This is a genomic window from Paenibacillus sp. FSL R10-2796, assembly GCF_037965315.1.
Lineage (GTDB): Bacteria > Bacillota > Bacilli > Paenibacillales > Paenibacillaceae > Paenibacillus_AQ > Paenibacillus_AQ odorifer.
In genome coordinates this window covers 4,552,383-4,610,053 of record NZ_CP150178.1, presented here as the reverse complement: position 1 = coordinate 4,610,053, position 57,671 = coordinate 4,552,383, and the positions used below count along the sequence as shown (strand labels likewise).

The 57,671-nt window shown below is 43.2% G+C and carries 50 protein-coding genes (1 of these 50 only partly in view); 39 read left to right on the top strand and 11 right to left on the bottom strand.

What is annotated here, in order from left to right:
- Positions 1–146 precede the first annotated feature (146 nt).
- The 11 genes from NST58_RS20905 to NST58_RS20855 all read left to right on the top strand — a co-directional run bounded on the left by NST58_RS20905 (position 147) and on the right by NST58_RS20855 (position 13,971).
- Positions 147–1,145, top strand: coding sequence for a Gfo/Idh/MocA family oxidoreductase (locus NST58_RS20905; RefSeq protein WP_076190676.1), 999 nt, complete (start codon positions 147–149; stop codon positions 1,143–1,145).
- A gap of 2 nt (positions 1,146–1,147) precedes the next feature.
- Complete coding sequence (locus tag NST58_RS20900; RefSeq protein WP_248548564.1) at positions 1,148–2,065, top strand: AraC family transcriptional regulator; 918 nt, start codon at positions 1,148–1,150, stop codon at positions 2,063–2,065.
- Between the two features lie 17 nt (positions 2,066–2,082).
- Positions 2,083–3,165: a Gfo/Idh/MocA family oxidoreductase gene (locus NST58_RS20895; protein ID WP_076190679.1), complete on the top strand. Its 1,083-nt coding sequence runs from the start codon at positions 2,083–2,085 to the stop codon at positions 3,163–3,165.
- 138 nt (positions 3,166–3,303) lie between these two features.
- Positions 3,304–4,008: a response regulator transcription factor gene (locus tag NST58_RS20890; protein ID WP_076190682.1), complete on the top strand. Its 705-nt coding sequence runs from the start codon at positions 3,304–3,306 to the stop codon at positions 4,006–4,008.
- Positions 4,009–4,011: 3 nt separating this feature from the next.
- Positions 4,012–5,397, top strand: a complete 1,386-nt coding sequence (locus NST58_RS20885) for a HAMP domain-containing sensor histidine kinase (protein WP_076190684.1) — start codon at positions 4,012–4,014, stop codon at positions 5,395–5,397.
- A 90-nt stretch (positions 5,398–5,487) separates the two neighbouring features.
- Positions 5,488–6,021, top strand: coding sequence for a hypothetical protein (locus tag NST58_RS20880; RefSeq protein WP_076190686.1), 534 nt, complete (start codon positions 5,488–5,490; stop codon positions 6,019–6,021).
- A 138-nt stretch (positions 6,022–6,159) separates the two neighbouring features.
- Positions 6,160–7,281, top strand: coding sequence for an FtsW/RodA/SpoVE family cell cycle protein (locus NST58_RS20875; RefSeq protein ID WP_076190689.1), 1,122 nt, complete (start codon positions 6,160–6,162; stop codon positions 7,279–7,281).
- A gap of 30 nt (positions 7,282–7,311) precedes the next feature.
- Complete coding sequence (locus tag NST58_RS20870; protein WP_076182929.1) at positions 7,312–8,331, top strand: LCP family protein; 1,020 nt, start codon at positions 7,312–7,314, stop codon at positions 8,329–8,331.
- Positions 8,332–8,510: 179 nt separating this feature from the next.
- Positions 8,511–9,686: an MFS transporter gene (locus NST58_RS20865; protein ID WP_076127267.1), complete on the top strand. Its 1,176-nt coding sequence runs from the start codon at positions 8,511–8,513 to the stop codon at positions 9,684–9,686.
- 252 nt (positions 9,687–9,938) lie between these two features.
- Positions 9,939–13,109, top strand: a complete 3,171-nt coding sequence (locus NST58_RS20860) for a GNAT family N-acetyltransferase (RefSeq protein WP_339244094.1) — start codon at positions 9,939–9,941, stop codon at positions 13,107–13,109.
- Positions 13,096–13,971: an amidohydrolase family protein gene (locus NST58_RS20855; RefSeq protein WP_076304544.1), complete on the top strand. Its 876-nt coding sequence runs from the start codon at positions 13,096–13,098 to the stop codon at positions 13,969–13,971. Before NST58_RS20860 ends, NST58_RS20855 begins: the two co-directional genes overlap by 14 nt.
- Before the next feature lie 137 nt (positions 13,972–14,108).
- Here NST58_RS20855 and NST58_RS20850 read toward each other — a convergent pair whose 3' ends face one another.
- Positions 14,109–14,498: a hypothetical protein gene (locus NST58_RS20850; protein ID WP_076304545.1), complete on the bottom strand. Its 390-nt coding sequence runs from the start codon at positions 14,496–14,498 to the stop codon at positions 14,109–14,111.
- Positions 14,499–14,771: 273 nt separating this feature from the next.
- Between NST58_RS20850 and NST58_RS20845 the strand changes: the two genes are divergently transcribed.
- On the top strand, positions 14,772–15,161 hold the full coding sequence (locus NST58_RS20845) for a BlaI/MecI/CopY family transcriptional regulator (protein ID WP_036688814.1): 390 nt from the start codon (positions 14,772–14,774) through the stop codon (positions 15,159–15,161).
- The gene (locus NST58_RS20840) at positions 15,161–16,987 is read left to right on the top strand and encodes a M56 family metallopeptidase (RefSeq protein ID WP_339244092.1); all 1,827 of its coding nucleotides are present in this window, start codon (positions 15,161–15,163) and stop codon (positions 16,985–16,987) included. Before NST58_RS20845 ends, NST58_RS20840 begins: the two co-directional genes overlap by 1 nt.
- A gap of 668 nt (positions 16,988–17,655) precedes the next feature.
- Here the strand turns inward: NST58_RS20840 and NST58_RS20835 are convergent.
- Positions 17,656–18,282: a glycoside hydrolase domain-containing protein gene (locus tag NST58_RS20835; protein WP_076127258.1), complete on the bottom strand. Its 627-nt coding sequence runs from the start codon at positions 18,280–18,282 to the stop codon at positions 17,656–17,658.
- A 255-nt stretch (positions 18,283–18,537) separates the two neighbouring features.
- Between NST58_RS20835 and NST58_RS20830 the strand changes: the two genes are divergently transcribed.
- A complete protein-coding gene (locus NST58_RS20830) occupies positions 18,538–19,656 on the top strand; it encodes a copper amine oxidase N-terminal domain-containing protein (RefSeq protein ID WP_175617282.1) in 1,119 nt (372 codons plus the stop codon).
- A 77-nt stretch (positions 19,657–19,733) separates the two neighbouring features.
- Here the strand turns inward: NST58_RS20830 and NST58_RS20825 are convergent, their stop codons facing one another.
- Positions 19,734–20,288, bottom strand: a complete 555-nt coding sequence (locus NST58_RS20825; RefSeq protein WP_076127257.1) for an XRE family transcriptional regulator — start codon at positions 20,286–20,288, stop codon at positions 19,734–19,736.
- A 114-nt stretch (positions 20,289–20,402) separates the two neighbouring features.
- Between NST58_RS20825 and NST58_RS20820 the strand changes: the two genes are divergently transcribed.
- Entirely contained in the window at positions 20,403–20,984 is a 582-nt protein-coding gene (locus NST58_RS20820) for a LysE family transporter (protein ID WP_339244090.1), read from the top strand.
- Positions 20,985–21,001: 17 nt separating this feature from the next.
- On the opposite strand, the gene NST58_RS20815 is transcribed toward NST58_RS20820, so the two are convergent.
- Positions 21,002–21,991, bottom strand: a complete 990-nt coding sequence (locus NST58_RS20815; RefSeq protein ID WP_076127253.1) for a ketoacyl-ACP synthase III — start codon at positions 21,989–21,991, stop codon at positions 21,002–21,004.
- 249 nt (positions 21,992–22,240) lie between these two features.
- On the opposite strand from NST58_RS20815, the gene NST58_RS20810 reads away from it, so the two are divergent.
- Entirely contained in the window at positions 22,241–23,092 is an 852-nt protein-coding gene (locus tag NST58_RS20810; RefSeq protein WP_248548574.1) for a CAP domain-containing protein, read from the top strand.
- Between the two features lie 424 nt (positions 23,093–23,516).
- On the opposite strand, the gene NST58_RS20805 is transcribed toward NST58_RS20810, so the two are convergent.
- The 3 genes from NST58_RS20805 to NST58_RS20795 all read right to left on the bottom strand — a co-directional run bounded on the left by NST58_RS20805 (position 23,517) and on the right by NST58_RS20795 (position 27,647).
- On the bottom strand, positions 23,517–24,623 hold the full coding sequence (locus tag NST58_RS20805) for an endospore germination permease (RefSeq protein ID WP_076190710.1): 1,107 nt from the start codon (positions 24,621–24,623) through the stop codon (positions 23,517–23,519).
- A 268-nt stretch (positions 24,624–24,891) separates the two neighbouring features.
- Complete coding sequence (locus NST58_RS20800; protein ID WP_339244088.1) at positions 24,892–26,061, bottom strand: Ger(x)C family spore germination protein; 1,170 nt, start codon at positions 26,059–26,061, stop codon at positions 24,892–24,894.
- Positions 26,062–26,066: 5 nt separating this feature from the next.
- Positions 26,067–27,647: a spore germination protein gene (locus NST58_RS20795; RefSeq protein WP_339244086.1), complete on the bottom strand. Its 1,581-nt coding sequence runs from the start codon at positions 27,645–27,647 to the stop codon at positions 26,067–26,069.
- 336 nt (positions 27,648–27,983) lie between these two features.
- On the opposite strand from NST58_RS20795, the gene NST58_RS20790 reads away from it, so the two are divergent.
- The 7 genes from NST58_RS20790 (at position 27,984) to hcp (ending at position 35,829) form a co-directional block, all read left to right on the top strand.
- Positions 27,984–29,198 (top strand): MFS transporter, encoded by a 1,215-nt coding sequence (locus NST58_RS20790; protein ID WP_339244084.1) that lies wholly within the window; start codon positions 27,984–27,986, stop codon positions 29,196–29,198.
- Positions 29,199–29,327: 129 nt separating this feature from the next.
- Positions 29,328–30,053 (top strand): LytTR family DNA-binding domain-containing protein, encoded by a 726-nt coding sequence (locus tag NST58_RS20785; protein WP_076190714.1) that lies wholly within the window; start codon positions 29,328–29,330, stop codon positions 30,051–30,053.
- Positions 30,054–31,376, top strand: a complete 1,323-nt coding sequence (locus NST58_RS20780) for a GHKL domain-containing protein (protein ID WP_339244081.1) — start codon at positions 30,054–30,056, stop codon at positions 31,374–31,376.
- Between the two features lie 110 nt (positions 31,377–31,486).
- Entirely contained in the window at positions 31,487–32,095 is a 609-nt protein-coding gene (locus tag NST58_RS20775) for a CPBP family intramembrane glutamic endopeptidase (RefSeq protein ID WP_076190720.1), read from the top strand.
- Between the two features lie 201 nt (positions 32,096–32,296).
- Positions 32,297–32,854, top strand: a complete 558-nt coding sequence (locus NST58_RS20770; protein ID WP_076127240.1) for a cysteine hydrolase family protein — start codon at positions 32,297–32,299, stop codon at positions 32,852–32,854.
- Positions 32,855–33,042: 188 nt separating this feature from the next.
- Positions 33,043–34,443 (top strand): MFS transporter, encoded by a 1,401-nt coding sequence (locus NST58_RS20765; RefSeq protein WP_339244078.1) that lies wholly within the window; start codon positions 33,043–33,045, stop codon positions 34,441–34,443.
- 93 nt (positions 34,444–34,536) lie between these two features.
- Positions 34,537–35,829 (top strand): hydroxylamine reductase, encoded by a 1,293-nt coding sequence (hcp, locus tag NST58_RS20760; protein ID WP_076182902.1) that lies wholly within the window; start codon positions 34,537–34,539, stop codon positions 35,827–35,829.
- Positions 35,830–35,966: 137 nt separating this feature from the next.
- On the opposite strand, the gene NST58_RS20755 is transcribed toward hcp, so the two are convergent.
- Positions 35,967–36,725, bottom strand: coding sequence for an SDR family NAD(P)-dependent oxidoreductase (locus NST58_RS20755; RefSeq protein ID WP_339168549.1), 759 nt, complete (start codon positions 36,723–36,725; stop codon positions 35,967–35,969).
- Between the two features lie 135 nt (positions 36,726–36,860).
- On the opposite strand from NST58_RS20755, the gene NST58_RS20750 reads away from it, so the two are divergent.
- The 9 genes from NST58_RS20750 to NST58_RS20710 all read left to right on the top strand — a co-directional run bounded on the left by NST58_RS20750 (position 36,861) and on the right by NST58_RS20710 (position 45,969).
- The gene (locus NST58_RS20750) at positions 36,861–37,232 is read left to right on the top strand and encodes a MerR family transcriptional regulator (protein ID WP_076182898.1); all 372 of its coding nucleotides are present in this window, start codon (positions 36,861–36,863) and stop codon (positions 37,230–37,232) included.
- Positions 37,233–37,520: 288 nt separating this feature from the next.
- The gene (locus NST58_RS20745; RefSeq protein WP_339244076.1) at positions 37,521–39,452 is read left to right on the top strand and encodes an AraC family transcriptional regulator; all 1,932 of its coding nucleotides are present in this window, start codon (positions 37,521–37,523) and stop codon (positions 39,450–39,452) included.
- 410 nt (positions 39,453–39,862) lie between these two features.
- On the top strand, positions 39,863–40,435 hold the full coding sequence (locus tag NST58_RS20740) for a hypothetical protein (RefSeq protein ID WP_339244074.1): 573 nt from the start codon (positions 39,863–39,865) through the stop codon (positions 40,433–40,435).
- A gap of 68 nt (positions 40,436–40,503) precedes the next feature.
- Positions 40,504–41,121, top strand: coding sequence for a hypothetical protein (locus NST58_RS20735; RefSeq protein ID WP_339244072.1), 618 nt, complete (start codon positions 40,504–40,506; stop codon positions 41,119–41,121).
- A gap of 180 nt (positions 41,122–41,301) precedes the next feature.
- On the top strand, positions 41,302–42,051 hold the full coding sequence (locus tag NST58_RS20730) for a hypothetical protein (protein ID WP_339244070.1): 750 nt from the start codon (positions 41,302–41,304) through the stop codon (positions 42,049–42,051).
- A 37-nt stretch (positions 42,052–42,088) separates the two neighbouring features.
- A complete protein-coding gene (locus NST58_RS20725) occupies positions 42,089–42,655 on the top strand; it encodes a hypothetical protein (protein WP_248548584.1) in 567 nt (188 codons plus the stop codon).
- Between the two features lie 63 nt (positions 42,656–42,718).
- Positions 42,719–43,270: a DUF4303 domain-containing protein gene (locus NST58_RS20720; RefSeq protein WP_076301694.1), complete on the top strand. Its 552-nt coding sequence runs from the start codon at positions 42,719–42,721 to the stop codon at positions 43,268–43,270.
- A 61-nt stretch (positions 43,271–43,331) separates the two neighbouring features.
- Positions 43,332–44,726: a hypothetical protein gene (locus NST58_RS20715; protein ID WP_339244067.1), complete on the top strand. Its 1,395-nt coding sequence runs from the start codon at positions 43,332–43,334 to the stop codon at positions 44,724–44,726.
- Between the two features lie 34 nt (positions 44,727–44,760).
- Positions 44,761–45,969, top strand: coding sequence for a hypothetical protein (locus tag NST58_RS20710; protein ID WP_339248790.1), 1,209 nt, complete (start codon positions 44,761–44,763; stop codon positions 45,967–45,969).
- A 102-nt stretch (positions 45,970–46,071) separates the two neighbouring features.
- On the opposite strand, the gene NST58_RS20705 is transcribed toward NST58_RS20710, so the two are convergent.
- Positions 46,072–46,545: a hypothetical protein gene (locus NST58_RS20705; RefSeq protein ID WP_339244066.1), complete on the bottom strand. Its 474-nt coding sequence runs from the start codon at positions 46,543–46,545 to the stop codon at positions 46,072–46,074.
- A 267-nt stretch (positions 46,546–46,812) separates the two neighbouring features.
- Here NST58_RS20705 and NST58_RS20700 point away from each other — a divergent pair, with 267 nt between their 5' ends.
- The 3 genes from NST58_RS20700 to NST58_RS20690 all read left to right on the top strand — a co-directional run bounded on the left by NST58_RS20700 (position 46,813) and on the right by NST58_RS20690 (position 49,737).
- The gene (locus NST58_RS20700; RefSeq protein ID WP_339244064.1) at positions 46,813–48,081 is read left to right on the top strand and encodes a hypothetical protein; all 1,269 of its coding nucleotides are present in this window, start codon (positions 46,813–46,815) and stop codon (positions 48,079–48,081) included.
- 375 nt (positions 48,082–48,456) lie between these two features.
- On the top strand, positions 48,457–49,008 hold the full coding sequence (locus tag NST58_RS20695; protein WP_076183172.1) for a polysaccharide deacetylase: 552 nt from the start codon (positions 48,457–48,459) through the stop codon (positions 49,006–49,008).
- Positions 49,009–49,086: 78 nt separating this feature from the next.
- Positions 49,087–49,737: a polysaccharide deacetylase family protein gene (locus NST58_RS20690; RefSeq protein WP_339244063.1), complete on the top strand. Its 651-nt coding sequence runs from the start codon at positions 49,087–49,089 to the stop codon at positions 49,735–49,737.
- A gap of 20 nt (positions 49,738–49,757) precedes the next feature.
- On the opposite strand, the gene NST58_RS20685 is transcribed toward NST58_RS20690, so the two are convergent.
- Positions 49,758–50,597 carry an AraC family transcriptional regulator gene (locus tag NST58_RS20685; RefSeq protein WP_076217885.1) on the bottom strand — a complete coding sequence of 280 codons (840 nt, stop codon included), beginning with the start codon at positions 50,595–50,597 and terminating at the stop codon, positions 49,758–49,760.
- 235 nt (positions 50,598–50,832) lie between these two features.
- Here NST58_RS20685 and NST58_RS20680 point away from each other — a divergent pair, with 235 nt between their 5' ends.
- From NST58_RS20680 to NST58_RS20665, 4 genes are all read left to right on the top strand, one after another.
- Positions 50,833–51,741, top strand: a complete 909-nt coding sequence (locus tag NST58_RS20680; protein WP_248548588.1) for a chitosanase — start codon at positions 50,833–50,835, stop codon at positions 51,739–51,741.
- 85 nt (positions 51,742–51,826) lie between these two features.
- Positions 51,827–54,415 (top strand): metallophosphoesterase, encoded by a 2,589-nt coding sequence (locus NST58_RS20675; protein ID WP_339244061.1) that lies wholly within the window; start codon positions 51,827–51,829, stop codon positions 54,413–54,415.
- Between the two features lie 593 nt (positions 54,416–55,008).
- The gene (locus NST58_RS20670) at positions 55,009–55,383 is read left to right on the top strand and encodes a hypothetical protein (protein ID WP_076182861.1); all 375 of its coding nucleotides are present in this window, start codon (positions 55,009–55,011) and stop codon (positions 55,381–55,383) included.
- Between the two features lie 172 nt (positions 55,384–55,555).
- Positions 55,556–57,196, top strand: a complete 1,641-nt coding sequence (locus NST58_RS20665; RefSeq protein ID WP_339244059.1) for an alkaline phosphatase — start codon at positions 55,556–55,558, stop codon at positions 57,194–57,196.
- A 131-nt stretch (positions 57,197–57,327) separates the two neighbouring features.
- On the opposite strand, the gene NST58_RS20660 is transcribed toward NST58_RS20665, so the two are convergent.
- On the bottom strand, positions 57,328–57,671 hold the final stretch of the coding sequence (locus NST58_RS20660; RefSeq protein WP_076182853.1) for a DUF418 domain-containing protein. Its footprint extends 703 nt past the window's final position; only the last 344 of its 1,047 coding nucleotides appear in the window; its start codon lies beyond the right edge, outside the window; its stop codon occupies positions 57,328–57,330.

The following is a 57,671-nucleotide window of genomic DNA, read 5'->3' as shown; positions in this document are numbered from 1 at the left end:
TTTTTTAGGGATCGTATTTCACTCCGGATTTTATGTGTCGTAATATTATATATGTTTTGTCGCATTTTCCTACTAAAAAAGCTGTTTATTATGTGTTATTTTTATAGCAGATGTCAGAATAACATATATACGGGAGGCACAAGTAAATGACCATTAGAATTGGTAAGCTCAGCTATTGGCATGTGCATGCATGGGATTATACCAAGCAAGCTCAGGAGCATGAAGATACCGTATTAGCTGCAGTTTGGGACGAAAACGTAGAGCGTGGGAACAAAGCTGCGGAAAGCTTGAATATTCCTTTTTTTGAATCACTGGATGATCTGCTTGCGCAAGAGGATATAGATGCCGTTATCGTGGATGCACCAACGAATATGCATAGAGACGTAATCGTGGCTGCGGCCAAGGCGGGCAAACATATTTTCACAGAAAAAGTTATTGCCCCAACGTTAAAAGAAGTTAACGCAATTATCGCAGAAGTTAACGAGAACAAAGTGAAGCTAACGGTCTCCTTGCCTCGTTTAAATGACGGCTATACATTAACTATTCAAGAGATTCTAAGTCAGGAGCTGCTCGGCAAGATTACTTACGTTAGAGTTCGCTTATCCCATAACGGAGCAACGGAAAGCTGGCTTCCTAATCATTTCTTTAGCTTGGAGCAATGTGGAGGCGGAGCTTTGATTGATCTTGGCTGTCATCCCATGTATTTGGCGAAGCTTTTCTTAGATCAAGATGTGACTGGGGTTAGTGCTAATTTTGGGTATGTAACCGGTAAAGAAGTGGAAGATAATGCTGTAGTGACATTATTTACGGATTCAGGAGCAATTGGTGTGGTGGAGGCTGGTTTCGTGAATAGTCATTCGCCGTTTACTATCGAGGTGCATGGAACTGAAGGAACGCTGCTTTACGGAACACCAGAGAATAAGCTTCTTCTTAGAACGAACAAATCCACGGATAAAGAAGAAGGCTGGAAAGAAGTAGCCCTGCAAAGCAATCGTGAAAGCGCCTTCCATCAATGGGTTGATCATATTCAAAATAATACACTCGCCACTCAAAATGTTGAAATGGCAGTTGAGCTTACCAGATTAATGGAGGCGGCGAACCGCTCGGCTAAAGAAGGCTGTGTAATTCCGATTGGGAGGACTTAACGTTGAGCAGCTTTCCCTATGAGATGATGTTTGAGAAGCAGGACATGCTTGAAAGATTGGATATCACGATTCTATGGGGACATTACGAGATTACAGTGTTTAGATTTCATTTGACATCTTTTCCACCGGGCAGAGTAGTCGAGTTCCATAATCATTCTGAATTTGAGTTTCATTTCATTCCGCGCGGGAAGGGAGAAGTCATTCTTGGGGATCAAAAGTATCCTCTGTCAGAGGGAATGTTCTATCTAACCGGACCAGGTGTCATGCATCGTCAAGAGGCAGCCGCAGATGAATCCATGGAAGAGCTATGCCTGCATGTTGACATCAAGAAGAGGATCCGGGATGATGCTGATCTTTGGGAGGTTGCGGAAGCTGAGACCTGTGTGGAGAAGCTGAAGTGTTTACCCTTGGTCCCAGCACAAGATTATCACGGGGCTATGAAGTGTTTTCGAGAAGCGTACGAAGCATGCGATGGGAAGTTGACCGGATATTATACTTCAATTAAGCATCTCGTGATTAGTATTTTATTAAAGGCCGTTAGAGCGTATGATTCAGGCGGGATCCGCACGGAGGCGCCGGTTAGAGATATGCTGACTTACCGGTATCAATACGCAATGCAATATATGGAAGCGAATTATTCAGGAACGGTTACCTTAGAAAATGTTGCGGAAAAGCTGAATATTAGTTCAAGGCAGCTGCAGCGGGTGTTTAAGCAAGTAAATGCAGAACAATCATTCAGTAGGGCGCTTGAGGACATCCGATTGCAAGCGGTCTGCCGCAAGCTTGAAGAAAGCAATTATCCGATAGAACAAATCGCACAGTCGGAAGGGTTTACCAATGCTACCTATTTGCATATTGTCTTCCGCAAGCGGTTAGGCATGACACCGGCAACTTATCGAAACAGCAAACAAATCCATTAGAGGTGAGGGTGAAGGATATGAGTAAGGTTTTTCGTGTAGGGATTATTGGATGTGGTGGTATTGCGAATGGCAAACATCTTCCAAGCTTGAGCAGACAAAGTAAGGTTGAGATCGTGGCTTTTTGTGACATTATTAAAGAACGTGCTGAAGAAGCAGCGGAGAAATACGGAAATAATAAAGCTACTGTCTATACGGATTACACTGAACTATTAAAAGATCAATCCATTGATATTATTCATGTGCTTACGCCTAATGATGTCCATGCGGAAATATCAATCGCTGCACTAGAAGCCGGAAAACATGTGATGTGCGAAAAACCAATGGCTAAGACAGCGGCAGATGCCAAACGAATGGTTGAAGCAGCGAAACGTACAGGCAAGAAGCTGACCATTGGATATGACAACCGATATAGAGAAGACAGCTTATATTTGAAAAAAGCCTGTGAGTCCGGAGAGCTTGGTCATATCTATTTTGCAAAAGCACATGCCATCAGACGGAGAGCCGTACCGACCTGGGGAGTATTTCTTGATGAAGAGAAACAAGGCGGCGGTCCGCTTATCGATATCGGAACTCATGCGCTGGACCTAACCCTTTGGATGATGGATAACTATAAACCTAAAGTCGTGCTTGGCACTAAATATCATGAACTTTCACAAAAAGAAGAAGCCGCCAACGCATGGGGACCGTGGGACCCTAAAAAGTTCACCGTGGAGGACTCAGCCTTTGGAATGGTCGTAATGGAGAATGGCGCAACAATCATGCTGGAAGCGAGCTGGGCTCTGAATTCACTAGACGTACATGAAGCGAAATGCAGCTTAAGTGGGACGGAAGCAGGCGCAGATATGAAGGACGGACTTAGAATTAACGGAGAGAAATTCAGCAAGCTGTACACTAATAAAATTGAGCTTGGGGCAGGCGGCGTTGCCTATTATGAAGGAAAAGCTGAAAGTGCTCCGGATATAGAATTAAGAAAGTGGATTGAAGCGATTGAACAGGATAAGGACCCGGTTGTAACTCCTGAACAGGCTTTTGTTGTTTCGCAAATATTGGAAGCTATTTATGAATCGGCGCAGACCGGCAAGGCTGTGTATCTGGATTAGATTTTGACAACTATAGCGATTTAGAGTAATATCCACTTGTGATTTAATTATAGGGATCTGAGACAAGACTCTCTCTTTACCGGGAGAGTTTTTTTGTTTTTTTACTTGTTTAGACTCTGGGTAATAGGGGTGGAAATCGTGGATACTATTGATCGTAATCATGTGCTTATTGTGGAAGATGACGATAATATTAGACGTTTTATATCTATAAATTTAACGAATAACGGGTTTGTGGTTAGTGAAGCTGCTTGTGGAGAAGAAGCCTTGCAGAGCTTTGAGGTGAGCCGTCCAGATGTTTTGGTTCTGGATATCATGTTGCCTGATTCTAATGGGTTCGAAATATGCCGAAAGCTAAGAGAGAAAGACGCTGGGGTCATCATCATTTTCTTAACCGCACGTGGACAGGATTTGGACAAAATCAATGGCCTTGAAATGGGTGCTGACGATTATATTGTTAAACCTTTTAATCCATTAGAATTGGTAGCACGTATTAAAGCTATTTTGCGCCGTACAGAATCAGCTCTAAAGCCGCAAAAAACGATACTTCAAGCTGGACCGATTCGGCTGGATCTGAATGCAAACAAGATGTTTAAGCAGGATGACAGCATTGAATTAACTCCGAAGGAATTTCAGATGATGAAGACCTTTCTGGAGCATCCGGATACAGCACTCTCTAGGAATGAATTAATGAATCTTGTCTGGGGAGAGGATTATATTGGAGATCCTAAGACGGTAGATGTTCATGTGCGTAAGTTAAGAGAGAAAATTGAGGTTGATCCTTCTAATCCGCTTTGGATTGAGACGGTATGGGGGCTCGGATACCGCTTTAGAAAGGATGGTTGAAGAATGGGGATTCAGAAAAGATTAGTAGGAAGCTATTTTGTAGTCATCTGTCTTACTGTGCTCATTCTTGAAATCATTCTTAATGTATCTGTGCGATATTATTATTTTCATAACATAGAGGAAACCCTGATGAATCAAGCAGAGCTATCGGCTTCTTTTTTTCAGCAATACTTTGGGGACCAGGATCTGGAGGAACAATCGGATAGGTTACTGAAGGGTTTTGCGAGTCATTCCGATGCACAGGTACAGATTATTAATGTTGAAGGCCGGCTGTTGCAGGATTCAAATGGACTTCAAGGCGATCTGACTATGACTGAGTACATAGATGTGCAAGCAGCAATAAAAGGGCAGCCCGGCAGTTGGAAAGGTGCGGACCCTAACACAGAGGAAGCGATTTACGCGGTATCCTATCCTTTACAAGCGAATGGAAACATCATGGGGGGAGTCAGATTTATTACGTCCTTAACGGAAACTATACATACAGTTAAACAGATTACGGTTTTACTGATCGGGGTGGGGATCATCGTCATTGGCATTGTCACCTTACTTGGATTATTACTGTCTTGGACCATAACCAGATCCATTAAAGATTTGAAGCAGGCAGCAGACCAGATGACCGAAGGTGATTTCAGCATCAGAGTGCATAAGCGCTATCAAGATGAGCTTGGTTCATTGGCGGATACGTTAAATATGATGGCAAGCCGAATCTCCAAGAGTGAACAGCTTAAGAATGATTTTATCGCTTCCGTATCCCATGAACTGCGAACACCCTTGACCTCGATCAAAGGTTGGGCAATTACCTTAAAGGCGAGTGAGGTGAGTAATCAACCTCTGTTTTATGATGGGCTTGATATTATTGAATCCGAAAGTGACAGGTTAACTCATATGGTGGATGAATTGTTGGATTTCTCCAAGTTGGATAACGGAAGAATCGCCGTTCACTTCACATCTGTGGATCTAACAGAACTGCTGCAGCATATCGGCAGACAACTTACCCCTAGAGCGACCCGACAAGGCATCTCACTAGATGTGAAAATAGAAGAACATCTGCCAGTGATTCAAGCTGACGAGAATCGTGTGAAGCAAGTCATGATTAATCTCATTGATAATTCACTCAAATTTACTGGTTCATCAGGTCGAATCTTTATCACCGCTCATACGGTTCCAGGGAAAGTCGTAATTTCTGTAGAGGATACAGGCTCAGGCATCGCAGAGACGGATTTAGAGAATGTGCGGCAAAAATTCTACAAAGGGGATCAACAGGCTTCGGGCAGTGGCTTGGGATTGTCCATCTCGGAACAGATCATTAAATTGCATCATGGAGAGCTGCGAATAAGTAGCACTTTAGGCAAAGGAACGATTGTCCAATTTGACTTACCGATAGAATAAGAATTCAAATTTAACTATTTCATAACCACTTTCATCTCTTTCACAGATAAAATACTATATATGCGGACAAGCGAGGAGTCGATGATCCAAATGCCGAGCAAATTCATAAAAATTGGTACCCTGTTGACAACTTTATTTTTGCTCGGAGGATGCGGAGTCCCGGCGACACCCGGAGAGCTGATTAAACCTCCATCATCAGAAGCAAATCTGCAGCGAGACAAAACGAGCCAGGAATTTATTAAGTGCCTTCCAGACAAAGCTCAATTGATAACTCCGATGAAGGGACAAGAAGATAATGCCATCTCCTTTGGCGATATGGATGGAGACGGAATCGACGAAGCTGTAGTTGTGTATGAGTACAGTAAAAACAAAGGATACACTATAAAAGCAATGTTGTTGAGGCAGGAAAATGAAGCTTGGCAGAAGATTTCCGAGGTTGAGGGGTTTGGGTATGGTCTAGATTATGCCGGATTCTTTGATGTTGATGAAGATGGCCATAACGAGCTTGCACTGGGCTGGTCATTGGGTGAGGCAGGTAATGGTATGGATATTTATACGCTAAGTGAAGATAAACTTAAGCTGTTATCGAAGAAGGCGTATCAGGGCAAATATGATCTGAGGTAATCATTTAACCTAATCATCCGCAGCGCTTCATTGAGAAAAAAGAAGTAAAAGTGCTCAGCGGATTATTTATAATGCCCATTTTCATGTATATATCCCCTACACAACAAGAAAACTACAGAAATTAAATAGAGGTTGTAAATGCTTATCTCTACCAAAATTGCAAAGCTGGACAGATCCGTACTTTTTCTCACCACCTGCTTAGTTGGCATGGGTACTGTTGCTATTTATGAAGCGACTACGGATACGCGGTTAGACGGTCTTTACATAAGTTATTTGTATTTATTTGCTTTATTTTGCCTACCCATGTTATTCATTGCTTTGGTAGATTATAAGATTCTATTAGGCAGGTTAGCCTATCTCTTTTATGGCGTGGGGCTAGGTTTACTAGTACTAGTCAAGCTGGTTGGAGAAAACCTCAATGGTGCTGTGCGTTGGTTAAGTATTGGGAGCTTTCAGCTTCAGCCCTCCGAGCTGGCTAAAATATGTACGGTGCTGCTCATTGCTCATCTATTAGGTACACGAGAGGGCCAGCGGCTGCGATTTTTTCAAGATTTAGTGCCGGTCTGTTTCGTTTTTTTAATTCCTTTCATTTTAATAATGGATCAGCCCGATTTGGGTACAGCACTCGTATTTGCTGGCATATTACTTAGTATGCTGTGGATTGGTAACATCCGTGCTCTATATATGATTCTGATCCTTGGTGTTGTGATTATTTCGATCGGCACGATACTATGGCTGTATTATGCTAACTTCGACCTGTTATCCAAGATTGTCGAGCCCCATCAACTGTCACGAATCCAAGCTTTTTTGGACCCGCAGAGCGATCCAGATAAGTCTTGGCATGTGAAAAACGCAATGTTAGCCATTGGCTCCGGGGGATTATCGGGCAGTGAAGGTATTTTTTTGCGAAAAGGATATATTCCATATGCGTATTCCGATTCGATCTACGTAGTCATCGGGGGAAAATACGGTTTTATAGGTTCATCCGTGCTGCTGATGCTTTATTTGCTGCTCGTGTACCGAATGATCTTTATTGCGCTGGATAGTAGGGACCGTGCGGGTACCTATATTGTCACCGGGTTTATCGCTATGTTCATCTTTCAAGTTTCCGTTAATCTTGGGATGCATATTGGGTTACTGCCCCTAACGGGGATTTCATTACCTTTTATTAGTTATGGAGGCAGCTCGTTGCTAACTAATATGATAGCGATTGGCATAGTGCTAAGTGTTAAAGTTCATAAGGATGAAAGCGCTGATTGAATAAGCTATTGGAACTGAGTGGAGGAAATTATGTCTAACAAACGCAAGTGGACAACAACCCGTAAAATTCTGACGAGCATTGGTCTTGTCTTAGGCGCAACTATTATAGGGATTGGAGTATATGCAGGGTATTTATACAAAAAGACGGATGATGCGATACAGCGTATGGCAGCTCCAGTCACCGTACAACCCACTGCTGCTCCAGAGGAAAAAAAGGAGACGGTATCGGTTGAACCTATGATTTTTCTGCTTGCCGGGGTAGATAGCCGGGACGGTGGCGGTGGGGTAATGAATACCGATGTTCTGATGCTTGTCAGCTTCAATCCGGACACGAAATCGACGAGTTTCTTATCTTTACCCAGGGATTTGTTGCTAAAACCTAAATCGTTACCTTCCCGTAAAGCCAATTATTATTATGCTTATCATTACATAAAAGACAAAACAGAGGCTATTCCGAATACAAAAGAGTTTTTCAGCAATTTGCTCGGTCTGCCGATTGATCACATGGTTGTGGTGAATTTTGATGTGTTGCAGGAGACCGTGGATTTGCTTGGCGGACTGACTATAGATGTCGATATGGATATGAAATATACCGATACGGCAGATGGTACACACATCGATTTAAAGAAAGGCTTGCAGAAACTGGATGGCCAACAAGTTCTTGATTTTGTGCGGTACCGTAAATCGAATCAAGGAACGGCTGAATCCTCCGATTTCCAGCGTAATGATCGGCAGCAGCAAGTAATCAAGCAGATTCTGGATAAGCTAGGAAACTTCCAAGGTGTGTCCCAATGGGGAAATGTATTGGATATCATTGGTGAAAATGTGAAGACGGATATTCCTCAAGCAGATCTGCAGCAGTGGTTATTCAACTTCCCTAAACTTAAACCAGAGCATATTAATTCCTTACATGTAGAATCTCTTTGGAAGAGCCCGTATGTCTATGTGAATAAAGAGGATCTAAAACAAGCACTTACTACTCTGAGTACGGAAGCAGGCGTCAGCTCCGAAAGCTCATTACACTTGGAGAATGTTGGAACGGTGGATTAACATCTCTAACCCTGCTCTTAAGAGCAGGTTTTTTTGTTTGTTCTACTATAAATCCCGCTAACCAGTAAAGTAATCCGCCAAGAGGTAGAGGCCTGACTTCCATGCATAGTACCATAAACACAGCGATTATAACGAATCGTATATTGTTTCTGGTTTACTTGAGAGGAGAAGGGAATTTTATGAAATACAGACGGGGTATTATGTTTCTAATCGTACTTACAGGAATGATCTCAATAGCTGCTTTTAATCCGATTATTGGTCCGCTTGCGCGAAATTTGGGGCTGAGTGATATTCAATCAGGATGTTTAGTATCGGTGGCGGGGTTATGTTGGCTACTCGGAGGATATTTCTGGGAAAAACAAACGTTTATGAGCCGAAAGTGGCTGCTTGCTTCGATTATGTTCGTCTATATGGCGACACTCATCATTTTTGCACTATTGGCTGATTATGCAGTAAATGCACAGAGTAAAGAGAGTCTGTTTTGGAGTTTCTTTTTACTTCGCGCAATCGCTGGCTTTTTCTTTGGAGGAATTCCGGCATTAGCACAAGCTTATGTTATGGGCTGGAGTACAAAAGAAACCCGTACACAAGGAATGGCATTATTCGGAGCGGCCAACGGTCTTGGTTTCGTAGTAGGACCCGCAATGAGTGGAGGAATGGCTTCACTGGGCCTGACCTCACCAATGTACGCGGCAGCTATTTTATTGTTCACCTTGGCTATATTGTTTCTGGTGTTTATTCCTAAAGAAAAGAATATTGAGATTGAGCGGCAGGCGATTTCACTTTCCCCCAATGATCGACGTATACGCCTCTATTTGTGGATTGGACTTTTGCTTTCGTTTGCTCTGAATATCGTGCAGGTTACTATCGGATTTTTTGTGCAGGATAGCTTGGGTTACAGTACTCAGCAAGCCACTCAGTTAATTGGAATGGGGCTGGCGATCTCGGGAATAATGGTAGTGCTCTCGCAAATTGTAATCAGTAAGTATCTCAAATGGCATCCTAAAAAAGTGCTGCTCGTAGGACTCTTATTTGTTGCCTTAGGCTTGCTGGGATTGTTATTGTTCATCAGATTTGCGTATGTAGACTTTACATTCTTGGGTATTGGCATCGGCTTTACACTGCTCGGCTACAGTGCGGGTGCTTCAATGGCGGTTCAAGACCATGAGCAAAGAAGCGTTGCTTCCTTTATTGCGGCCCTGCAAGGTGGCGGGTCATTCATAGGGCCAGTTATAGGTACGGCCTTATACACCGTTAATATGGCGCTTCCTTATTCTATCTGCGTACTGTTGATATGTATTGTAGGTCTCGCTAATATGAAGAAAAGAGCGGCGGATCGTGTGGAGAGTTGTTAAAGAAGAAAGGCTGCTCCTAATAGCAGCTTCAGGCTGTCGAGGGTGACTCGACAGCTTTTTTTGTAGCTTTCTGCTGGCAGTGAGTTTATGTAGAAAATAAGGAGAAAGAGTTTTTTACCTCGTATTGAGCTTCCAGTTAATAGTATAATAAGAACTCGTAGGAGTTATTTCAATATGTTGTAGAGAGGTTATCCACAATAACTTTATACGAATACATACTCATATTTTTTTGAGGAATAAGGAGATGAAAGCATGACTGTAAATACTACAGCGGAACAAATCCGCATTATCGAATACGATTCTTCTTATGCTGGGGCAGTCGCAGAAATGTGGAACCGCAGCAACGAAAGCTGGGGCGGAGGCACCAATCAAAGAACTGAGGACAGTGTGCGCCGTGAGATGGAGATCTCGTCCAATCTTAATGCCTTTCTTGCCGTTGATGGCAAAGAGGTAGTCGGCTTCTGCAGCTTCGCCCACTACCGTCAAGATGAAGGGGCTTTGTATGTCCCGCTATTGAATGTACGCCCCGATTATCACGGATACAAGGTTGGCCGCAATCTGATTCTGAACGCTGTTCGCCAAACAATAGAAGCGGGCTGGCCACGTCTTGATCTGTTCACCTGGGCAGGTAATACGAAAGCCGTACCGATGTATAAGAAATGCGGATTTTTTTGGGAGAAAAATGAAGATTACGTCCATCTGATGAATTTCATTCCAACAGTACTGCAAACGGAAGCACTTGCTCCTTATTTTGAAGAACTGGATTGGTATGCAGACAGTACCCGTGAACTTCCCATCCAGCCAGATGGCCGCCAGGAGCGTGGCTTTGACTTCTTTGATTACACTTGGCAAAAGGGAAAACTCTCCTTGCGGGCGGAATTCGAGAAGACTGGCCGCGGTCTGACCGCTCTTGATACACCAGACTATGAAATCTCTACGGAAATTGATGATCATGATCTTGTGTTTGGTTCGACCTACAAGATTCGCTATCGCATCAAGAATCGTTCGACGTCTGAGCTGGCCATTGAGATCGAAGGCCAGAACGATAAAAATATCCGGTTTGCTCTATCTGCTGCGCGAACATTAGCACCAGGTGAAACGGTTATCGTGGAAGGTGATTTTGAGCTTGATTCGGTTCGGGAAGAGCAAAATGATAAGAAGACACACCCTGTTGTTTTTAGCAAGTGGATCATCGGTGGCAAGCGTGCTGAATTCCGCATTGGCGTTGCTCCTAAATTCCCACTCAAAATGAAGATAGCGCTGCCACACCGGGAATTGTATCTTGGTCTTCCTTCGGAACTGTACCTTAATGTGGAGAATAATTTTGCTGCAGAAGCAGAATTTTCTTTTGATTTGCCCGAAGACGAATTCCTGATGTGGGCGGATCGTACAGTAAGCTTTACTGTTCCAGCTAAGAGTAAGGCTTCTATTCAAGTACCCTTTACCCTAAATTCATACGGTCTTTATTCACAGGCTATTGAGGTAACAGCCGTTCCGGTTGGAGAGAAGGCAGTCACCTTTATCAGCAAGCTATCCGTTCTAATGAAGGGAACGCATGGCCGCTTTGGTGGGGAAAACGGGGATCAGTGGGTGGCGGTGAATGGCGCCTACTCTATTCATCTTAATAATACCGACAATGGAATGTGGATTGAATATCCCGGCTCGAGCCATAATTTCTGGTTGACCCATCCGAAGTTAGGCAAGCCATTCGCAGAAGAATTCTCTAAGAAACAGGCCAAAGAAGTAAAGATCTATTCTGAAGGGGAGAGTCAGGTTCTCGAAGCTCTTTACGAGTCGGAAGAATTTCCGGGTCTTGAGATAAAAAGAGTGGCTAAGCTATTTGCCAACGGAATCGCTGAGTTTTATAGCGAGGTCTGCAATACCAATAGTGATATCCTGGAAGAAGACATGTATCTGTTGACGAATTTCGGCTTTTTCGGTAAACAGCTCATCTTACCATATCAGGGCCAATACGTGGACATGGGCGACGCTTACTCAGGCGATCCAAGTCTTTGGGACAGTGCACAAATTACGGAGAACTGGTTGTTCTGCAAGGAAGAGAACGTCACATGCGGAATCTGCTGGGATCCTTCGCTAAAATTGCTTCGCCCGGAATACCCGCTTGGGCTGGAGCATAATCTTGGCCGAATCTCCGCTGGAGATGTCGTACGGACAAAAACTATGGTGTTTGCTCTTAACACCTTCCTTAAGTGGTCGGAATTCCGCGCCTTTGCCCTAAAACAGCAGAATTCGGTCATACCGGTGTTGGATGACCATCTTGAGCTAACGCTCGGCGGTGGAAATCCTTTTGCGGCAGGGGCACTTCATGCCGAGCTAATCGAACGAAAGATGACACCGCTTGATGGAAGCCTTGAATTGTATGTACAGGCTGATGGAGAAGAGGAGCGAAGTGTCGCTGAGATGGAGTTGCAAAGAGGACAAAATTTGCACTCCGCTGGTTTTGAACTCTCTACTGAGGATACAGAATCACCAGAACACAACGAATCTGGCCGTAAGGTCCGGGTCGTCTATCGTGGTGAGGATCGCATTCAAGAGCGAACAGGCCTCTGGTTTCCACAAACGGAAACAAGCGTTGTTTGTGGGATAGAAGAAGGACCTGCGGGTCCCATTTACACAGTGAGCAACGGAGTTCTATCTATTGCAGCTGCTCCTGATTTCGGCAGCGTTGTGCATTCCTTGAAGCACCAAGGAGAAGAGTGGCTGGACAGCACCTTTCCCAAAGCTGAACCACGTTCCTGGTGGAATCCTTGGCATGGTGGACTCGGTGTGGGGATTTCTGGCATAGGCGGATTTAGCCGGTTGCAGGAGCCAAGAAGCGCAGCTTGGACGGAGCAGATGGATGATCACGGCAACGTCTGGAAGGGATTGAGACTGACCACTTCGATGGAGAAGCAGGAAGCAAACCGGGGGATCACGATCAATCAGCATTACCTTATGCTGCCCGGAGTCCCTGTGCTCTGTGTGTTGATTTCAGTAACCAATGAAAGTGGAATGACGCTACCGCATTATTCGCTATCCGAGGATAGTTACTTTAAGCCTTCACCAATCTATTCGGAAGGCTGGATGGAGCTCCCAGAGGAAGGCAACTTCCCTATCGGGAAGGTCGAAGCCCATCTGGAATCCAAGGGGCTTATCCGAATCGGTGCAAGTTCACGTAAAGACATGCTGCATGTGGTGCATAGTTATCCTAATCAGAGAGCTATGTCTTACGTGAACAATAAGGTATTCACATATGGTGTGAATCACCATCTACTACTTCTGAACGGAGAAACCGCTTGGACACAGCCGACCTTCATGATCATGGGAGAGCTCGCTCTGGATCCAGAGACAGTTCGTAATCTTATGAAGGTGACCTTTGCTAGTGCTTCTGACAAAAAGGAGACTATAAATGCCAATCATTGATATTCACATTCATCTGTCGGACATCGATAGCTTTCATCAGACAGCACTGGACCTCTCCAAAGTTGATTACACAGCTGCTGGGCTCAAAGCGGAGTTTGACAAGAACGACGTTGTTCTCGGCATTGGTATGGGGGTCACGGAGCAGACGAAGGGAGCCTTCCCTGACTCTGCCTCTCCCAATCCGATGGGACTCGACTTGGAAGCCAGTGTGCCGCCATTCTTAATGGAATGCGTGGGCATTAATCCGAATATGCTCGGAGGAAAGGATGCTTTGGATGAGCTGGACCGAATTGAGGCACGGCTGCAAGCTCCTGAGGTAGCTGGTATTAAGCTCTATGCCGGGTACTATCATCATTACGTTTATGACAAAATCTACTCGCCGATCTATGAGCTGGCCGCCAAGTACGGCACACCTGTGGTTATTCATACCGGTGATACGTATTCGATGAATGGATTGCTTAAGTATGCGCATCCGCTTACCGTGGACGAACTGGCGTTCCAACGGCGCGACGTGAACTTTATGATCTGCCATCTAGGCGATCCATGGGTGATGGATGCTGCCGAAGTGGTCGCCAAGAATCCGAACGTCTATGCCGATTTGTCCGGTCTCGTTGTTGGTGACCGGCCTCATTTTGAGCGGTTCATGAATGAAACCCTGTTTATGGATCATTTTCGCCGGGCGTTGGTGTACTCTGATCACTATGAAAAAATGTTGTTCGGTACCGATTGGCCACTCGCGCCTATTGACCTGTATGCGGAGTTCGTCCGCCGGCTTGTGCCTGAGCAGCACCACGAGAAAGTATTTTATGAGAATGCCTTTGCATTATTCCCACGCATCCAGCAGAGAATTGCAGCGCTCTGAGCGGAGCGGGACAGTATATCTGAAGCGCAGGAAAATAATATAATTACGAACAAGCCATCCTTAGTTAGTACTAAAGGATGGCTTGTTTTTACATTTGTATGATAACCATGCCTATTTTTAGATTGAGTTTCCAAATTTTAATCTTCCTTTTTTTTACTTAACAGATCAGCTAGCTCAACCGAATTCTTATTTCTTAAATCCAGCATCTTTTCGCTATTGCTAGCTTTAATCAGGAAACCATCTTTCGTTTTAAAATCCATATAAAGGCTGAATCCGACCACCTTTGAATTAGCGTAGGTAACGGTCATTCGATAAGTCGGTTCACCCACATCAACAGACCCGCGTACTTTTTTTACAGTTCTTATAGCATCTTCGAAGATTTGAAGGCTTTCACGGTCAGTATAAGTAATTTCTGTTGTTTCGGATGCAAGATTGACACTTACGATCTTTTGCGTGGGTCTGACTAATACAAATAATAAAATTAGTAAAATTATCAGTGAAAATGATAGAATACTAAATTTTTTCATAACCTGCCTCCTTACTTAAGAATAATGCAGACCAATCACTTAGTTTCCAAAATAGTTATAAATTTCAGCTGAGTGTGCGTTGGTTATCATTGTTGGAATCTTATAAAAATTCCTAGGGTTCTATTTATTATTTGCTACTGGACTTGTGAAACCTTTATTAAAATAATAAACGTCTAAGAATGTATACATATTTTAGAAATAATGTGCTTGCTTTTTAATTACACGTTTGTATAATGAATGTATTACACAAATGTATAACAAGGAGAAATATGGATGAATAACAAAATCAAACGCTTGCCAGATGCTGAACTGGAAATTATGCTGGTGATTTGGCGAGCCGAGAGTTGGGTTAGCTCCTCTTATATTTTGAATCAACTGGGGGATAAACGTAAGTGGGCGCTTGCAACTTTGATGACAGTGCTGTCACGGCTGGTTGAAAAGGGCTTTCTATCTTGCGAAAAAGAAGGGCGGAGCAACCGTTATCTCGCTGCAATTTCTGAGACAGATTATAAAGAGAGCGAAGGGAAGTCTACCCTTGAAAAGCTTTTTGGCAACTCTGTGCAGGATATGGTGATGTCCTTATACAACGGGAAGGCGATTGATAAAAGCGATCTTGCTGAGTTGCGGGAAATGCTCGATAGAGTAGATAAGGAGGAATCCTGATGATAACAGGTCTTTTTACAGATTTTCTGGTTATTTCTGTGACCCTTAGTTTAGTTATTATCGGCTTAATCACATTAACTCCCTTGTTAAGAAAACATTATTCGGCTAAGTTGAGCTATTGGATATGGTTGATCCTAACCCTGCGGTTATTGTTGCCATTCAACTTTTCGTTTACCAATCCTCCTGTGGCGATTCACCTACCCGAAGGTCAGGCCATAGCAACTGTCTTTCAAAGCTCAGTGTCCCAGAATTTGCAGGCGGATACGCCAGTAATCTCTCAGCCGGTCCAGACAGGGGATGTAAGCCATATCCCTTCTATAATTAATATTTTTGCTTACATCTGGGTTACTGGAGCTGTGCTTTTTTTAGGGTATCATTTGCTGAGTTATTTCTTTTTCAGAAAACAGGTATTACGTTGGAGCAGCCCTCTTCAGAGAGAGGATATGTTCGCCAAGCTCAAACAAGTCGCTAAAGAAATGCATGTAACACCCGCGATTCCGGTTCTGATAAGCAGTAAAGTTCCGAATCCGATGCTAATGGGTTTTTACAAGCCAACACTATTCTTGCCGCATGATCAATATAGTGACGAAGAGCTGGAGTTTATCTTAAAACATGAGCTGGTCCATTACAAAAGGCATGACATCATATATAAGCTACTGCTACTGATTGTGCAGGCACTGCATTGGTTTAATCCATTGGTCTGGTTCATGGCACGCGAAGCTGTCCGCGAAATTGAAATTTATTGTGATGACACCGTTGTACGTAAGCAAAATGCGGCATATCGAAAGAAATACTGCGAAGCCATTTTATCGGTTATGCAAAGTAATGCTACACGGCATGTAGCTTTATCAACGAATTTTGCAGGAGGAAAACACTCGATGAAGCAGCGATTTGGCAGTATTTTAAATATGAAAGAAAAACGAAATGGAGTAGGCGCATTTCTTGCGGTCTTAATGGTGGTTAGTGTAACAGCAGTGCTAGCAGCCTGTACCAACCTAACCGGCCAATCTACAGATACCGCGCTCAAACCAGGTACTATCTATTCCTACAGCTCTAGTGGCGAACAAGTGGTTGTGCATGACGCTGGGAATGCGTATTCCATGGACGAGGATGGTAATGTCTCTGTCTCCTATCGGAAAGGGGAGATCCAAGCGCAAACGCCTTTAAAACTTGATACGACTGGAACAGAAATGGGGATGGGGAGAGCGGATACCGGATTTTATATCTCCGAGGACAAAACTGCAATTGTATATGGATTTGCGGATGGTAAAGAATCCCCTCTACATGTATTAATCAGTGATGACATGGGGAAATCGTGGAATAACTACAACATTGCAGGTGCAAAGGGTTATGACGCCAAATTCATCGGGTTTACTGACAAACAAAATGGATGGATCGTCTCCGGAGGTTCTGCAGGCGTGGGACGCTCATTAAATTATGTATACCAGACCTCTGACGGCGGGAAGACATGGACGGAGCTTGGAAATCCTAACGATTTATACGCGGAAAGTTTAGCCGGGGCAGGGTTTTCTAACAAGGATATCGGATTCTTAGGGTTCAGATATTATGAAGATAATGGGCCTGTTATTTATTGGACCAAAGATAAGGGACAGTCATGGGAAAAACTCGTGGTATCCCTTCCGGAATCCTTTAATGAATATCAAAAAACGCCGCTTTCACCTATTTTTAATGGAAAAGAAGGATTGTATCCTATTCTGCTCAGCAAAGAGGGCAACACTGTAGGTACCATCTATCTGTCGAGTAAGGACAACGGCCTGAAGTGGACGTATGATCCAGCATATGATCAAATAGGCGATTCTAAATAGGAGCAAGTGGAGCAGGGGGTGATCTACAAAGATCTCGCCCCTTTTTTATATGGAGAGCGGACGAATTTAATATGTAGCGGCTTTTAATTGTATTTTGTACAGCTATTTTCGCTCGAAAAACTCGCTCATGAAGATAGTTGTATTTTGTACAGCTATTTTTTAGTTTTTTGCCGCTAAAGCTGATAACTGTGATTTTTAATTGTATAGAATACAGTTAAAGTGAGAAGTTAGCCTTTTACAGACGAAATAAGTGTATAAAGTGCAGTTATCTCATAGGTTGCATAAAGTTACAGCGATAAAATATACGGGGAGAGGATAGCGGAAGCAAGCTGCTGTCAGTGAAGAAAGCAAGCTGCTATCAGTGAGGAAAGCGAGTTGCTGTCAGTGTGGAATGGATGCTCGATCGTAATTCGGCTGGACATTGGAAAATTCTATGGATTTTTCTCCGAGGGTTGCCCAAAGAAGACATTAAAGTCGGATAGCTACGATTTATGAATATCTGCTTAAACAAACCGCTACAAACCAAAAACACCAGGCAGAGCTTCTCCATTAATCGGATAATCCATGCCTGGTTGTCTTTTTACTATTTTTATAATAACGAGACTTTATTTGAATCTATCATAATCTGCTTTCGTACGACGCCTCGTCACCGATAAAAGTGGAATAAATTACTTTTTCCAGCCTCCACCGCTATGTGAGGAGGACTCTACATAGTCTACGTTGATTTTGCCAGTGCTTGTTCCTACCTCAGTGTTGAAATTATATTGTCGCAGGTTCCAATCCTCGAAGGTTCCCTGCCAGTCATTATCTACGATGAAGGTGTAACGTGTTGTGGCGGAATTAGTGCCTCGAATATGAGAGCAGACTGCTCGTGATCCGTAGATACCCATTTTATAGCCTTTGGAATTTTTAGTACTGCTGTCTAGCACTGATTTTATGCCTTGAAAATAAGGTACTATATTGTTTGTGATTTCGGTAGAGGTCATATCGCGGTCTATCGCAAAATAAATCGGAGTGCTGCTGGTTTGTCCCAAATCACTTGCTAATCCTACAGCCGTTTCAGCATCTTTAATCCCATTGGCTTTCGTAAAATGATCGAGCGATTTGCTGATTTGATAAAGGGATATGATATATAATCCCCCATCTGAAATCCGTGTAATCTCAGCTGAGGTGAGACCATCTTGGTATCCTTCCACGCGATTTAAATATCGGCAAACGAATGTGAATTTATTATTTTTAAGTGTAGTTAATCTTGCTGCTGTTACATTTGTAGCTGTATCACAACCTAAAGCCATTGTAATTGCCTTCTTTCAATTTTTTTTGTTTAAGGTTTGGCGCCAACCTCCCTATCAATATATGAGAAAATTTTCACAGATTCTTGGGGGAACAACGAAATGGGAGAAAAAGAGGCAGATGAGAGGATGAATAGAAGGAGAGACTTTGATCTTATAATTTACTATTATTGTTAACTTCTAGGAACCTTTGGAATTAAACTGCGTCTATACCCTATGAAGAATTTATGATTTTCTAACATGGAGGTTGATCAAGATATGGATAAAAGATGGTTGCTAGCTCCAATACTTGTTGCATCATTGCTTGCTGCTCCAGTTGCGAATGCGGCATTGCCCGCTTACTTCACTTTCATTATGGATGGAGGCGGGAAAGGTACGAGCGCTGCACTAGTAAAGGATGGGATTACTTATGTTTCAGCCAGTCACTGGGAAGCGGCAGGACTTAAGGTTGTATGGGATAAATCGCATCAAAGAGCGGAGTTTACTGGATGGGGAAAAAAGATAGCCGTTCGTATTGGAAGTAAACAGGGGGTCCTTGATGGTAAATTGGTAAGTGTAGAAGGTGTTCCTTTTGAAATTAATGGTCAACTCTATGTACCTGCCCGTTTTCTTGTAAATTCATTAGGAGGAACAACGGTCAGCTGGGATGCGACGAAGAGGATATATACAGCAACTGGGCTATTGAACTATGCTAGTGCCAGCGCACAATTTGCTGGATCTACTTATACAGTGGATAAAAAAACAGGGGGTTTATATCTAACAGATTCCGCAGGACAAACTCGCTTGCTAACGAACCTTGGTTCGCAGTTATTCGATGCTGTTCAATTCGATTTTCAGAAGACGCCGAAAGGTCTAATCTATCTAACCGTAACAGATGTTTACGGAGAACCACATATCAATAATAAATGGTATACGATGATTATTAAGGATGGAATGGTCATTCGCCACGCAAGTGTAGGATATCATCTTCGTTATGGTGACAATGTGAAAATAGCTGGCGATCAGCTCCTGCTTACCGATGGGAAAATATTACGATTAATTGAAGATGGAACAGGGAACGTAACGGAGACGATTAATCTGAACACCCTAGGTGGTAATTCGGATAATTATTTAGTGGAGGGAATGGACGAGGATTTTCTGCTGATTCGGTCCAATCAGCAAGGTTTCCTCATGATGATAGATCGTAAAACAGGTGCCAAAACATTGTTGTACAAGGCACTTCTTGACGTAGAGCAGCAAAAATATGCCGAAACAAACGACCTTCCTTTTTTTGGAGACAATCTGAAATTCCTGAAAAGAGAAGGGGATGCCCTGCTTTTTAATAATGAATATGCAAAAGACGGTAAGGTTTATAAGTTAATGCTGGACGGTTCATAATGGGGAGGCTGAGCGTTATCTCCGCAGGTTATCATAGTAAGATTTGATCCCAAGGTTTAAGAACCTTGGTTTTTTTGCTAACTAGAATAATATAAGATCATGCTTAAACGGGTCAATGATTGTCCTGGATTATAATATACATGGGGTTTGTCTGCGTTAAACGTGATAGAATCACCAGATTTTAATAGATATTCATTATCATTGACACGCAAAGACAATTCACCATCAAATACAGTGATTAATTCTTCAGTTCCTTCCATATGTGGATTGGCATCAAGGTATCCACCTTTGTCTATCTCAACTGTATAACCCTCAAATCGTTTGCTTTCATCAAATGGGAAAGATGGGTACACCCGATATTTTCCGTTGTCTTCAAGCAGTGGTTGAATTTCATTTCTTAATACGACTCTTGTGTCAGGCTTTGGGTAATCTATCAGCGCAGAAAATGAAGTTTTTAATCCATTGGCGATCTTCCAAATGGTTGTAATGGTAGGTGCCGATTCGCCTCTTTCGATTTGACCAATCATTGTTTTGCTTACTCCTGTTAATTCTGCCACCTTTTCCAGGCTTAAATCTTTACTTCTTCTAATCTTTTTTATATTCTCCGCAATGATTTGATTTATCTCTTCCACGGTAATTCTCCTATTCCTATTTACTTTATAACGACCAGGATATACAATAAAACGCACATAAGGACGTTATAGCGTCTGATGAATACATTATAACATACAACGAGGTGTAATTCAGTGATTGTTTCTTTGTTTTTATATGCATTTGTTGCTAGCTTTACTCCGGGACCTAATAACATTATGGCAATGACTTTTGCAAACCAGTTTGGTTTACGAAAAACAATGAGATTTTGTTTAGGAGTGGGCACAGGTTTTTTCGTGATCATATTGTTATGTTGCTATTTTAATATACTTCTGATTAATTATATCCCTAAGATTGAATCTATTATGGCTGTGATAGGCGGAGTCTACATGTTTTATTTAGCATTTAAAATTATTACAAGTAAACATCAAGAAAGTGATGGAAGTGGCGATAAACACAACAGTTTTATTGCGGGTATGCTTTTACAATTTATTAATCCTAAAGGGATATTATATGGAATCACAGTTACATCTACATTTATTCTTACCTCTCATTCTTCCTATTTTAACTTATTGAGTTACTCTATAGTCTTAGCTTTCATCGGTTTTATGGGCACTTTTAGTTGGTGTTTATGTGGTTCTCTTTTCAAAAAAATGATATCTAAATATAGAAGTCAATTTAATATACTGATGGGATTGTTGTTAGTGTATTGTGGAGTTTCGATAGTGATAGGATGAATGAATGGAGCCCCATGTCAATAACGCCATAACATTGAACCGGCTTGATAACCTGACCCCAATGTCCAAAATAATAAGTTGTCGCCACGTTTGATCAAACCATGTTCAATAGCACAATATAAGGCCAGAAAGGGACTGCTTGTGCCTGTATAGCCATATTCGTCGGCTACATAAATAATTTTATGTTGATCCAGGTTCAGCTTAGCTTGAAGTAATTTAATATTAGCCAATGTAAATTGTGAAAAACAAAAAACTTGTATATCCTCGAATGTTAGGTGATGTTTGTTCAATAATTCAACAATAGATGCTTCCGCAAATCGTACACTGTCTATTCCGCTGAATCTCCCCCAGTGTAAGTAGCGGTGTTCAGCCCCATCACGCAAAGACTTAGCCAATCCTTGAGCGGGGTACACAATTTCTTCTGTAAAACGGCTGTCCGAAAGATACCTTACGTCAATTAATCCACTCTCTGAATGATCTTTTTCTAAAATGAGGGCTACGGCGGCATCGCCAAAAATTGAATATGTTATTGGATGTGAAGGATCAGCCCATAAATTTAAAAAATCCGAACCGATAACCAACGCTCTATCTCTATCAGGATCATCGTATAAAGTACGAGCAGCCTGTTCAACCGCAATAAACATTCCTATACAATTACCATTCAAGTCATAGCAAAGCGTATCATCTTTACCTTTGATAGCTTTGTGAATAAGCAATGAATTCGTAGGTGATAAATATTCCGGAGTTGAGCTAGAAAAAAGAATCAGGTCTATATCTGCAGATTTCAATGATGCAGCATCAATTGCCTGTTGAGCGGCATTAATCGCCATCGTCAACGAGTTCTCCTTCGTTCCTTCAATAACATGGCGGTTTTTTCTGCCTGTCTTTTTAAGAATCCGCTTAATATCTATACCTTGCTTTTGAAAATGGTCAATAAAATATTGGTTGTTAATCACTCTTTCAGGACAATAAATGGAGACTTGTTTTATCGAGATACCTTCTAACATAGCATGATCACTCCTTGTAATAATTTTGCAATCACATTACATTAAGTAATCTAAAAGTATCTATTTACCTAACAACGCCTGCTTATTTCTATAAGCTTGTTTGTCCAAATCTTATTTGATGTTATACTTTATGATCTTAACAAAGCATAACATTAATTAGTAAAAAATTCTATAAATTACTATAAATGTAACTATATCGACGCATCTAAAATATCCACTAAGATTAAGTCCACAGCAACCATGTTGCGAGTGGACTTTTTTGCTTTTTATATTTTTGAATTAGGGATGAATAAATCAGGGGTACTTTACAAAAACTTTATTCGATTAAGTCACTACTTTGCCAAATCAGGAGGGGTTCTTATTAAACCATTTATCGTAATAGTAGCGCTATTACTCGTTACTGCTTGTTCGGGTAATAACTCGGCCAACAACCAAATGACAACTCAACAAACGAAGGTTGACAATCATGCTCGTAAAACTGCCTCAAGTTCAACTTTAACGCAAGCATCTTCCATTTCCACGGAGAATGCAGGGAATTCAACAATTAAGACTAAACAAGTTCCTGGCGATGTAACGAAATGGCTGGATGGGTTCATCCGTACCAATCCACCTACAGGAAGCACAACAGATCAAACAACGTATCCGCAGCAATCGGCCAAACCACAATATTCTGCAAATCCGCAACATTCTGCTGTCCCACAGAAGTCTGCAAATCCACAACCATCCACCAATACATCCCAATCGGTACAGCAAGTATTGGATCTGGTGAATAAAGAAAGAACGAATGCAGGCTTGAAGCCTCTTAGCTTAAATAGCGAACTTTCGAAAATGGCTTTGGCTAAAGCGCAGGATATGTATGACAATAACTATTTTGACCATCAGTCTCCTACGTATGGATCTCCGTTTGATATGATGAAAGCATTCGGGATCTCATACAATTCAGCAGGGGAAAATATCGCCAAAGGTCAGTCGAGCGCAGAAGAAGTAATGAACCAATGGATGAACAGTCCTGGTCATCGTGCCAACATCCTGAATAGCAGCTTCACAGAAATTGGAATAGGTTACTATAACAGCGAGTGGGTTCAAGAATTTATTGGTTAGAGCGAGTAACGTAATAAACTTAACAGGGGTGTCCTAATAAGCTAAAGGTGGCTGTTGGGCATCCCTACTTTGCTTCGTTTGATCCAATAACACTTGCACATACCAAGCCCATCGGACACAGCTGACCTTAAACGCGTCATTGGTCCATATTTTGCATCCTAGCGGACTGTATAGCAGCTATTCCCACAAAAAACACTCAATATGAGTCTTTTTATATGAGATAGCGTCAGTGGAGTCCGAAACTCTGCTCCAAAGGCCAAAAAATTGGGAATAACGTCCTCTGGGTCCGGAAATCTCAGAATCTTCAATCGCGATGGCAAGCAATTATGTAGAGCAATACTTTTGCTGGCGGGCTGGATTCAAGAAAAGAAGAAGCTGAAGTCTGCGAAATGAGATAGGGGATATTGAATCCGTTTAGAACGGGTTATTTTTTGTGTTGATTTATATGATAACGAATAAAAGTGACCAATAGAATCAGAAGAAACGGCAGGATGTAAGCTAGGTTAGTGAGCAAGGGCCATGTAGTATTCACGATTTTCTCAAGCTCAGACTCCTGTGTGTAAGTCGTTACAGATAACAGCAGGCAGACAAAAGCAAGTGGGAAAACAATTAAACGTTCATCATTCAATCTCAGAAGCTCCTTTAGTACTTTAATAAGAATAAGCAGCAGGATAGAAGCCTTGAAATAGAAGCCGATAATGAGTGAAAAACCAATCACGGATTCGATTCTTTCAATGGTTTCCTGAAAATAAATGAGTCTCGCCAACTGATATAATGAATATTTCAAGCTGCCGGACAGTGGTCCCAATACCATAATACTGCTAATGACAGAAGCAATTAACGTCAGGGCATTGATGATGAGTGCAAGATACATCTGTTTTCCCAGTTTAGAATTGTCTTCTTTACGCACGAACGGTAAAATCATCGAAAAAACGATAAGCTCGGAATAGGGAAAGCCATAGACTACATATGCAGCACTTAGGATAGGCCTAAATCCATCAGGCATGATGGGCAGTAGGTACTCGGGATGATACAACCCTGCTACGAGTATCCAGACTAAGATGATAAATCCGAACATTAGTGACATTAGGACGGCTGCCATGCGGGCAATCACTTCAATTCCAGCTAGAGCTGTCATCGCAATCGTAATAAAAAACATGGTATTTACTGCGTAAGTGGGCGTTTCTTTTAACATCGTACTTTTGAAAAAGGTTCCGATCTCAATTACAATTCCTGCGACATTCCAAAACAGTACACAAGTGAAAGGAATCAGGAGGACGAGGGTCAGTCCGTTTCCAAGTACGGAGCGGCTTTGTTCCACAAGCGAAAGATCTGGCGCTCGTCGGTTCAAATATAGAATACCGGAAAGCAGAGCCATTCCTATGGCAGAGGCGATTAAGAGGGATATCCAGGCTCCGTTGCCGGCAAAGTTAGTTAGTGACGCAGGGACGATAACGATTGAGGAACCGGTCATAAAGAAGAGAAACAGCATGGACATTTGGATCGAACTAACACGTTCTTGCTTATTCATACGTTCCTCCTCATTCTTTAAGCTTATGAAATGGCAGGGTTGATCCAATGGACGATGTGCTCAGCTGGAGCCGTGAATAAATTGAAGATGGAATCTAAATTGGGCCATGGCTTAGCTGCAATAAAGATAAATCCGAGATAAAGTACGGGTAGTAATAATACTCCATAAACTACTCGATCGCGGATGGAGGCTTGCTTAAACCTTGGGATGTCATGGGCTAGCATAGCGGAAGCTAATAAGAGGACGCAGATTATTTTCCCCACCATAGCTACTTCTCCTTTGTTCCAAATATTGTGCCTGAGTTCATTCCAGTGCTTAACACTTTGACATCAACGTTGATATCGAACTGAGTCTGGGCGAATGTATCCTTCCATTGAGGCTCTAGTTGTTTCCACAGCTGCGGATTTTTCCGGTAAATCTGATTGCCAATTCCGAGTGCGTCGATCTTTTTTGTTTTCAAAAACTTGGTTGCGTGCTCAACCTGTTGTTCAACCTGAGTTATGATACGCTGCTCAAAAAGCTTCATGTCCTTATTGTTTTTTAAATGTGAGCAACGTAATTCTCCGATCATCCCTTCAATAGCAATGCTTACACCGACGGACACAGAACCGTTTTTTACGATTGGAGTAAGCGTACTGTTGAAGGTAAGCACTTCAAGCGTTTCTTTTTTTCGCAGCGGTACTTCGGTCTCATCCGGGCAAGGAAATTCTAGTACTCCATAGATATATCTATCCGTCAGCATCATGAATGCTTCTGTATCCTTCTCCTTTAGAATGTCAATCATTTTACCGTCATGAATTACAGCCAGCCCAGATATCAAGGGTTTATGATCCAAACTGGTCTTATGCAGGTAAGGGATGATGGAAGTATTGGAGGGGCTACACATTTGTATAGCCAGCTCATAGAGAGGAATCTTGGAAGTTTTTGCGGCATATAGAGCACCGCTCGTCTCCATTCTCTTATACTGTTGACCAATGGTCTGCTCGATAAACGGGTTGATATCTAAAAATGGTGCCGCAGATTGCTCAGCGATGAGAGGAAGAACGGTACCACGCGGTTCTTGATCCCTGGAGAAGAAATCAAGTACCTCCCGGATGTTCGAGGTTCTGGCTAGTTGCTCCCCGATTAATATGACACGCATATGATCCCACTTGGCTTTTCGACCAAATTTTGCCGGGATCTCCCTTATTGCTTCAAAAAAGGTTTCTCCACTCGTAACAATATTAATTCCCTTGGACGCTGGATCCCCTGCTTGTCCCATTTCTATTTTGGTGGAAGGATTATAGAAATGTGTCGTGATCACAATCCGATTGTCTTCGCTTTGGTCAATGGCGACCGCCTGCACATACCCATACTCGTCCAATTCTTTATTATCCCAGCATCCGCTAGTTAGAGTGAGTACAAGAAGGGAAATTAGTATGGTAGTAAGCCGCTTCACTATATCTACTTCCTTCCTGAAGTCTTTTTATATAGGTGGCGATTCCGTGGTGAATGAAGCAGCAGTCTTCTCGGAAGTAGAAAAATAGAATCACGTACTCTTTTAAGATCTAGCGGAGCTAACGAGTCTAAATACGGTTCTCCTAAAGAGCGCAAGGTAGCCAGATGGAGATAAATTAGAATAAAACCGACCATGATGCCAAGTCCTCCGAATGTTGCCGCGAGAATCATTAAGGGAAACCGTAAAATCCGCAGCGCAATTGCCATATTGTATTGAGGTAGCGCAAATGAGGCAATGCCCGTCAAAGCGACGACAATGACCATGACCGGAGAGGCAATCTGCGATTGAATAGCAGCTTGTCCAATGACCAAAGCCCCAACGATACTGACGGCCGATCCAATCGGTCTGGGTAAGCGTATGCCCGCCTCTCTCAATAGCTCAAAGAAAAACTCCATGATCAAAGCTTCAACCATAGCCGGAAAGGGGATTCCTTCGCGTGTGTTTAGAATGGCAAGCAGCAGAACTGTGGGAATTAGTTCGGAATGGAAGTTGGATAAGGCAATATAGGTACTGGGTAACAGCAGGGCGATGATGAAGGCAGCGACCCTAATCATTCTTATCAATGATGAAAAAATGGTCCGGTAGTAATAATCTTCGCTATTCGTAAAAAACTCCATGAAATTCCCGGGACAGATCAGAATGGAAGGACTTCCGTTAACCATAGCAATAATCTTTCCGTCTAGCAGAGCTGTTATAGCTGTATCCGGTCGTTCTGTATAGCGGACTTGTGGAAATGGTGAGTAGAGCGAATCACCGATCCACTCTTCGAGATAGGAAACGTCAAGAATTTCTTCCTGATCAATACTTGCTATCCGTTGTTTGAATTGATTTAATGTTTCTGGTTTGACTACTCCATCCAGATAACCATAGGACAACGTTCTTTGAACCTGCTTACCAGAGGTAAAGAACTCGAACTTAAGATTAGTAGATTTCAGCATACTACGAATAACACCTACATTACGCTCCAAGCTTTCTATAAAGCTGACGTGGGGACCTTGAACAGTAGGCTCTGAAATGGGCTCAGAGGTTTGGCGCTGTTCTACATCGAAGGCATAATAGGCAACGGCTTTTTGCCAACCTGTAAAGAAAAGGACAACTTTCCCATCAAGAATCCCCTTAATGGCTTGACCGATATTGTCCATTAATTCAAGCAGCGGTGATGAAACACCATTTTTTTCAAAATAGGAGATGACATCTTCAACGGTTACGTCCAAGGTGGGACCCAGCTCATGCGGAACTAAATTCTGCAAGACATCTTTAAAATAATTTGTAGGGTCAGACTTAGTAAGTGTATTGAAATAGACGGATGAGGCTTCATACTTAAGATCCGGGCCATAATGCCATGGAATAACCTTTAAGTCCGAACAATTGGCAAAACATTTATTAATAATCTGTAAGTTGTCTTCGAGAGACGCAGAGATAGCATGGGAAAAAAGATCCTTCATTGAAAGCTCATTTTCGGCTTCCAATTGAGGGTGCACCTTAGGATTAGACGGAGGTGTCTTGGCGTTAAAAAATTTCCGCATGCAATTCTCCTTAAATAAATGAGATGTTAAGTGATTTTTATCTTCTCCCTTATTTAGGAATTTATTCGGAAGATAGAGATAGATCAAATTTTTCGTAAAAAGAACAATTGGAACTGGCTCAGGGAAGAGATGCGATGTTATAATGAACATAATTTTTTCCAGGAGGTGCTCCTTGTGACCCATTCCATTCGTTTATGGTAATCAGTGGTGCAAGACAAGTGGACTCATTCATTTTTTTGAGATATGGAAATGAGTTTATTTGTGATGTGCCTGTTTCAGTGTGCCTATGCTCATGGAATGAGTTTATTTAAGTTTTTAACCAAAGGAGATGACCTTATGCAAATACAATGGAAAAAAGCCTTCGCCCTTATTTTTAGCGGACAGATTTTCTCGATTCTCACGAGTTCGATGGTTCAATTCGCGGTGATCTGGCACTTGACGGAATCGACAGGGTCAGCGGCAGTTTTGATGATTGCTGGGTTGGCAGCGTTTTTGCCGCAAGCGGTCTTGGGTCCTTTTGTAGGGGTCTGGCTGGACCGTTGGAATCGTAAAATAACGATGATTATTGCTGATAGCGCAATTGCGCTCTTCAGTCTGATATTAGGTATTTATTTCATGTGGGGGGAACCGGGACTTGGCTTTGTGTATGTCATTCTGAGCTTGCGTTCGGCGGCATCAGCCTTTCATGCTCCGGCTTTTCAGGCGGCTGTACCATTGATTGCACCTGAAGAAGAATTGACAAGAGTCGCGGGCTGGCAGCAGATGGTGTTCTCTTTCTCGAATGTAATTGGTCCTGCACTTGGGATAGCGGTTTACTCGGCAACTTCGCTCGGGGCAGTATTACTACTCGATGTGGCCGGGGCTTTGATTGCGAATCTGATGCTGTTCATGGTGAAGATCCATCAGCCTAAAGTGCAGTCTTCAGCTGCGCCGTCTTTCGTTCAAGAATTCCGTTTGGGTTGGAACGCACTCATTCAAGCGAAACCCATTGTGTTGATTACGGGGGCTACTGCGGTGTTTAGTATCGCATTTATGCCGTTAGCGACACTGTTTCCTTATATGACATTGTCTCATTTTGGCCGTGGAGGATACAGTGCCAGCCTGGTGGAAGCGGTGTTCAGCATCGGGATGATTTTAGGTGGTCTGCTATTGTCGATGTTCTCATCTAAATGGAGCGACATTAGCTATATGAGCGTAGGTCTGCTAGTCATCGGTCTTACCTGTGTGATCAGTGGTTTGATTGGTCCGAATGCATTTGTGATCTTTGCCATTCTCTCGTTCTTGATGGGCAGTGCGGCACCCTTCTTCAACGGTCCCTTCATGGCGATGATCCAACGTTCTTTTGAACCCGAGATGCTTGGGCGTGTCATTTCACTCGTGACCAGCATTATGATGTTGTCTTCGCCAATTGGGCTGCTGTTGGCAGGACCTGTGGTGGATCGATACGGTGTGCAGCTATGGTTCCTCGGTTCAGGAATTGTGGTGATGCTGACCGCTCTGTTTATTTTCATCCAGTTTCGGCGGCTGGCGTCCGCTCTTCCGATGAATTGACTAGGGTAGAAACTTCCCTGTAAAAAAGAGTTTATAGGCCGGTCCGAGAGGATCGGCTTTTTGGCGGTTCTTCATATTTTTTCAAATTATAATATGATAGAATTACGTTCACTTGGAGGGATACATAATATGAATCTTCACATTGCAATCTGTGACGATCAGAGGCAAGATGCCTCGCGGTTGGAAGAATTACTCATGAAGCAGATAACTAGCCTGCAAGGGATGACTGCCTCTATTGAGATTTTTGAATCAGGCCAAACCCTGCTTCAGGCAATGACGACTACCGCATACGATATAGTTTATCTGGATATGGAGATGCCCGAGTATAACGGTATAGAAGTCGCAGAGAAGATACGGCTCAAAGATGCCAGGGTATTAATTATCTATGTCACCAGCCATACAAGTTATATGAGAAGAAGCTTTGCGGTTCATCCCTTTCGCTATTTACTGAAACCCATTGATGAACATGAACTGCAGACCGCCACAGTCAAAGCCATTCAGCAATGCATGCAAAGAAACAACGTGCTGTCATTCTCAATCCATCATATGAGCTATAATTTAAGGGTAGATGATATTATGTATATCACGGTAGAACGAGGCAAAAAATTGGTCCTTTGTACTGAACAAGGGACTTACTCGTATTATGGCAAACTGAGAGAGTTGGAAGGACAGCTGGGATCACATGATTTTTGTCGCGTACATACGGGATTCCTAGTAAATTGGCTGTATGTTCGTTCTTTAAGCAAAGAACTTATTCAGCTGAAGAACGGGGTGGAGCTTCCCGTCAGCCGCAGTAGAAGCTCTGATTCTTTACGGTCCTACCATGCCTTTATAGAAAAGAGGCTCTTAAGATAAATGTCTTTCATCCGGGAGATTAGTCCTTATTTTTTTGGTGTATTTATGCTCGTCCTTATATATGTCCCGCAAGGGGTCACATTTTATATTTTTCTCAAGAAATTCCTGATCCTGAGCAGGAGCAAACAGTCATTTATAGGTTGTCTTATTATCTTTTATATAATTAAATCGCTTACCGCTGCTAGCTTACCTCTAGTTGATTCGGTCATCCTTCACCTGCTTGTGTATAGTCTGATTACCATTATTTATTTCCGCGGCAGTGTGCTACAAAAGCTGTTCTTTAGCAGTTTCTATACAGTGTTTACGGTGGTTATTGAGATGCTGGTATGGTATGGGATTCAGCATATCCCACTCAATGCCGAGGGAATAGATACAGTTAATTTCTGGTGGTTATCTTTTGCTTTCCTATTTGTTGTTTTGCTAAGCATCATGTTATGTCTGCTATTGCTGCGGTTGTTCAAAGTGGACACCTCTATGTTACTGTCGAATCAGGATTGGGCTGTGCTGAATCTTGTTTCGGCGGGTTCTTTGCTTATTATTATTGTGAATCTGAGACATTCCAGTGATAAACCTTTTAATATTCCGTTTGATTTTGTATTCATCCTGCTTGGGATTCTTGTAGTTAATGTGGCTGTAATGTTTATATATCAAAAGTTAATGAAACGGATGCAAATAGAATTGCATAATCATGTGCTTCAGCAGCAAGTGAAGGATTACACGAGTAAACTGAAAGATAATCAGGAAGCACAGCGTTTGCGGCATGATCTGAACCATGTGTTGATCCTTATTCATTCTCTGCTGGATGAAGGAGCTGTACAAGAAGCCAAGCGATATATTGCGGAGCTTGCTTCGACACAGGAGGCAGGAGAAAAGTATATTTCTTCTGGAAATATAGCTATTGATGCCATCTATAATGAGAAGTTCGCCAAAGCCGAGCTACATCAAGTTACAATGCAATCTCATTTTCGCATCCCGCAGGACCTGTCACTTGCAGGCAAAGAGGTTGAAATTGCAATTATTTTAGGCAATGCATTAGATAATGCAATCGAAGGGGTTCAGAGATTACCAGAGTCAGAGCAGAATGTTATTGAGCTGGAAGTGATTTATAGCGACGGGTTATTGGTGATTTCTTTAAAGAATCAAGCATCTCTGCTTACAGAGGACGGGCAGGGCTCTTTTTTGTCCAGCAAGCGGAACTTTGGGCGTAGAGGGTTCGGAATCGAAAGCATTGAGTATGCGGTTCAACAGCTTCAAGGAAGCGTCAGTTTCAGATATGAGAATGGGCAGTTCATGATGTTGGCGGTATTACCACTGCCTGAGTAGCAATCCGCAACCAACTACTCCACCTAACCTGCAAGTTACGGTCTCTTTCCGCTGGTAAGCAGCGGTCCATGATATATTGAGGCTGTTCTTATTAAAGGGAGGGTATTCCGTTGACATTGTCATTGCTCATCAGTGCAGTCCTTCAGCTCATCTTATTCAGCATCATTCCTTATACATACTGGTTTTTTACAAGCAGAACAACTTCATCCTTTGCCATGTGGATTGGCTGGAAGAAACCCCAATTGCTTTCTAGGAAGCAGTTCATACTATGGTTTATACTTACCATGACTATATTCACCAGCCTGGGAATGCTTACAGCAATCTATATGCTGGATAAGAATACTTTGGCCAGCTCACAGTTTTATGGTACAGGTCTTAAAGGTTTGATTCCGGCATTGATTTATTCTTGGTTGCAGACTAGCTTGTCCGAAGAGATTCTGTTCCGCGGTTTCATTGGTAAACGGTTAAGTTCGAAATTCGGATTCGGAATTGGAAACTGTGCTCAAGCTTTATTATTTGGTGTCGTACATGCTGTGCTGTTATACAGCAGTTCCGGATTATTGAATTCTGCTGTTGTAATGATTCTTACAGGTTTTGTGGGTTGGAGCATCGGAATGTTGGATGAGAAATTATCCGGCGGTTCGATCATTCCAGGTTGGGTTCTGCACGGGCTGACTAATCTGATTTCCACCATTTTTATGATGTATCAATGGATGTAGCAATCAAAGTTTTTAGAGAGTACATTTTAAAAATATGGTAAACTAAAAAAGTCTTAAATTATAAGATTAAAGTTTATATACCATTTTTATTGGGAGGTAGATATTATGAAAAACAATGTCAGCTTGCAAAATGATATGGGGATAACGTTTAACTGATCAAGCGTGTTGACGTTTCCCCACCATTCGAAAGGGGAAAATCATTTGAATCAGGTATTATTAATCATCGATGCACAACAAGAATTAATGGATGGAAACGAAAAGGAAAGTGCAGTATTCAATAAAGAGCAGCTTATCCGGAATATTAATAAAGTGATTGAACAAGCAAAAGAAGCCGATGTCGAAGTTGTGTTCGTTAGGGATCTAGATGTCGCTGAAGGAACAGGTACAGGCTTTCAAGTTCACAATGAAATCAACAGGTCTGCAAATGCCAAAATCTTTGATAAGCTGGCAACGAATTCTTTTCACGGAACTGAGCTGCTACAATATCTGAAAGATCAGCAGATTGAGCATGTGGTGATTATGGGATGTAAAACTCAACACTGCATCGATACTGCGGTTCGGACGGCTACGGTTAGCGGCATGGATGTTACATTGGTCGGAGATGGTCATTCTACAACGGACAATGATGTTTTAAGTGCAGAACAAATCATCAAGCATCACAATAAAACATTACATGGGCACTACAATGTCGAACATTTTTCTATGGTCAGAAGTTCCGAAGAAGATTTGTTTCGCCCAACGCATGACTCTTATAGATAATAATTCAGTGGCGGCACTTAAATGTGCCGCTTTTTGCTGTTTTGCATTATCTCTGATTTTCGTCACCTATACTGATAGACATATTCGCCTAAACCATTCCCATCCCATCTTTATGGGATTGTTCTTGCAAGGGATCTACTTATAATTGTTAGTAATTCTTAAACAATATGAGTAGGGACGGGATCAACATGATGGCAGCAAAAGATATAGAGTTTAAAAGCACACACGGGCAGCGGCTGGGAATGATGGCGGCTATTTGTATGGGGGCGTTTATTTCCCATTTTACAGCTGGAATTGTGAATGTGTCGCTTCCTTTTATTGTGAATTATTTTCAGACAGAGCTTGGGAAGGGATTATGGATCACAACAGGTTATCTGCTAGTGATTACGGCTCTTCTTCCTATTATGGGGAAACTGGGAGACCGTTATGGTTTTCGCCGGATTCACAATCTTGGATTTGTGATTTTTACTGTGGGTTCTATCCTGGTCGCTTTTTCACCTAATCTGCCAATATTGCTAACGCTCAGAGTTGTACAGGGAGTAGGAGCTGCGATGTTCCAAGCAACTAATATTGCACTCATCACCATTCATATGCCGAAAGAGCAAAGAGGTCGTGCACTCGGAATTTTAAGTACAGCTGTCGCGCTGGGCGGGATGACGGGACCTATAGCGGGAGGTTTGATTGCAGAGTGGCTGAGCTGGAAATGGTTATTTTTAATCCATGTTCCTGTGGCGATTGTGGCTACAATTATGGCATATCGGTACATCCCGAACCGTGTGCAAGAGCGCAAGCCGGGTGCTATCAGCTTCGTGGGGGCCAGCTTGTTTATGGCATTCATCACCTTGGTCCTTCTCGTAATAACAAATGGGAGCAAATGGGGCTGGGTGTCCGTGTGGACAATGACAAGTTTGGTGGGGGTTTCCTTGTTGTTGATTACTTTTCTATTCTGGGAGCGGAAGCAAAAGACTCCTTTTCTACCCTTACAAGCATTGAAAATTCCAACTGTAGCGGGAGGCTTGATCGTTAGCTGTGCCTCTTTTATTTTATCTAATACATTGCTTGTCCTCATTCCATTTTATTTGATGGGGGTGTCGGCTCCGTTCTCGTCATCTACGACAGGATATATTATGGCGGCTTATCCCATTGCCTTGGCGTTTGCAGGCCCTCTCGCAGGCTACTGCTCCGACCGTTATGGCTCTCATCGTCTGATGCTTATGGGACTGAGCTGTATGGGAAGCGGGTTTATCTTGTTACTGGTGTATTTAGATCATATACCGATTTATGGAATCGCGGCGATTCTATCTCTTATTGGCCTTGGTATGGGGCTCATTGCCTCTCCTAATAATAGCTTCATTATGCAGCAGACACCTCGGGAACACGTGGGTTCGATTGGCGGATTAATTGCTTTAACAAGAAATGCGGGTATGGTCTTTGGCTCAGCACTTGGACTTGGTGTGATGAGTGGAGAGACAGGACAAGGGAGTCAGTTGCAGGCGTTCAAATTGGTTTTTGAGATTAATATTTTCATTTGTTTAAGCGTTATTGTATTAATGGTTGTTATAAATAGAAGGACATTTAAATCTGCTTGATCTAAAAAAATGTGTGTGTAATCACAACTCAAGCTTTGGTGTTCTGTTACGTTGGAAGTAACGAATGATTATCTAGATATGGAGGATAACGATATGTTTTGTTACCAATGTGAACAGACACCGAATGGCGGATGCACCGTTGTAGGGGTATGTGGCAAAAATGAAACCATTGCGAGTTTGCAGGATACGATGATTTTTGCATTAAAAGGAATTGCAGCGTATGCGACACATGCCCGGCAGCTAGGATATAGCGATCCCGAGGTGGATCGTATCACCCACGAAGCTTTGTATATGACGTTGACCAATTCCAACTTTAATACACAGGAACATTTGGAGATGGCTATGAAGGTCGGGGAAGCGGCGGTTCGCATCATGGATGTACTGGATCGTGCGCATACGGACCGCTTTGGCATTCCGCAACCGATCACAGTCAGTCAGAACAAAATTGAAGGTCAATGTATTGTTGTAACAGGACATAATTTATATGCGCTGGAGGAATTACTGCGGCAGACAGAGGGGAAAGGCATCAACATTTATACCCACTCAGAAATGCTGCCTGCGCATGGATATCCTGCACTCAAAAAGTATAAGCATCTGAAAGGCAACATCGGCAAAGCATGGTATGATCAGCGTAGATTGTTCGAGCAGTTTCCCGGTGCAATTCTTGCTACCACAAACTGTGTAATGCCGATTAAAGGCACGTATGCAGACCGCTTTTTCTCATATGAAGTAGCGGGGCTGGAAGGTGTAGAGAAAATAACGGGCGACGATTTCTCCCCATTAATTAATCGTGCGTTGTCCCTACCTGCGGCTGATGTAGAGTCAGATCTGGTACTTACGACCGGATATCATCATGAAACTGTAATCGGGTTAGCACCAGAGATCATTCAAGCTGTCAAAGACGGGCATATCCGCCGGTTTTTCGTCATTGCTGGCTGTGATGCGCCAGGTACTGGCGGGAATTACTACCGTGAGTTGGCGACTTCCTTACCGAACGATACTGTCATTTTAACGACTTCTTGCGGAAAGTTCCGCTTTAATGACGTAGATTATGGCACCGTTGGAGACACCGGTATTCCGCGTTACATTGACCTTGGGCAATGTAATAATTCCGGTTCTACAGTGAAGATTGCCATGGCTCTGGCTGAGGCATTTGAGTGTACGGTGAACGAGCTGCCTGTCAGCATCGTGTTGTCTTGGTTTGAGCAAAAAGCAGTAGCCATTCTGCTAGGCTTGTTCAGTCTCGGCATTCAGGACATTCGCATCGGACCCAAGCCACCCGAGTTCATTTCACCAGGTGTACTGGATGTTCTGGTAGAGCTTTTTGGATTGAAGCTAATTACTACTGCTGAGGAAGATATGAACGCGATGTTGGCATTGTCGTAGAGTGAAAATCAAAGGTTGCCGCCCGGAAGGGATTGGCAGCCTTTTTTTGATAGGGGATTTAGTTGATACATCATTGTCAAAGCATAGCGATCCGTAATGGATGGTAATGCTTCTTAACTTGCCATTACAAGATGAGCTTATCGCGTGCTCGCCACATAATTATAGAGGGTATCTCTCAACTCGAACTCGTACGTCAAACCATTAACAATCCCCACAACATGATCGTTATCATACAGGTCAAGCATGAATCCAGCCATTTCCTTCGCGGTATGATATTTCGGCACAGTCCCATGATATTCGAATTCGGGGATATCGAAAGAAAGCTTCGCGAATTCTGTTTCTGTTGCGGCAGGTGCTAGCACTTTAGCCTGCATAAGTGCACCTTGACTCTTCAACTCATGAGAGAGTCCTTCAGTAAAGGCACTCACATAGAACTTAGTCGCACAGTACGTAATGGCATTTCCCACAATCGTATAGCCGCCACCGGATGAAACGTTGATTAGTTGTGTTCCTTCAACATTGGAATAATCACGAACGAATAGAGAGGAAAGGATCGTCAACGATTCAATGTTCAGATGCAGCATTGCAGAAATTTTATCTAAATCTTGCTTGGCCACTGAAGCGAAATTTCCAAACCCCGCATTGTTGATCCAAGTTTCGATTTCGAACCCTTGTAGATCCTCATAAAGCTTATAAGCATTACTAGAAACGGATAAGTCAGTTACTCGAATAACGACATCTATATCGGGGGAGTTATGATTGATTTCAGATTTTAGCTCCTCCAGTTGCTCCCTTCTGCGGGCTGTAACAATTAAGTTTTTACCGCGAGCCGCAAAGGCTAGAGCGGTTTCAAAACCTATACCTGAACTGGCGCCTGTAATTACAGTATATTTCATGTGAATTCCTCCGTTTTTACAAGAATATTTAGTGTTTCAACAACGATGTAATCATAAAGCTTAGAGTTTACTCTAAGTCAAATATTTTTTATAATTATGGGGACTCTTAAAATCAACATAGATTCGGGGGCTTATATGTATACGATCAGCGATGTAGCCAAATTACTAGGGATTACCGCATATACACTGAGATATTATGAAAAGGAAAAGATTATTGCTCCGATGCGGAATGCGAATGGAGAAAGAATATATGATGACTCCAATCTTGCTTGGCTGCGATTTGTGATGAGGTTGAAACAAACCCAAATGCCGATCTCACAAATTAGAGAATATGCGCAGTTATATTTAGAAGGAGAGCATACGGCCCAAGCCCGCTTGAACCTTCTTGAGAATCATAGTAACTCTATACAGAGCCAAATCAGAAACTTAACAGCCACAGAGAAGATGTTGAAAGACAAAATTGCAGCCTACAAAAATTCCCTTGCGAAAGAGACAGGCATTTACTAAGCAGGCGACATAAAAGTATGCCAATGATTAAGATAATTGTGAGATCAAAAAAAGGGCCCTCACGATTCATTGATAGACGCTAGTTCCGCACGTATGTTTGCGGATCAGCGTCTTTTGCTTTTGGGCTAGGCTCCGGCAAAATAGCCGTATGCCTCGCTATTCGCATCCTCGTCTCATTCGGCAACACCTTATTGACAGCGCTAGACGTATTCGTTATTGTGTTTAGAAACATGATTCAATTGAGAATGATTATCTCTTGAGAATTTAAAGGGAGTTTGCGAATCAGTTATGGATGTTCTGAAACTTATACAAATATGGAACCAGGTGATTATGAGTGTACTGGACGTACGGCTAAAGCAGGCCGGAATCGACAACGATTTGAATCAATACCGTTTGCCGGCAAGCGCATTTTTATTCGCTTTTCAAGGACAAGGCGAGTTGTGGGTTGACGATGAGGTATGGCTGTGCGATCGTTTCCATGTACTACACGCCGGCAAAGGCTCTCTGGTGACGGTTCGGAGCCGAGAAGCGCTGAATGTATATATCGTACTCTACAAAGCGTTTCTCCCCGCTTCGGCCTCGTGCGAATTTCATATGATGATGGAGGAATCCGACCCGTTTCTGGAAAGCTGGGGGTTCCCGCCTGGCGAACCGCTGGCCATGCTTGAGCTGCTTCAAACGATACGCGACGGTTGGCTTAAATCTGACGACGGATTGACCCGGCTGTCGGCCAAGGGAGACTTTATCCGCTTCGTTCACGCTGTCCTGAGGGAGCGTCTGTTCGGAGCCGGCGAGCCATCTTTATCGGAGCAAGTTATTCGACATTTGTCCAGGAATTATCGCCAGCCGATCTCGTTTGAGGAGCTTGCTCGGCAATTGAATTACAGCCAACAATATATATCGCGAAAATTTAAAGAACAGACAGGGCTCAGTCCGCTGGACTACGTCATTCGTTTCCGAATGGAAGATGCGAAGGCTCTGCTGGCCGGCACGATAGCAACACAACAGGAAATAGCATCACATGTCGGTTATCCGGACCTCATTTATTTCAGCCGCATGTTCAAAAAGCATGCCGGCATGACGCCAGGTCAATATCGTAAACGATACGGCCAGTTCGTTTCAGATTATGCAAGGAATAGGTCACAATCGTCCGTTGTTCTAAGCCGGTCATTAAGCTATCCTTTTTATGTGAGTGATATTGATTATCAATTTCAACAGGATGGGGCGAATAAAATGACTAGAGCAACCCGAAGTTTTTATGCAGTGATGCTGTTATGTTTGACCGTGATGTTAACAGCTTGTGGTGGGTCGGTGAACAACGGAGGTGCAACGAACAGCCAGGTTGCCGTCAGCGCTTCTCCAACCATGATTACTCAAGAGTCAGAGGTTTTGGCATCTTCTGAGATCAAGGTAGTCAAGACCGCTTTCGGCGATGTCGAAGTTCCTGCACACCCTCAGCGCGTAGCGGCAATTTCTTATCTCGGCACCGTACTTGCTCTGGAAGTCCAGCCGATCGCAGCCGAATCGTTCTTGATGTCGAGTCCTTATCTCGAGGGAATGCTGGACGTCGTGACGGATGTAGGCGACTCGTTAGAGAAGCTGCTGGAACTCAATCCGGATTTAATCATAACGCATAATCCACAGCCTGAGGTAGTCGAGAAATATCAGATGATCGCACCTACGGTATCGGTTCCTTACAATCAGTTTGTATCCATTCAGGAAGAAATGCTGTATTTTGGCGAGTTGCTGGATAGACGTGAGGAAGCGGAGAAATGGAACGAACAATTCGAGAAGGAAATTGCAGACATTCGGGAGAAAGTCCAACAAGCCGTTCCCGAAGGAGAGACGCTTTCGATTATGCAAGAGTACGATGGAAACGTGAGCCTTTTTGGTCCGAAATCGGGACGAGGCGGCCGGCTGATGTATGAAATAATGGGGCTGAAGCCGCCGACGACGGTTCCAGAATTTATGCTGAAGGAATCCTACTATGAATTTTCGCTGGAGAAACTTTCGGAGTACATGGGTGATTATTTGATTCTGACGACGGAAGCCAGCTTGGAATCGCTGCAGGCTGATCCAATCTGGGGGTCGCTAGAGCCGATTCGCAACAATCGGGTATTTTTATGGACGGAGAACCAATCCTGGTACCGCGACCCAATCGCCGTGAAAAGACAAATCAACGATTTGACCGACTGGATCATCGAGGCAGCGAGTCGGTAACTGCCTAGAGTAAGGATTGATCGAACGGTAATATAAAATCAGAACTTGCCGTTACAGCCAGCGCGCTGAACCTTACGTAAAGTGACGACGAAAAAATTTTGTTTTGGAAAGATGAAGAGTGTTGTGGGGGTGCGGAATAGCTCGACAGAGGGTGTCCTAAACGTCATAAAATGGCAGAGGGATACCCTCCTTTTTTTAAGAGCGGAGTGGGGAAGGGACTAGAGATTGTGCTGAACGGTCAAGTTTATAACTCTTTTTGTGCAAAGGTTATTTCTAAAATCCAGGTGAAAAGTAGGTAGACTCAGGACAAGCGATCACTATAATGGAAATATGAGACATTCATAGAACCGATCAATAGGATATAAATAAGAATCCGGCTGATTAAAAAAGCGATTAGAGGAGGCCATTTCGTGGGAAGATCATTCGCAAATTTGCATATCAAGTCGAATAACCTTGAGAAGACTGTCGAAGCATTAAGAGAGCTAAGCGAAGGGCATGCCAAAGTATTAGGCAAGAAAAATCATGAAGCTCCAGAGAGCAAGGTTGTCATGTATGTAAGCAAAAGCAACGAAAACTGGATCAGCGTGCTCCACGATTATTTTGTATGGGGTACGGTGAAGAAGGCCGGTAAAACGTTGTCCCAGCTTACCGGGGAGCCAGTGATGACCGCCGGATATATGAATGAGGAGATATTCGAGTTGTCGTTGTTCGAGAATGGAGACATTCAAGCCGAAAAGATCTTTTGTGAGCAGTGGACGAGGGATGAATATGAACAACTCCGGGAAGAGCGTCTCAATGATGATTACTTGCGAAAAGCGTTGGATATCCGTAATGAGGATTTTGACGGCTTCATTGGCATTACGAGTCCGGGACAAGCCGTAGATAAGCTGTCAGAAATCGTAAGCATGTCTTTATGGAGTGACTGGGAGTGGATCCCGTACGAAGAAGCTCTCAAAAATCGATTTGTGAAATATGAATTTTGAAAATACACGAGTAAATGGCTAAGGACCTCTGAGATGACATTTTAATACATGGCGGTGAGCGAAAAGAAATGGATAAATTAAAGAACAGCGGATTTTATAAACTTAGATTCTTCATCAGGCCGGAAGAGTTTGAAGGCGTTTTGAAGCGTTTTGAACATAAGCAAGCGCAATTTCATCTAATCAATTATGCCCAGACAGAGCATGATCTGAAACAGGTGTATGAAGCATATCAGACCTTTTATCATTATTTTACGGCAGAGAAAAAAAGGAATGAGGGTCCCCCTTTCTTTGTTTATTCCATTTCTGTTACGTCTGATAATGAAAGCTCCGGATTTTTCGCGAGAAATGAGAGTGTCTATTTTCCATATTACGGACAATGGGCAGAGGATGAACTGCCGTGTATCTTGCTATCATTTCCTAAAGGCTTTCAAATAGATTTGGAAGATGAAAAAGGGAAGTATTATATCTATGAGGATATTCGGGATCATAAGCCGTTAACATATACGTTTTTCGATGAAATAACGGGTGCTATTAAAAAAATGACAAAGCCGCTTCGCTTCTCGGCGCATGATGCAGATGCTATGAAGGAGCAAAAGCCTTCTGTGCGTATAAGCCATGGTGCGATTCAAGATTTGAGCAAATCGTGGATTTTCAATAAATATGGGCTTGTGACGGGTGGCAAATAGTTCAGGGCAAATTACACCGAGGCATTGGCCAAGCTGGAGAATTCAAAAATTGGGGATTGATATGTTGCACTCTCTAAAATTTCAGTATTATCTTGGATAAAAAAGCTGCTCAACCTGCAATATTTTATAGAATTCTCTTATCTGGAAGAGTTGCATGTTGGGGCAGCAGGAGGAGTATTTATGTACATCGTATCTCGGCCAAAACCGCTGTCTGATGGTCAAAACCAAGCACTTGCAAAGGAAGACGCCACTGTTTATCCACCGGGCTACCTCCGGTTTTTGCGGCGATTCGGCGAAGGGACTTACAGAGGGTGGCTGAATGTTCAGTTTCCGGATGCGGAGGTGCTCAAACCTTTTGCAGAATACGGATTATGGGAGCATGACGAGTATAGCCCCATTACTGAACAACAGATCGGTGAGTGTATCGTTATAGGTACAACGGTGGACGGAGATTTTCTGGCAATACATCCCCAGACAGCTGGGCTGCTTTGGCTACCTCGGCATGCGGAGCACGTAAAGGCGATTTCCCTGCAGGCAGGGGAGCAGGAAGACGAAGGGTTGTACGCCTTGGTGCTGGACGAAATTTATCGTCAGATGTATGGAATCAGTCAAGGGGAGAGCGTCTATTATGAACCGTGGACGGGCACTCGCAGCCATCGCTTTTTGCGTTTGCCACAAGGGCAGGACCAGCTTACGCTACCCGAACTGGCTGGATTGTGCCAACATGAATTCCCACCGGATTTGTTTATTGAGAATGCCTATGTTTGTTTCCTGTTCTACCGGCAGCTGGGAGGATATGTACGGTTGAATTATGCCTACCAGCAAGAGGTGGCCATCTTCTATGAACAGGATATGGGGCAGGCGTTTGCCGTAATGGAGCAGTGGCTCTTGTCGAAAGGCTGCGAAGCGATTTCAGAAAATAACAGCTAATCTGGGTGCTCCGTAAGTCTGGGAGAGGGAGGTAGGCATGAAACTAGTTTTTACTTTGGATACACATGGAACGTGTGTGGGTCAATTGAGAGATGAACTGCTGCCCTTAGAGGAATTAGCAAATACATGGGAGTTTCCCTATGATATCTTTTTTGTGTTGCGTGTTTTACCTGAAGGTTATGGTAGAAAAACATCCAGACGGTTTGATAGCAGGGATCATACCCTCGAATTAGATATCAGCATAAGTTATGAGCAGTACCAACGGATGTCCAAGCATGAGCAACGTGAGGGATTAGGTATTCACCTTTTTAACTATTTGTCAGAGTCAGTTGCTAAATATAATAAGCATGCAGTTAAGGAAAACCAAAATCAACTACTGGACCTAGTGAAAAAATGGATGCTCGAAAACAATTGGCTAAATGGAAAGTTAAATCAAGCACAGGACCTACTTTCGCAAGACATGGATCTTTATGAAGTCAGCCAGAAATTGCAGATGCCATTAGAAGAGATTGAGTATATCCTTCTCCGTATGAATGACTATGAGCCAACTGATGTTCATCCTGATAACCTTGTAGTAGAAAAAGCACCGCCATATCATTTCTAGAAGGCTGGAGCAAATAGAAGACATCCTGCCTGAACGGATCCACTAACGGAAAGGAGGAAGCAGATGCAAGAAATAGAGAGGCTGGCGATAGAGATCGCCGATGCTGCTAGAACGTCTTTTCGCGCTCTTTTTGAAAATGGCGAACGTTACTATTACTGTACCCTTTACACTACTGGCGAGGGACATGCGCCAAGTATCTCCGCCTGGTCGTGGGAAGCTTTGGAGGTAGAAGCAGCCAGGCAAGGCGTCGAAAGTGACACACCGGCATCGACGATTGCGGAACTTATCAAATGGTCTTATGCGGATTCGCCCTATTGTTGTTTCGGCGATGAGAACTTTGATAATGTTAAACAACGATTTACCGATCGTTCTTTCATTGCGGTTCTTGAGGATGACGAAGGGAATCGCGAGTTTGATTTGAGGCTGAAAGCCATGGAACTGGCGATGAAAATACTCGATGATGAAGGTGTGTTTGCCTTGAATCAACTGCGAGAGTCAGTATGCGTCCTTGTCGAAGTCATGCCTCCGGATGAGATCAATACTGAAATCGCCCTCCGTTTGAATCGGGCAGAATCTCCAGCTATGCAAGTATGGTTGGCGGAAGCGGCGGAGTAGAAGCCTCCGCTTTCGGAAATCGTCTACTATATTCGGATTTAAAATGAGAGGAAAATAATTTATGAGCAATCTTTTCAGATTCATTCCTATTAGCCAACTAGCAGATAAATTTCCCGAAGGATCTTGGTGGGCGAAGTTTTACCAAGATTTTAGTGACGAGCAACTTGCCGCTTACTATGAAGGGGATTTGACGCTGCCTTCTCTTAATCTAGATTGGGAGCAACCTTTCCCGCAACAAAAAGAGGTAATCATCATTTTTATAGAAGGAAATTTTACTGTAGACAATCTTTATAATAAAGAAACGGATGGTGCCATAGGGCTTTTGGTGACCGGTATTATGAGTGCGAAAAATATAGCTGTAGGCGGTCAGGAAATTTATGTTTCGGGCAACCTGATGATTGAGGAAATATTATGTGGCTCCTACAATCATGGGGAAACGATTGTTAAAGGTGATCTCAGCGCTGCGGTTTTGGTTCAGGATGACGAGTACAGTTTCAAAGTGGACGGACATAAATCGATCGCATGCTTAGTAAATGTGTGGGAGGGGGACGGCGTATTTCAGGAGCTTCCGGTAGACATTCATGAAGTGTTGATTGATGAAGTTTTTTTGGATATGGAAGAGGATGAGGAGGACTTTTCCTTTGGCACACTGGTGAACGTAATTAAAGAAGGCCGTTCTGCTCTAAAAAAAATAAAGGAATCCCCCGCTAGCAAGAAAGCTGTTCATTTATATTTCACCCATAACACAATCAATGAAGAAAATATATTGAAGTTGACGCAGTGTATTTTAATGCCAAGTGACAAGCCTTCTTTTAATTTTCGGGAGCAAGACGTTTTTTTCAAAGTTCAACTGGAGCATATTGATGCTGACGGGGATGAGCGGGATCTTAGCGTTTATATGAATGATAACCGGCATCACTATTATATTTGGCTTGAGCAAGATCATTCTGTCGGTTTGTTGAAGAGAACCATAGAAGAAGGGTCTGAGTGGGAGGACATTACAGAAGAGTCTCAGGAACAACTAGCAGAGATTAGCGATTGCTGGACGATGTTGCTGACCTGCGTTAATATGGCTGAGCTTTATCTACGAAACATTGAGGTACAGTATGTGCAAGACATTTTGCAACACACTGTAATTCGGGAATTATATTCGGAAGTGGAGGATAATGGCGGGTTCTGGGACGGCTCTAAATGTTACAGCTTCCGTCAAACGCATACGGACGAGGACGGAGACCTTCTACATGGTCGGATTGAAATCAGGACTCCAGATGAAGCGTATTATTTTTATACAGTGGACAATGGAACTTATGTTTCCCGGCATTATCAGCCGCCCGATCAATATGGCAAGCAGGACATGTCCTATTTGGATCTTAGGCGCTGGGAAGCATCAGAGCGGTATTTTACAAGATTCAAACAATTTATTACAGAGAAGATAGAGTCAGGTGTGAATAGTTAGATCTTGATATGCATTAGAGGAAAGGATGATAGAAATGCCAAATGATAGCCAAGCTGGTCCTTCAGCTGGTTCTGTTAGAGAAGTTGGTAGTTATCCTATCAACCTGACAGGTCCACGTAGTCATACTCTTGTCCTTAAGTCCGGTGTGGGCAGTCTATCCATGGGTCCGTCGCAATTGGGGAAAAAGGTTGACCTTCATGTCGCGTCTGATGCGCCTATCGATTGGACCGTATTCGATGTCTTTGCCACACCGGCTGGCTCTCCCTGGCCGCGATTTCTGCATTATACAGGCAGTGATTCAGGCTTTTTTGACTGGGCACAGAAACGTCCCATTGAAGAGATGACATGGACTCCGATCCTGTCTGCAGACACGGTGGCGGACGCCAGTCAGTCCAATTTGCATGGCTTACATGTCGAGTTGGAACCATCCGGGAGGTCCCTTAGCCTAATACTTCCGAAGCAGCCTTTCCGCCTGAGTGTGTCCGGCGATCTATCACGCTTCTCGGCCACAGGCGAAATGCCATCTTCTCTTACACTAGCACCGCGCACCGGCCGACGTAAGAATGATCCCCCTTTTTTGCTGCCCGATATGGGGGAGCTGCACCAGGTAACGAGTTTGACGCTACATAACGCACCGCTGGGACAGCCCATCTCGCTAGAGTGTCTAAACCGGTACCCAAACCTTAAATCACTGAGTTTGTGGGGAAACTTCTGCGACCTGAATTTATTAGCTCATCATACCCAGTTAACGAATCTGGAGCTGCGCTTCATGCCTGATCTGGGGGACTTGCCGACCTTGAACGCGTGGCCGTTGCTTGACAGATTCATCGCCTACAATGTCGAAGAAAGCGCTGGCAAGCGTATAAAAAAGCAAATGAAAACTCGCGCTGAAACCCGTCCTTGGACCGACCATGCTTCAGTGAGCCAATTACGAAAGCCAGAGTGGTGGACGACCGAGTTTGGCCGCCCATTCTCCTCCTGGGCTAAACGTCTAGCCAAGCTGGCTAATGAAGCTTACAACGTTGCACAGGTAACCTTGTCCGAAGCCCGTAGCTTTGCTGAAGCCGAGGCCGCCATTACCGCTTTCACCGTGCGCTTCAACAATCTTAAGGGCATCGAAACCACCGAACGAGAAGACCTTGGTGAAGCGGTATGGCAACTTAGCCAGTCTGACCACCTGATTGGCCAGCCTATCACAGAGGAGATGGCTCAACGCTGGTTCGATGCAGCGCGCGATTACTAAATGAATTGAAAGTCACACCCCTAGAATAGAAATCGGAATGACCCAGAGGTTTGTCCAATGTCTATTCTAAGGGGTGCACTTCACTATACTGACGGGGTTTTGTTATACGATCATCCCCATTTCTCGGAGTCTATCTTTAATTTTCTTTAAACGAGCTTCTTTTTCGGTGTCTTCAGTTAATACCTCTACAGATGTTTCGTTATACTTCTTAATGATCCTCTTTAATGTTAATTCTTTCATTTCCTTTTTACTGTGGATGGTAACATGAGGGACAGCTGTATAGTTTTCTATGGTCTTGGGATCTGCAGAAATTCGTTCTAGTAAACTAAGTAGAAGCACCAGTCTTTGCTGGCCCAACCTCGGAACTTGGTATAGTTTTTTCCATGTGGAATTTAATAGATGTTCAAGATCTGTATATCCCTTCGAGTATAGAGCATTTATGAGGCCTGTTAAATTTGGACCCCGTTCTTCTGCATGCGCCACAGCAACAATACAAGCAATATTCTTAGAATAAAGATGCGCCGGAAGTGGAAAAAAATGTATTAATGCCGCATTTCCGTCGATGATGTCAATCATGATGATATACCTCCATTAAAATATGTGTTCACTATACACGTTTAGTATTCTGGCAAGGTCTGAGTCAGCAGGGTGAATTTTCCTGACTTGTCCAATCGATTGATACACTCTGCATTATTAAACCCCAAGCTACTGATCATTTTCTGAACACCAGCAAAACCCGTTACATAAGATCGTAGAATATGTAGGAGATATGATTCGCTGCGCTTCATAATCATTGCTAAGTAATGATATGATATAGGTATCAATTTTGTGGGGTGCACTGATATGGATTTCCGAATCAAAGAACTAGTTAATGCTACACAGCAAACCTATGGACTGGACAACTACTATTTACATACAAATGAAATTTATCGTGAAGTTACGATGCTGGGAGAAACCGACTATTTGCTTAGTATGGAATGGTTTCCTTCTCACATTAAGGAATGGAAGGAAGATTATAATCCGGAAGGAACTGCAGTCATTACGCTTGACTTGCTATCCAATAACTATAAAAGTGTTATTTTTGTTGGAGGGAAATCTTATGCAAATCGAACACCGTTCCAAAACATTGAATTAAACGGCGTTATTCAGTGGATGGAAGCTGAAGTAGGGCTTGAATATGGTAAACAATTCTACTTAGTGAAGGAAGAAAGAGGAGAATATCATTTTGCTGAATGTATAGACGGTATACCCATCTCTCCCGGCGGGCGAATGGAGTTACGCTTCGATGCGGAAGGTAGAATTATTTTTTATAGTGTCTATGGCCAGTTTCCTTCCAGCTCCCTTGTGCAAAAAGAGGATTATTCTCTCACGCTTCAAGCGGTAGAGCCACTGGCTAAAAACCAACTACAGCTTATAGAATATCCAGTGTACGAGATGAAGCATCTCCTGCCGATCTATGGGATAGAAGAAATCTACATTACAAATGATGGAACAACCACAATTCTATTTGAGATGATATCAGGAACGAGAGCACGACTGAATATTGATCAAGTAATGCAGTGGGAGCAAGCGGACACGAGACAGTTCGCAAGGACGGAGATCCGTCTGCAAGAAGTGGTTACAATCGAACAGGCAATAGCACGTGAGCCGCATCCAGATTCATTTTCAATCACAGACATAGAACAAGCCCAATGTATAACCGCAGTCGAAATTGGTTTAAGCCAGCTCTATCCGGAAGAATCCGGACAATGGATATTGAAGACTTTACATCGGGAAAGAGGACATATTCAAGCGACATTGAGGAAGAATGTATCAAGTAATCGTATTTTTCAGCGTAAGCTCCTTCTGTTCATCGATACGAACAATTATAAGGTTATAAATTATATGGATAACAAGCTAATGCTCGATACGTTTGATGAATTCAAGAGTGAAGGGAAAATTGCTGTGAGCCATGACGAAGCTTATGACAAGCTCAAGGGATGGTTCGAATTTACACCCGTATATGTGTATGATCCTGGGCAGAAGAGGTATGTGCTGTGCGGAAAGCTGGATTGTGATTATGCCGTGAAGGCCACCAGCGGAGATGTGGTAGAGTGGGGTAGTTTGGAATGATAGTGAAACCAGATTGATTTAGTCAAAAAGATAACATCCGAAACTCATGTCCAAGAGACATGGGTTTTTCTTTATGTAGTTGGATTTTCTTGCAGAAGTTGTCTAATTTAAGACTTACTAAATTTTGTCCTTTTTTTAGGTCAGAAAGTTTTTTTAACTAGATGCCACAAATTTAGATCTTAATGAAAATAATTGTATAAAAAATCTGATTTACACGCAGAGAAATTCCGGTGAATAGCGTCAAATAGAAGTAGACGTTAGGAAAAAAGAAAGTTTCGTTAGGTACAATGGATGAAATAAGAGACAATAACCGTTTTAAGGATGGTGAAAAAGTTGGGTTTCAAAATACGTAAAAACACGGTGCAGTCCGTCTGGATGATGTGGGAAAAAACTTTTGCGTTGCTTTCACATTTTCGCGGATCACATAAGTCACGCTTTGGTATATGTACCGTGATGCTAAAAAAGCACCGGGGACAGCCTATTGTATGCCAAGACGCCACGGTCATCAATCAGGGAGAGTGGGTGGGAGAACTCCACCTCGACAATGAAAGAATCCTGAAGTTGATCCGGTCCGAAGGATCGGATCGTGCCGCACTGCAAACGGCTCGCATGCTGCGCAAATCAATGCAGCAAATCAATGAAGCGTTCGAATCGCAGTCGGAGTTCAGGCAGGTCAAGGCTTTATTGGGGATTACACTGCTCCATCGGGGATTAACGCACGGTCTTGGTTTTGAACAACAAAATATAAAGTCCGGCGTTTTCGAACGCATCACCACCATCTATCTTCGATTGCTGCTGTCTGCCATGCATCCTGAAGGGAGACAAAGAATCAATCGGCGAACAGAGCAACTGGTCCCGATGTTACTGATCCATTCACGCGCCTCACTGAAAAATCGATTTTCACCCGGACAGAACTACTCTGGATAGGTCTTAAGCTTGTTATAAGGAGGTGTAATCATACTTACATATCTGATAGGAGGAATACTATGTGCCGCTACTCTTTACATGTTTATTCCAAGTTTGATTACACGAGTGAGCGGCTTTGGTGTCTTTCGCAAAGGAACGGTAGAAAAACAGGTGGCATTCACTTTTGATGATGGGCCACATCCGAAATATACGCCGGAGTTGCTGGATTTATTGAAGTTACATCAAGTGAAGGCTACTTTTTTCGTGCTTGGAGCGCGAGCGGAGCAGTATCCAGATCTGATCAGAAGAATGGATCGGGAAGGCCATCAGATTGGCATCCATAATTACTGCCATACCTCTAATTGGCTGATGCTGCCCAGTACGATTAGGCGAGAACATCTGGAACGCTCCGCTGATATTATAGAGTCTATTGTCGGAATCAGACCCAATCATTACCGTCCACCCTGGGGATTAATCAATCTATTTGATTTCTTTCGGCACAAGCAGTATCGAATTGATCTATGGTCGCTGAAGGCGAGTGACTGGAACATCCGGGCCTGTCAAACCCGGATGCAGGCCATTTTATTAGGTGGAATCACCGATGGCTCCGTTGTTTTACTTCACGACAGCGGAGAGACTGCGGGCGCGGACCGGCATGCTCCTTATTTTATGCTGCAAGCTTTAGAAGAAGTGCTAAACCAACTACAGGCAAGAAACTTGCAATTTGTTAGGCTTGATGAAATGTCTTGATGTATTCCAGTGATTTGTTATTAAGACTTAAATTGTTTGCGGAAGCAGAGCGGCGAGATGCCCATTATTAATTTGAAGGTTCGTCCAAAGTGGGAGGTGTTATCGAACCCAACCATTCCCGCAATTTCAGTAACATTAAAAGAAGAGCCAACCAGCAAATCACGCGCTTTTTTAATGCGGATGTTATTGATATATTCAATGAAGCTGAACCCGGTGGATTCTTTAAAAGTGCGGCAAAGGTAGGAAGAGCTTATGTCGAATTGCCGTGAAATCTCACAGAGCTTGAGCGGTTCCATATAATGTTGATTTACATAATTAACGATGTCCAGGACTTTCTTATGTGTACGATTGGATTCTACAAATGAAGCTACGCGGCTGTCAAATAGTTTACGATTAAGATAGAGGAGCAGCTCCACCAATAATATTTGTTGGTACTGTTCATATCCGCGGGCTTGCTTCTTCCCCTCCTGGATCATTTTCTGAAAAAGCTGTTCGATGAAATATTGATCCATCCCGGTCATCTTCAAAGCACGGTAATCACTTTTGAACAATTCGAGCAGTTCCTCACATTGACTGCCGGTGCAGAAATGCTGCAGGAATTCTTTTTTAAACAGGAGTGTAACCCGTTCATACATATTGCAGCCGGAATTGACCAGTTTGTGCATTTCGTGAATATCCATAAATAGTAGTGTTCCGCCCGCAACCTGGTAAGTTCTGTCCCCTATAAAATAATAAAAATCCCCGGATATTAAATACAGAATCTCATATGCATCATGATAGTGTCTTGAAGGCATGCTGGTGTATACCTGTTTCTTGCGGCTGATGTCAAAAAGAGTAGACTCATAAAATACCGGTTTCATTCAGCACCTCCTAAGAGGATTGTAGACTTAATCTATGGTTTGTAGCAACATATGTATAAAAATTAATATTTACAAGAAAATACGTGCTGTTTGGACAAAGTTTTTGAGATAAGCTTAAATTGAATTACCAAGTGTTGGAAAAAGGAGGGCTGTCATGCTCAGATAGGTTAGGGATAAGGTTCACTGCCACTAAAAGTTAAAGCGCTTAAACTATTCAATTAAAGGAGAGATTGCGGTGCTAAATTCAACGAAGAGTAAGGTTTCCAAGAAGATGAAATTTTCATTGATGATTCTGCTCAGTTTTTCAATGATTTTTTCTTATGGCTGTCTGTCCAAAACATCTCAACAGAAAAGTTATGCGGCAGGGAACCCTGATTCTAATTTCTCACCGGCAACACTTCAATTCTTGCGTGACAACACAGGTCTGGATGGTGAGCAGTGGAACAATATTATGATGCTTGTCAACAAACCGGAGCAGGACGATCTGAACTGGATCAATTTTTACGGATATTGTGAAGATATTGATGATGACCGCGGGTATACGATTGGAATATTCGGTGCGACTACAGGCGGCTCAAATGATACCGGTCCCGACGGTCCGGATCTGTTCAAGGCATATGACGCTGCCAAAGGCGCGAGTAATCCTTCGGTTAAAGGCGCATTGGCCCGGATCGGTGTTAAGGGTTCGATGAAAGGGAAGATCCTCGAGATCAATGAAAGCGAAGAGAGCTTCTGCAGAAAAATCGGCAATTTGCAAAATGATCCCGAGTGGAGAGAGGCTATGTGGAAAACGTTCTACAATATCTATATTAAATACAGTGTGGAGCAGGCCCGCAAACGCGGCTTTAACTCGGCATTAACTATTGGTTCCTTCGTGGATGCAGCGCTGAACCATGGAGCTACCGGCGGCTCCGAGACCCTTCAAGGGCTTTTGGGTAAATCCGGAAGCAGCACGGATGAGAAGACTTTTATGACCAAATTTTATAAAGAACGGACCAAGATTGTGGATACTAATGAGTACAACTCTCCGCCTAACGGCAAGAACCGTGTGAAGCAGTGGAGCAATTTGCTGAACATGGGAGAGACAGACCTGAAGGGTGCAGATTCGGCAATCCTTCAAGTCACCGACTGGGAACTCCAATAACCGGAAGGTAAGGGCAGAACCGCCGTTCTTCTCGGAGACGGCGGTTCGATGATAAGTGAGATTAAGGAAGAGGGAGATGGGCTGAATGGATAACAACCAATCTTATCTCAAAAATAGATTTTACAAGGTAATCAGTCTAATGGTTATAGGTTTGCTGCTTGCCATGGAGTTGACCGGTTTTGTCTCAGCAGGAAGGGAAGAAATTGAGGAAGACCTTGTAAATGAAGCAACTGCAGTTCAGGAAACGATTGCCCAGTGGATTTTTAAAGACAAAGGCGAAAACGGTGTATTTCCGGCTACAGGCGGGGTATATCAGACGTCTTCATCCATTCGTGATGTAGGAACTAATACGGATGCGTACACCTATGAGTCAAGTGAGAACAGCGTACGCAACCAGGGCTGGCATGAAGGAACGGGCCTAAAATACTGGCTTGCCACGCTTTCTACCCAAGGCTTCGAAGGGATCTTCCTCTCTTCACAGCAAACCTCTTCAAGTACAGGACCCAGGGATTTTAAGGTGCAATACAGTATAGATCAACAGGAATGGATAGATGTTACGGGCGGCAACCTTGTTCTAGCCCAGAACAATTTTAATTGTTCCAATAATTCCTGCAAATTAACTAACCTCGCTTTGCCTGCCGGAACAAACAATCAAGATGTACTCTATATCCGCTGGGTGGTAAACTCTGCGAAAAGCGTAAGCGGGGGAACGGTGTCCAGCTCAGGCTCAAGCAGAATCAAAGATGTGATAATTAAAGGAACACGCAGCAGCGGCGAACCTGGGAACACTCCCACACTTGAGGTAAGCAAAACTCCCGCTTCAGGGGCTGCAGATGTTCCCCTTAACGCAGAGATCACCGTGAAGTTTAACAAAGCCATCAGCCTCGACAATAGTTATCAAGTTGTAATCACAGAAAACAATCTTCCTCTTACCAACATTTCTGCTTCACTCCTCGGTCAAGACACAGTCAAAGTCAGCCACCCTAATTTCACTGCCGGCAAAACTTACAACGTGACCGTCCCTAAAGAGCTTGTTAAGGGGACTACGGATGGCCGTACACCTGAGAACGATATTACATGGAGTTTTAAGACGAAGTCTCCGGATACCGGCATCAAAACTCCAACGCTGCTGAACATGACTTTTAATGGAGACCCAAAGACAAGTATTGCCTTTGACTGGTATACAGCCGAAACCGTCAGAGGTACAGTAGTGCAAGTAGTGGAGGCCACCAATGCGGGAGGAAGCGAGTTCCCGGAACAACTGGCAGCTTCTTATGAGGGCAGCGCAACAGTTATTGAAACCTTAATGACATCAGGAGACAGAAGCTCCAAAAAGTATAAAAAGTTCGCCAGCCACAAGGTTATTGCAAGCGGTCTTAAGCCTGGAACCAAGTATATCTACCGGGCCGGTAACGGTGATGCGGACGGCTGGAGCGAGGCGGGTTCTTTTACCACGGACAAGGCGGATAATCAGGATTTCCATTTCCTCTATGTAACCGACACCCAAGGCTCAAGTAAATCGAATTTCGATCTGTGGCAGGATACTTTTAAGAGAGCTATTGAGAAAACGGTAGATCCCAAGTTTGTTCTTCTTACAGGGGATCTAACGGATGACGGTGATCTGGAGCAGTTGTGGCAGTGGTTCTTAGGTGTGCCGAAAAAAGAATTTGCCAATGTGCCATTTGCACCGATTATCGGCAACCATGAGATAGAGGATTATCCGAATAACAACTTCTATAACCATTTTAATCTTCCAAAAGATGTCGGGACGGGCGCTCATGACGGGTCGGTATATGCTTTCGAATACGGCGATGCCCTGTTTATGCAGATCAATTCCCAGTACGAAGGGGAGGTTAAGCCGTATAAAGCGGATATTCAGTTCACGAAGCAATTGGAATGGATGCGGAATCAAGTGGCAAAGACCGACAAGAAGTGGAAATTCGTCTCGATGCATAAGGGAGCGTATTCTTCAGGGGATAATGCTTCGGCAGAAAGCGACCGGGTAGAATTTTACCGGAAATATCTAATTCCTGTATTTGATGAGCTGGGTGTGGATATGGTGTTTGAGGGACATGACCATATGTATATGAGGTCTTTTCAAATGCTGAACAACGTTCCGATTAAGAATGTTATTACCGATGAGCAAGGAAATGTGCTGAATCCCAAAGGGACCGTGTATCTGATGGGCAACTCGGCCGCTTCGAAATTTTATGCCATTAATCCAGATGCAGACACTTTTTTTGCAGCAAAAAACGACCAGCCCAATAAGAAAATGTTCGTGGATGTTTCCATTACAAGCGACGTGCTGAAATTCACATCCTACACAGCTGTTAAAGATAAACCTCTTGCCGTCTATGATGCTTACAGTATTAAACGGACTGACGTCAAACCCGGCATTGTAGAAAATCCAAGTGCAGTAAGACAGTCAGGGAACCGTGCAGTTCTTTCGTGGAAAGCGCCAGCAAATAGCTCTGAGCCTGTGCGAGGTTACCGGATTTACGAGAAAAATGATAAAGTCAGCACAAATTGGAGCGTGTATGTGCCGACGGTAAGCGGTCAGACGAGTTACAGTTATACATTAAACGGCATAGATTCTGCTAAAGCCTACAATTTCGTGATTAAAGCAGTGGGGACAAGAAATAATTCGCTTCCAGCAGAGGCAGGAATGCAATGAATGGATAGAGGAGGCGTTGACGGGGCTTAGGCATCCGTTAACGCCTTTTTTTCATAGTTGTTGAAGCTGTCCATTCCTCCTAGGTAACTCCTCCAAAAGATAGCTTCACTTTTTACCAGATCATGATTCATTGCGCATTGGCGTGACTTGAGTTCCTTTTAACGGCATAACCTCTGCATTTGTCCCTTGAAAGTATAATTAAAAAGATATTTAATATTAGGCCTACGAAACCTAGAATTGGGATGATAAATTTAAGTGCCATCCATATATAGACCCCAGGTAAGCCGTGAATCAAAAATACGCAGATCCATGACAGTAAAGCTGCAGCCAACATTGTACTACCTAAATACCCGAATGTTTGAGTTATTTTTTTCATATTCGCTCCTAACGTATAAGAAAGTGTCTAATAGTTAGATGAATATAACTGGAAAATCACTTCGGCTGCTAACATATCCGAGGCTCGACTCGGTGATTTGGATAATACCACCGTAGGGAAATCTGAAAAACAATCATTTGTGCAACTGTATTTGTCTTGTACCGTTCTTTGAAGTTAGTAATAGACTATATCAATCTCAGAGAAGGAGTTGATTTAGTTGGCTAACAGTGATATACGTCTTACTCTTTGGTCGGGTACTAATTTTACCAATCGCCGGATTCGATTCAGACGTGGGGGAGTTGCGGTTCGTGATCTTGGAGCGTTTCGGTTTAACAACGTTCTCTCGAGTTTCCGTCTCAGAAATGTTGTGCAGAGCTCTCAAGTAACGCTTGTACTATTTTCGCGAATTAACTTTCAGGGATCGTTCCGTGTATTCCGTGGCAGCCAAAACGTAGCGAACTTGAATAATTTTAACTTTAACAATGTCACATCTTCGTTGATATTGGTAGGCCGTATCCTTACAAGCTCCGAAATTTCCCAAATTCAAAGCACGGGTAGAGCGCCTCGAGATGTCCTCGTAATAAGACAATAATAATGCAAAGGGTGCCCCTAGGGCGCCCCTTTTTTACAAATATCAGTAGCACAGGTCAAGACAAAATATGCATAGAATTTAATATAAAATAAGAGAATAGGTGCTGCTCCCGCAAACAATCCTCCTTTAAACTAGTAACGTACTTAACAAAATCTGCTAGAGGAGGATTCAAATGCGCAAAAAGGTTATCGGGAGAATTTGCAGTACAGTTATGGTTTGCAGTCTGCTTGCAGCAGGCAACGGAACATCCTACGCCGATGGCGCCAATAACTCTGATGCTCCTACCAACAAATCTGTCAAAAACGTAATCCTGTTTATTACGGATGGGATGAGCTTATCCGATGTGAACTTGGCCAGATGGTATCAGGGAGGTCAGGCGCTTGCGATGGATAAGTATTTCAGCGGGCTGGTGAGAACCTATTCTACGGATTCACTGACCACAGATTCCGCTGCGGGAGCTACGGCTTATGCCACAGGCCATAAGGTTAAGAGTGAGACGGTATCCATACTTCCAGACCGAATAACGATGCCTTTCGTAAGCGCAGTTAAACCAGAGGACATGAACAAACCTCTGCCTACCCTTATGGATGCAGCGAGAATGGCAGGGAAAAGTACAGGAACGGTATTCACTTGTGAATTAACGGATGCGACACCGGCTACATTTTTAAGTCATGCATACACGCGTGACAATGCGCAGTCTATTGCAGAACAGATGGTCTATAGTGGTGTAGATGTACTACTTGGGGGCGGTTCCGGGTATTTGGTACCCGGCAAAGAAGACATTAACCGCAAGGACGGAGAAGATTTAACCAAAATCCTGAAATCAAATGGGTATGAATACGTAACGGATAAAGCAGGTTTAATGAATTCTAAAACGAATAAAATCTGGGGACTATTCAACCCCGAAGCACTAGATGCTGATTTTGACCTGAACCCGCAAAAGCAACCGAGCCTTGCCGAAATGACCAATGTAGCGATAGAGAAGTTGTCACAGAACGAGAATGGTTTTATTCTGATGGTCGAAGCAAGCCAGATTGACTGGTATGGTCATGATAACGATCCAGTGGGGATTATGAGTGAGACCTTAGCGTTTGATAAAGCCTTCAAAGCCGCTGTTGATTTTGCAGAAAAAGACGGGAATACAGCAGTCTTATCGGTTTCGGATCATGCTACCGGCGGGCTCAATATGACGAACTATGATTCTACCAAAGACCTAATCTCCGTGCTGAAGAAAGCGAAGCACACCAGTTATTACATTGAAGGCAGTATTAATGAGAGCAATTTCAAAAAGGTCCTTGCGGATAATTATGGACTTATTGATCTAACCAAAGAAGAAGCGGATCAAGTCAGATTGGGAATGCAGGACAACCTTTCGCCAGTCATCGGTAAAATTTTGGGGGATAAAATAGGAGTAACCTTCTCTACGGATGATCACACATCGGAAGAAGTTGGATTGTTCGCCTACCATCCGGCTAATTTTAAACCGACCGATTTCATGAACAGCGGTGTAATCCAGAATACGGATGTGAATAAGTATATTCAAGAAGTAACCGGACTCAATCTGGCGCAGCTTCAGGATACACTGTACGTATCCAGTGATAAATTCAAGGCCAAAGGAGCTACGATTACCCTAGATAAGACCGATAAGACTAATCCGGTGGTTGTAGTGAAAAAAGCAGGCCAAGTTCTCAAGCTGCCTATAGATAAAAATATCGCCATTCAGGATGGCAAAACAACGAAACTAAATGTGCTGACAGTAATGATTAAAGATAAAGTGTGGATTTCGCAGGATGCTTTGGACTTAATTCTCTAATTCATAAAGTTCATGTTGTGATCTGTCGCCTAAAAGTTAAAGCGCTTAAACCCAAAAACCCCTTTTTAAAAGGGGTTTTTGGGTTTAGATAAGAAATTCCGACTTGAATTGAGGCGAGGAAAGCGAAGCTTTTATCGTTTGATTGCAGGCTTTGTTCCATAGGTCATCAAGCGCCAAACCTTTTCTAAAGGGCCCATGGAAAAAAACTTGAACCAAATGGTGCTAAAAATGATTTGAATCATATAAATCAGAACTGCGATGTAGAGAATATCTTTTGGTGAAACGACTTCGAGACCTATCATTGAAATGATTGCCGTCCCTATAATGCTTTGTGCTACATAATTTGTAAACGCCATTTGACCCACCCGTGATATAGGTTTCAGGAATTTCACCATTTGTTTATTTTCTAATAGTAGAAATAATGTTGTTAAGTAGAACAAAGTGGTTGGGAGAGATCCTAAGCCCGTAACTGAAT

Bases quoted from the DNA above. Each gene is read 5' to 3' on its own strand.
- NST58_RS20905 (WP_076190676.1), top strand. From the start codon at position 147: ATGACCATTAGAATTGGTAAGCTCAGCTATTGGCATGTGCATGCATGG.
- NST58_RS20895 (WP_076190679.1), top strand. From the start codon at position 2,083: ATGAGTAAGGTTTTTCGTGTAGGGATTATTGGATGTGGTGGTATTGCG.
- NST58_RS20885 (WP_076190684.1), top strand. From the start codon at position 4,012: ATGGGGATTCAGAAAAGATTAGTAGGAAGCTATTTTGTAGTCATCTGT.
- NST58_RS20880 (WP_076190686.1), top strand. From the start codon at position 5,488: ATGCCGAGCAAATTCATAAAAATTGGTACCCTGTTGACAACTTTATTT.
- NST58_RS20875 (WP_076190689.1), top strand. From the start codon at position 6,160: ATGCTTATCTCTACCAAAATTGCAAAGCTGGACAGATCCGTACTTTTT.
- NST58_RS20870 (WP_076182929.1), top strand. From the start codon at position 7,312: ATGTCTAACAAACGCAAGTGGACAACAACCCGTAAAATTCTGACGAGC.
- NST58_RS20865 (WP_076127267.1), top strand. From the start codon at position 8,511: ATGAAATACAGACGGGGTATTATGTTTCTAATCGTACTTACAGGAATG.
- NST58_RS20860 (WP_339244094.1), top strand. From the start codon at position 9,939: ATGACTGTAAATACTACAGCGGAACAAATCCGCATTATCGAATACGAT.
- NST58_RS20855 (WP_076304544.1), top strand. From the start codon at position 13,096: ATGCCAATCATTGATATTCACATTCATCTGTCGGACATCGATAGCTTT.
- NST58_RS20850 (WP_076304545.1), bottom strand. From the start codon at position 14,498: ATGAAAAAATTTAGTATTCTATCATTTTCACTGATAATTTTACTAATT.
- NST58_RS20845 (WP_036688814.1), top strand. From the start codon at position 14,772: ATGAATAACAAAATCAAACGCTTGCCAGATGCTGAACTGGAAATTATG.
- NST58_RS20840 (WP_339244092.1), top strand. From the start codon at position 15,161: ATGATAACAGGTCTTTTTACAGATTTTCTGGTTATTTCTGTGACCCTT.
- NST58_RS20835 (WP_076127258.1), bottom strand. From the start codon at position 18,282: ATGGCTTTAGGTTGTGATACAGCTACAAATGTAACAGCAGCAAGATTA.
- NST58_RS20830 (WP_175617282.1), top strand. From the start codon at position 18,538: ATGGATAAAAGATGGTTGCTAGCTCCAATACTTGTTGCATCATTGCTT.
- NST58_RS20815 (WP_076127253.1), bottom strand. From the start codon at position 21,991: ATGTTAGAAGGTATCTCGATAAAACAAGTCTCCATTTATTGTCCTGAA.
- NST58_RS20805 (WP_076190710.1), bottom strand. From the start codon at position 24,623: ATGAATAAGCAAGAACGTGTTAGTTCGATCCAAATGTCCATGCTGTTT.
- NST58_RS20795 (WP_339244086.1), bottom strand. From the start codon at position 27,647: ATGCGGAAATTTTTTAACGCCAAGACACCTCCGTCTAATCCTAAGGTG.
- NST58_RS20790 (WP_339244084.1), top strand. From the start codon at position 27,984: ATGCAAATACAATGGAAAAAAGCCTTCGCCCTTATTTTTAGCGGACAG.
- NST58_RS20785 (WP_076190714.1), top strand. From the start codon at position 29,328: ATGAATCTTCACATTGCAATCTGTGACGATCAGAGGCAAGATGCCTCG.
- NST58_RS20780 (WP_339244081.1), top strand. From the start codon at position 30,054: ATGTCTTTCATCCGGGAGATTAGTCCTTATTTTTTTGGTGTATTTATG.
- NST58_RS20765 (WP_339244078.1), top strand. From the start codon at position 33,043: ATGATGGCAGCAAAAGATATAGAGTTTAAAAGCACACACGGGCAGCGG.
- hcp (WP_076182902.1), top strand. From the start codon at position 34,537: ATGTTTTGTTACCAATGTGAACAGACACCGAATGGCGGATGCACCGTT.
- NST58_RS20755 (WP_339168549.1), bottom strand. From the start codon at position 36,725: ATGAAATATACTGTAATTACAGGCGCCAGTTCAGGTATAGGTTTTGAA.
- NST58_RS20750 (WP_076182898.1), top strand. From the start codon at position 36,861: ATGTATACGATCAGCGATGTAGCCAAATTACTAGGGATTACCGCATAT.
- NST58_RS20745 (WP_339244076.1), top strand. From the start codon at position 37,521: ATGGATGTTCTGAAACTTATACAAATATGGAACCAGGTGATTATGAGT.
- NST58_RS20735 (WP_339244072.1), top strand. From the start codon at position 40,504: ATGGATAAATTAAAGAACAGCGGATTTTATAAACTTAGATTCTTCATC.
- NST58_RS20730 (WP_339244070.1), top strand. From the start codon at position 41,302: ATGTACATCGTATCTCGGCCAAAACCGCTGTCTGATGGTCAAAACCAA.
- NST58_RS20725 (WP_248548584.1), top strand. From the start codon at position 42,089: ATGAAACTAGTTTTTACTTTGGATACACATGGAACGTGTGTGGGTCAA.
- NST58_RS20720 (WP_076301694.1), top strand. From the start codon at position 42,719: ATGCAAGAAATAGAGAGGCTGGCGATAGAGATCGCCGATGCTGCTAGA.
- NST58_RS20715 (WP_339244067.1), top strand. From the start codon at position 43,332: ATGAGCAATCTTTTCAGATTCATTCCTATTAGCCAACTAGCAGATAAA.
- NST58_RS20710 (WP_339248790.1), top strand. From the start codon at position 44,761: ATGCCAAATGATAGCCAAGCTGGTCCTTCAGCTGGTTCTGTTAGAGAA.
- NST58_RS20705 (WP_339244066.1), bottom strand. From the start codon at position 46,545: ATGATTGACATCATCGACGGAAATGCGGCATTAATACATTTTTTTCCA.
- NST58_RS20700 (WP_339244064.1), top strand. From the start codon at position 46,813: ATGGATTTCCGAATCAAAGAACTAGTTAATGCTACACAGCAAACCTAT.
- NST58_RS20695 (WP_076183172.1), top strand. From the start codon at position 48,457: ATGATGTGGGAAAAAACTTTTGCGTTGCTTTCACATTTTCGCGGATCA.
- NST58_RS20690 (WP_339244063.1), top strand. From the start codon at position 49,087: ATGTTTATTCCAAGTTTGATTACACGAGTGAGCGGCTTTGGTGTCTTT.
- NST58_RS20685 (WP_076217885.1), bottom strand. From the start codon at position 50,597: ATGAAACCGGTATTTTATGAGTCTACTCTTTTTGACATCAGCCGCAAG.
- NST58_RS20675 (WP_339244061.1), top strand. From the start codon at position 51,827: ATGGATAACAACCAATCTTATCTCAAAAATAGATTTTACAAGGTAATC.
- NST58_RS20665 (WP_339244059.1), top strand. From the start codon at position 55,556: ATGCGCAAAAAGGTTATCGGGAGAATTTGCAGTACAGTTATGGTTTGC.